Origin of the sequence: Phaeobacter sp. LSS9, from assembly GCF_003443595.1 — a bacterium.
Taxonomy (GTDB): Bacteria; Pseudomonadota; Alphaproteobacteria; order Rhodobacterales; family Rhodobacteraceae; genus Phaeobacter; species Phaeobacter piscinae.
Genome location: NZ_CP031956.1, coordinates 2,842,386 through 2,899,446 on the forward strand (window position 1 = coordinate 2,842,386; position 57,061 = coordinate 2,899,446).

The window sequence follows — 57,061 nt, forward strand, 5'->3', positions numbered from 1 at the left end:
TTGTCGCTGCGCCCTTCGCGGGCGGGCACGTTGTCGATCGGAATCCGACGGACCTCGGTATTGGCCCGCTGGGCGAGGGCAGCTTCCAGCGCGGTCACGGCGGTGCTGGTCTGCTCGCGGCGGTCGGAAAGGGACTGGCTGGCGGTTTTGTCCTCCAGCACCAGCACGATATCATTGAGCGGGGCGCGGTCCTCAATCTGATAAACCGGACCGCTGAGGGCGCCGATCAGGACAAGGGCTGCAAGGGCACGCAGGGGCCATCCGGCCAAGCGTTTCCAGACCGCGAGACTAAGCACGACCGTGGAAAGGGCTGCCAGCAGCCAGATCACCGGCCAGGGGACCAGCGGGTCGAAGAGGATGGTCTGCGTCATATATCCAGCCTCATTATCATTGCCCCAACCGATCAAGCAGAGCCGGGACATGCACCTGATCGGATTTGTAATTCCCGGTCAGCACATGCATCACCAGATTGACACCAAAACGGTAGGCCAGTTCACGCTGACGCTCGCCCGCGTAGCCGCGCCCAACCGGCAGCAGGGGGCGGCCATTGTCGTCCACGGCCCAGGCGGCGGCCCAATCGTTGCCGCCGATCACAACCGGTGTCACACCGTCATTGAGGTTGCGAAATGGGATGCCCTCGACCTGTTGCGCGTCAGCGGGCGCTGCTTCTACCCAGACGGCGCCGCGGCTGTGACGCCCGGGGAAATCTTGCAGCAGATAGAATGCGCGCGTTAGCACATGGTCGGCGGGCAGTGGCTCCAGCGGAGGTACATCCAGCCGCAGGGCGAGCTGTTGCAGGCGGCGCCCGGCGGGGCTGCTGGCGCCAGCGCGGGTCAGATCGGCATCGCGGGTGTCAAAGAGGATCATCCCACCGGTGCGCAGATAGGTATTGAGCCGGTCATAGGCCGCACCCGAGGGCATCGCCTGATTGGCAGTCACGGGCCAGTAGAGCAGAGGGTAGAAGGCCAGCTCGTCGCGTTCCAGATCAACAGCTGCGGGCGGTGCGGGCTCGACCGAGGTGCGGAAGCGCAGCGTGTTTGACAGCCCCTGCAGACCGTCGCGGGCCAGCTGATCGACCTGCGGATTGCCGGTCAGTACATGGGCCAATGTCAGCTCGGCTGCCCGCTCTGCCGCCACGGCATCGGCTGCGGGATCAGATGGGGGGGAGGGGGTTACCTCCTCAATCGCAGTGGCGTTGCCCTGGGCGTGGCTGCGCATGTCGTGACCGGGGGTGATGACCCAGACAGAGGTGGCCAACAGCAGCAGCGAGGTCAGGTTGCGGATGGTGTTCGCGGAGGTCCGGGTCTGACGCGCCAGAAGCCCGGAGAGCAACAGCGCCGCAATCACATCAAGGGCCAGCAGGATGAGGGCGAGGCTGATCAGCAGGCCGCCCAGCGGGCGTTCGGGGGAGGCTCCATAGCCGTTGACAGGGACGCTGAGCGGCCACTGCGTCGGGGTCAGCTGATCCTCAGCGCGCATCACGTTGCGGGCGATCCGCCGATCGCTGTTTTGATAGAGCCCCGGTTGCAGCTCAGGTCCGGCAGGGGCGGCGATCAGGTCCGGCCCGGCCACACCGGGGAGGGCATCAGCATCGGAGAGCGCGCCGAAACCGTCCAGCACCTGAAGCGGCGCCCATGTGGTGCCGTCCAGATCGACGGCCTCCGCCGGTTTGGAGCCTGAGGAAATCGCCAGCCGCTCCATCATTTGCACAAACAGGCCGGAGAGCGGCAGGCTGCTCCATTCCGCATTGGCGGTCACGTGAAACAATACGATCTGGCCATTGCCCAGCGGCTTGCGGGTGACCAGCGGTGTGCCGTCGGAAAGTTCCGCAATCACCCGCTCTGCCAGTGAGGGGTCGGGTTGGGCGACCACTTGCGAGCTGACGGTGACGTCAGGGGGAATGTTCAGTCCAAAAAAGGGAGAGTCTTCGGCAAAGGGGGCGAGGGTTTTTGGCTCTCCCCAACTCATGGCGCCACCGATGCTGCGGCCCCCAATCCGCAGGCGCACGGGCAACAGCGGTTCCTCATCGGTGCGGGCGGTATCGCTTGCAGCCAGTCGCGGACCGGCGAACCGCAGCAGCAGCCCGCCGTCAGAGGCCCAATCCACCACTGCCGCCTCCTGATCGGGGGGCAGACGGGCGGTGTCGGTAAGGACAATCACGTCGGGATTGGCGGGCAGAAGATCGCTTAGCCCGCCCTCCAGCAGGTCAGCGGTCGGTGCCAGCGCCTGGCGCAGATAGTGCAGTGGCGAGAGGAGGGCGAGCCCTTCGTTGCCGCTTTGGGCTGAGATCAGTGCCACTTCGCGGCGGCGCAGCCCATCATCGGCGAGCGATACGGCCCCGGCGCTGCTTTGGCCCTGCAGCTCAAACAGGCGGATGCGCGCGCGCAGCTCTGCCGGCAGAGACAGGCGGGCGGTGGCTTCGCTGCCGTCGGCGGAGGTGCTGTCCGGGTCGGCAAAATCCACGGTCACCGAGCCGAGGGTGCGCATGGTGCCGCCCGGGTCTGGCCCCTTGGCAAGGACAGTCACGGTTTGATCCGTACCTGCGCCAAGGGATGTTGTTACAGCCCCGTCACCTGAGGTGGCCTGCGGGCCGCGGCGAGCGACGGTGATTTCCATTGCGCCATCCACATAGACAACCGGGCGTAGCGCCAGCCGGGGGTGGCATGTTCATAAACGGTCAGCCTGCCGCGTTGGCGCAGCGCCGCCAGCAGATCGTCGCGGCCGGCATACTCCAGTCCGTCGCTGAACCAGAGGCTGTCAAACTCGCCCTCAATGGCATCTATCTGGGTCCGGGCGCGGGCCAGTTGCTCTGGCGTGGGCTGCCAGGCTTGCGGGGGCTCACCGATGATCTGACGACGCCAGCTTGCCGCGCTTTGGAACTGAGGCGCCTGAGGTGCGGTCAGGCGCAGCACGGCGACGGGGCGATCCGCGCGTCCGGCCTCAGCCAGAAGATGGTCGATTTCCTCTCGGGTGCGGTCCCAGTCCGGGGCACCGGCCCAGCTGCCATCCAGCACCACCAGCAACGGGCCGCGCCCTGTCGGGGTCGTGGTAGGGTTGAGAACCGGCCCGGCCAGTCCGACGATGGCGGCCGCCACCGCCAGCAGTCGCAGCAGCAACAGCCACCATGGGGTGCGATCCGACAGGCTGTCGTCATCGCGCAACCCCAAAAGCAGGGTGACCGCCGGAAACAGGCGTTTGCGCGGGGCGGGGGGCACCGCCCGCAACAGCAGCCACAACAGCGGCAGCGCCAGAAGCGCCAGCAGCAGCCAGGGGGCCGAAAAGCCGATGCCGGCAATGGTCGTCATGAGCCGCTTCTTTCCATGGCGTGAAACAGCCACATCAGGGCCGCCTGCGCGCTATCGCCTGTGTGATGCGTGCCCAGACGCCAGCCTGCCGCGCGGCACAGATGATCCAGCGCGTCGCGTCGTTCGGCAAGCCGATCAAGATAGCGCTGTTTGAGGGCACCAGCCTTCAGCGTTTCATGGCGCAGCCCGCCGCCGACGCTTTCGAAAATGGTGCGCCCGTCGAAGGGAAATTCCTCCTCCGCCGGATCAAGCACCTGCATCAGCACGCCGTGAACCCCGCGGTCTGCGGCCTTGGCCAGTGCCTGTTCCAGCGGTGCGAAGGGGCCTAGAAAATCGGAGAGAAACAGCACCCGCGCGTGTGGCAGCATGGCGCGATCTTCGGGTGGGGTATAGTCGCCGTCGTCATCTAGGCTGAGTGCGTCGGCCAGCCGCAGGATCTGGGCATTGCCGCGTCGGGGCGGCAGGCGGCCACCGGTGAGACCGACACGTTCCCCCGCTCTTAGCATCATCACGGAGGCGGCCAGTCCGAGCAGTCGGGCGCGGTCAATTTTCTGCGGCAGCGCCGGGGTGGAGGCAAAGCGCATGGACGCGCCCTGATCGACCCAGAGGTGCACCGTCTGGGCGATCTGCCATTCCCGTTCACGTACGAACTGCTGATCTCCCTTGGCTGACCGGCGGTGATCAATCATGCGGCGGCTGTCCCCGGCCTGCACCGGGCGGTATTGCCAGAAATCATCGCCCATGCCGGCACGACGGCGGCCATGTTCGCCCAGAAGCACGGACCCGGCCAATTGCTGCGCCCGAACCAGAAGTGGCGGGAAGCGACTGGCGGCACTTTCTGCGCGGTGGCGCAGATCTGCTGCGGGGCCTTGGCCGCTGCCCGCGGGTCCGTCTGGCTGAGGGGAGCGCGCCTGTGTCACGCGGCGACGCCGGGTCGTGCCAGGGTCTCGGCTGTGGTGGTGATCAGATCAGTCAGGCTTTCGCCACGGGCGCGGGCGGCGAAGTTCAGCGCCATCCGGTGGCTGAGCACGGGCTGCGCCATATCCAGCACATCATCGGCATTGGGGGCGAGGCGCCCCTGCAGCAGCGCGCGGGCCCGCACCGCCAGCATCAGCGCCTGTGCCGCCCTTGGCCCCGGGCCCCAGGCGACGGTCTGCTGCACCCGTTCAGAGGCGGTGGGATCCTCCGGGCGGAAGGCACGGACCAGATCCAGAATCATCTCTACCACGCTGTCCCCCACGGGCATCCGGCGCAGCAGGGTCTGTGCCGTCATCAGATCATCCGCAGTGAAGACCTGATGCGCGCTGCCCTCTTCAACCCCGGTGGTGGCCAGAAGAATGTCGCGTTCGGTCTGGCGGGTCGGATAGGGGACATCAATCTGGAATAGAAAGCGGTCCAGCTGCGCCTCTGGCAGAGGATAGGTGCCTTCCTGCTCAATCGGGTTCTGCGTGGCCAGCACGTGAAAGGGGGTGCCAAGGGGACGGTCGGCACCTGCGACGGTCACCATACGTTCCTGCATCGCCTGCAACAGTGCCGATTGTGTACGCGGACTGGCGCGGTTGATTTCATCCGCCATCAGCAATTGGCAAAAGACCGGCCCCGGCACAAAGCGAAAGGCACGACTGCCGTCCTTGGCGGTATCCAGCACCTCTGAGCCCAGAATATCGGCGGGCATCAGATCCGGGGTGAACTGCACCCGGTTGCCTGCAAGCCCCATGACCGTAGACAGGGTTTCCACCAGCCGGGTCTTGCCCAGTCCGGGCAGACCGATCAACAGCCCGTGGCCACCGCACAGCAGGGCGCTCAGCGTCAGATCGACCACACGCTCCTGACCGATAAAGCGCCGGGTGATAGAGGACCTGGCCTGTGTCAGCTTGTCTTCAAGCGCTTCAATCTCGGCCAGCAGATCGTCGGGTTCGGACATGACTTTCCCTTCACGGCGAATATATAGTGATACTGTATCGCGTTGACAGAAAATGGCAAAAGCAATGAGCGGACAAAATCCCGTGACTTCCGGCAGCAACACCCCCGAAACAGGATCAGAACCCCCCAGCGCCGAGGGGCTGGCGGCTGCGGCCAAGACGGCGAGCAAAGGCGGGCTGCCGCCTGTGCATCTGTGGAATCCGCCGTTCTGCGGGGACCTGGACATGCGGATTGCCCGTGATGGCACCTGGTTCTACCTCGGCACCCCAATCGGGCGGTTTGAACTGGTGAAGCTGTTTTCCTCCATTCTGAAGCTGGAAGACGGCAAGTATTTCCTTGTTACGCCTGTCGAAAAGGTTGGCATCACGGTGGAGGATGCTCCCTTTGTCGCGGTGGATTTCGAGGTGGACGGCACCGATGAGGCGCAGGTGCTGCGGTTTGAAACCCATGTTGGCGACAGGGTTGAGGCCGGGCCTGCGCATAAAATCCGCGTGGTGCGGGACGAAGAGACAGGTGAGCCAGCACCTTATGTGATGGTGCGGGCGGGTCTGGAGGCGCTGATTGATCGCAAGAGCTTTTACCGGCTTGTGGAGCTGGGGTGTCACCGGGACGGATGGTTTGGTCTGTGGTCGGCTGGTGCGTTCTTTGGCATCATCCCATCGGATGAGCTGCCGGACGACTGACCCTGACCCAGATCGTAGTGTCGTCGGCAGAGCGCTGCCGGTCGTACAGCGATGCGGCGGGAAGCCGCTGATCCAGTTGAGTGTATTGTAAAATTAGCGAAAATTCTTGTGAAAACCTGCTCAAAATCGGTGGAGATCTGAGGCAGATTGAAGCGGTGTGATCCTGGATGGGGCAATGGTGAACTTGGCGGGGGCTGAGCGGAGCCATTGAGATGAGACCGTCCGGCACATGTCTATTTGGCCGCCAATCGGGGGTGGCTCCAAAGGAGGTTTTCCAATGCCGAAATTTGCGGCCAATATTTCATTGCTGTTTGCGGAATTGCCCTATCTGGACCGTTTTCCTGCAGCCGCGCGGGCCGGGTTTGAAGCGGTGGAAATCCTGTTTCCCTATGAGTTGGCTGCGAAAGAAACTCAGCGGGCCTTGTTGGCCAATGGGCTGGAGCTGCTGCTGATCAACGCACCGCCCCCGAACTATACTGGTGGGATGCCGGGCTATGCGGCGTTGCCGATGGGGGCGGATCGGTTTCAACGCGATATCCGGCGGGTGCTGCGCTATGCGGAGGTGCTGCGGCCCGGTATGATCCACATCATGGCCGGTTATGCCAAAGGCGATGTGGCCAAAGACACGCTGATCCGCAATCTGCAATGGGCCGCCGACTATGCGCCCGGACAGCAATTCACCATAGAACCGCTGAACAGCGGTGATCAGCCGGGGTATTTTCTGGATGACTACAATCTCGCGGTTGAGGTGCTGGAGGCCGTGGACCGCAAGAACGTCGGCCTGCAATATGATGCCTATCACGCGCAGCTGATCCATGGGGATGCGGTCAAGGTCTGGGAGGCCTTTGGCGACCGGGCAACCCATGTTCAGATCGGCGCCGCGCCCGGGCGATGTGAGCCAGGAACCGGACCGGTGGATTTCGAACGGCTCTTCGCGGCGATTGACGAAAGCGGCTATGAGGGCTGGGTCAGTGCCGAATATACCCCAAGTACCAAACGGACAGAAGACAGTCTGGCCTGGATGGGCTGACGGAGGTCGCATCCGGGTACGCCAGTCACTGTCAGGATGGAATGGCTGCGGCCACAGGTCCGGTTGCGGTGTCATAACATATTCGCGAATTGAAATGTGACTGACCGCAGGGCATAAGGCGGTATTCGATCCAAGACTGGAGACCATCATGTTCCCTGCGCGATTCGCCCCTGTCCTGTTTGGACTGATCCTGTCTGGCGTTATGTCCTGCATCGTCACAGGTGTTGCCACGCTAAAGGCGGTTGGCCTGAGCGCAGAGGCGCCGGGGCTCTGGATGTCGGCCTGGAGTTTCGGCTGGCCGGTGGCCTTCGTCGTTGTGCTGGGGGTGGCACCTGCGGTGCGCCGATTGGTGGCCTGGATGGTGAAGCCGCCTGCGGAAACAGCCAGCCCCGCAGGACCTCCCAGCGTAAAAGACTAGCATCGCAGGCCAATGGGCGCGCTCCTCCAGCCCGTCATCTCAGCATCAAAGATGCCGGTCTTCCCGTTGCGCCAAGCGCCATGCCGGGGCATGGCGCGTTGCGGACCCGGCCGATGACTGGCCTTGCCCGGTCAGGCCTGGATCACGCCGCTGCCGCCCCGATCAAAAGGAGCGGAAGCCAGCCATGTCGGTGCGAGGGGGCAGGCCGCTTAGTGGGCTTCTGCCCAGTTCTGGCCCCTGCCGGCATCCACCACCAGTTTCACGTCCAGATGAACCGCCGGGTCTGCCGCGGTTTCCATCACGCGACGGGCGGTTTCGATGGTGTCCTCAACCGCGGCTTCTGGCACCTCGAACAGCAGTTCGTCGTGCACCTGCAGCAGCATCCGTGCAGGCAAGTGAGCGATGGCAGCAGGCATCCGGATCATCGCGCGGCGGATCACATCGGCTGCGGTGCCTTGGATTGGCGCATTGATTGCGGCGCGTTTGGCAAAGCCGGCGCGTGGTCCCTTGGCGGAGATCTCCGGCGTGTGGATCTTGCGCCCGAACAGGGTTTGCACATGACCGTGCTCCTTGGCGAAGGCAACCGTCTCATCCATATAGCGGCGAATGCCGGGGAACCGCTCAAAATAGCGGTCGATGAAGCCCTGCGCCTCGGCCCGTGGAATGCGCAGATTGCGAGCCAGACCGAAGCCGGAAATGCCGTAAATTACGCCAAAGTTGATCGCCTTGGCCTGTCGGCGGATGTCCGGTGTCATCTCCTCCAGCGGGACGTTGAACATCTCTGACGCGGTGAGGGCGTGAATATCCTGCCCCTCGGCAAAGGCCTGTTTGAGGGTATCGATCCCGGCGACATGGGCGAGGATACGCAATTCAATCTGGCTGTAGTCCAGCGCCAGCAGCACATTGCCCTCCTCCGGAACAAAGGCCTCGCGGATGCGGCGTCCTTCCTCGGAGCGGATGGGGATATTCTGCAGGTTGGGATCGGTCGAGGCCAGACGCCCGGTGTTGGCCCCGGTCTGCACATAAGAGGTGTGAACGCGCCCGGTTTCGGCGTTGATATGATCCTGAAGCGCATCGGTATAGGTCGATTTCAGCTTGCTCAGCTGGCGCCAGTCCAAGACCAGACCCGGCAGAGCGTGTTCGGTGGCGAGATCCTCAAGAATATCCGCCCCGGTGGCATAGGCCCCGGTCTTGCCCTTCTTGCCCCCCTCCATGCCAAGCTTATCAAACAGAATCTCGCCCAGCTGTTTGGGGGACCCGACGTTGAAGCTTTGGCCGGCCAGCTCATGTATTTCGGCCTCCAGCCCAGCCATTTTCTGGGCAAAAGCGTTGGACATGCGCGACAGCGTATCGCGATCTACCTTGATACCCTCGCGCTCCATCCGGGCAAGCACGGGCACCAGCGGGCGTTCCAGCGTCTCGTAGACCGTGGTGACGCCCGCCTGATGCAGCTGTGGTTTGAACAGCTGCCACAAACGCAGGGTGATATCGGCGTCCTCAGCGGCATAGGCGACGGCATCGTCGATCGGCACGCGGTCAAAGGTGATTGCGGATTTGCCGGTGCCCAGCAGCGGTTTGATCGGGATCGGCGTGTGGTTCAGATAGCGTTCCGACAGCGTGTCCATGCCGTGCCCGTGCTGGCCTGCGTGCATCGCATAGGACATCAGCATCGTGTCATCGATTGGCGCCACATCGATGCCCCGGCGGGCAAAAATCTTGGCGTCATATTTCATATTCTGGCCAATCTTGAGGATACTGTCGTCCTCAAGCACGGGCTTTAGCATATCGAGTGCGTCCTGCAGCGGCATCTGCCCGTCCGCCAGATCGTCCGAACCGAAGAGATCATCACTGCTGCCGGATTTATGAGTGAGCGGGATGTAGCAGGCGCTGCCCGGTTCCACGCAGAGCGAGATGCCCACAAGATCCACCACCATCTCGTCAAAACCAGTGGTTTCCGTGTCCACCGCCACCCAGCCGCGTTCGCGGATCTGGGTCACCCATTTTTTCAGCGCCTCGGCGTCACGGACGCATTCATAGCTGCCGCTGTCGAAGGGCATATCCGCCACAGTTGGCGCCTCGGCGGTGTCAGCGCTTTGCGCGGGGGCGTCGACAATAGCTGGCGCCTCTTTGCCCAATTGATCGGCGACACGCTTGGACAGAGTGCGAAATTCCATCTCAGCCAGAAAGTCGAGCAGCTGGTCCGCATCGGGGTCGCGCACGCCCAGATCATCCAGTGTGAAATCCAGCTCCATATTGTTGTCCAGCTGGACGAGCTGCTTTGACAGTTCGATTTGCGCGCGGTTCTCGATCAGGGTTTGGCGGCGCTTGGGCTGTTTGATCTCCTCAGCGCGGTTCAGCAGGTCCTCCAGCGAACCGTATTCGTTGATCAGCAGAGCGGCTGTTTTGATCCCGATCCCCGGCGCGCCGGGCACGTTGTCAACCGAGTCGCCGGCAAGCGCCTGGACATCCACCACACGGTCCGGACCGACACCAAATTTCTCGAAGACACCATCGCTGTCGATGCGCTTATTCTTCATCGCGTCCAGCATTTCGACCCCACCGCCGACCAGCTGCATCAGATCCTTGTCAGAGGAGATAATCGTCACCTGGCCGCCTGCATCGCGGGCCTGGCAGGCAAGCGTGGCGATAATATCGTCGGCCTCGAACCCTTCCTGTTCCTTGCAGGCAATGTTGAACGCTTCGGTGGCGGTGCGGGTCAGCGGAATCTGCGGGCGCAGATCCTCGGGCATGGCTTCGCGGTTGGCCTTGTATTGATCATAAAGATCATTGCGGAAGGTGTGCGATCCCTTGTCGAAAATCACCGCAACATGGGTTGGCGCGTCCGGGCCGGTGTTGCCCTCAACATAGCGGTGCAACATGTTGCAGAAGCCCGCCACAGCGCCGATGGGCAGCCCATCAGATTTGCGGGTGAGGGGCGGCAACGCGTGATAGGCGCGAAAGATGAAGGCCGATCCGTCGATCAGATGCAGGTGGCAGCCGGTGCCAAAGGGGGGGGTTGTCATGGCCGATGCTCCGGTGTTTCGCGTTGTCCCCGTTATCGGTGATCGCGCGAGCGAGAGCAATTGCCGTTTCGTGTCTGTCGTGGCGCCGTCAAACGCGCAAGGCGCATTTCGCTGTCATGAGAGAGTGCCGCTGATGGTGATCCCGCTGCCATATGGGATGCGGTGAAATCCAGCATCGCGGCAAGGGCGCAGAGTTGCGCTGGCCCCGGTGCTGTGGCGATCACATTCAGAGGTTTGGCCTCAGGCGGTTTTCTTTTTCGGCTGATGTGCTTGCACGACTTCGCGCATTTCGTCGCGGGTCATTGGCTTGCCGAAATAGAACCCCTGAACCGAAGAACATTTTTCCACGCGCAAAAACTGCAGCTCGTCTTCGACTTCGACACCTTCGGCCAGCACGGGGATGTTCAATGCCGCGCCGAGCAGCAGGGTCGAGCGTACAATGGCCGCCCGCTGGGCGTCGTTATGCACATTCTGAACGAAGCTCTGATCGATCTTGATCTTGTCGAAAGGGAATGTCTGCAGCATCGCGAGCGAGGAATAGCCGGTGCCAAAATCATCCATGGCAATGCGCAAACCCATGGTCTTGAGTTGCTGCATGACCTTCAGCGTATGGACCTGATCATCGATGATGCTGGCCTCGGTGATTTCCAGTTCGAGCCGTTCGGCCGGCAGGCCGGTTTCCAGCAGGATGTCCGAAACATGTTCAACAAAGGACGGCTGCATCAACTGCTGCGGAGCGACATTGACGGCGATGTTGAAACTCCCCGGCCAACTGCTGGCCTCCTGACAGGCCGTGCGCAGAACCCAGAGACCGATATCACGAATCAAGCCTGTCTCCTCAGCAATCGGGATGAATGTGTCCGGAGAAATCCGGCCTTTCGTGGGGTGATTCCAGCGCAGCAGCACCTCAAAACCGACGGGTGCGAGGGAACTGAGATCGTTCTGTAGCTGATACACCAGTTCGAACTGATCCCCTGCGATACAGGCCTGCCGAAGATCGCTGACCAGTTCCAGACGCGCGCGGTTGTGTTTCTCCATCTGGGCGTTGAACAGGCAGATATGCCGGTCGGCATCCGCCTTGGCACGATACATCGCCACGTCCGATTTATGCAGCAGGTCACGGATATCGCGCCCGTCTTCCAGGCTGGTGGCAACGCCGATCGCGACCCCGATAATGGCCGATGTGTTGTCAAAATCCACCGGTTCCACGGTGAGCGCATGCAGCCGTTCGGCGAAGGCCAGTACCTGATCGACCCGGCGGAACCCCTGTTTCAGAGCGACAAATTCATCCCCGCCGACGCGGGCGATAAACTCGTCTTTTTCCAGCACGGAGTTGAGCCGGTTTGCCACCGTCGTCAAAACCGAGTCTCCGGCAGAATGCCCGTAGAGATCATTGATCTCTTTAAAAAGATTGAGATCCAGGGTCAGCACGGCCACGCGCTCTGTCTCGTCGCGTTCCAGCAATTCGGTCAGGCTGGCCATTTTGCGCGTCAGGGCCATCCGGTTGGGCAGGCCGGTCAACGGGTCATGCAACGCTGCGTGCTGCAGCTGATTGCGGGCCTCGCTCTCCATATTGGTTTCAATGCTCAGTGCCGCAAAACCGATCATCAGGATGATCGCCATCGTGCCCAGCACGAACAAGCCAAGTGTCGCGTCAGAAATCACTTCCGGCGGGACGGAATAGAGCGGGCTGAGTTGCACTGTGATCGCCGACATCCCGGTGAAATGCATGGCGCAGATCGTCAGTGTCATCAGGCCAACTGCGACAATCCAGTGCCGCCCGGTTGCATAGCGTGTCAGATATTCATAGGTCGCCACCCCCAGCGCCGCGCCGAGCAGAATTGACGAAATCAAAGGGGTGGTTTGCCAGACGATTTCGCCCGGTAGCAAATACCCACTCATCCCGAGATAGTGCATTGTTGAAACGCTGAGACCAAACATCGCGCCGCTGGCCGCAACCCGATAGTTGGTCGAATGTGCAAATGCATAGACGCCATTCGTCATGAGCATGCCCACAACGGCAGCCGCAAGCGATACCCCGGTCAGCAGCGGGTCATACCCATGCGCATAGCCGGGATCAAAGGCGAGCATGGCGATGAAATGGGTGGTCCAGACGGTGCCGCCGCTGATCAGGCTGGTGAGAGCGAGTTGGACGAGCTTGCGCGTGCCCGCCGTCCGGCCGAGGCGCTGGGTCATCTGTACCGACAGGCAGGAACCGATGACGCAGACAAGCGCAGCCACGGCCACAAGGCCCAGGCTGTGTTCTTGCGTAATGCATTGAACGACGCTGTACATCTCAATCTCCGGTAGTAGCAGATACACCCTCTATGCTGTGCACCATCATCGTAAAGAAACCGCTACCATGCCCTGATCGTTGCAGTCTTGATGCTTCAAATTCGCTACAACCGGCGTCTATTTTTGATGGTGGGCCTGAGAATATGCGCATACGAAAAACGCCGCCAAGGTTGGCGGCGTCTTGTCAGAATAGAGAGGCGTGGCAGGCCGTTACGCTTGCTTGTCCACAGCGTCCTTATGGATGAATTTGCAATCGCAATAGGGGCATTCGACAAAGCCTTCGGCCTCGGGGATTTGCAGGTAGACCCGCGGATGTCCCAGCGCACCTTCGCTGCCGTCGCAGGCGACGCGGTAGCTGTCCACGATCTTGGTTTCCGGCGCTTCGATGGTCATCTCTGGCGGTCCTCTTGGTTATCAGTTAGTGGCTTTTATGAGCCAAGGGAAAACCGGGGGCAAGGGCCGCAATGACTGAGGACGCAATCCGTATCGAAGGTTTGCAGAAAACCTACAAGGGCCGCAGGGGGCAACCTGCCAAAGAGGCGCTGAAAGGCGTGGATCTGAGCATTCCGCGCGGATCAGTCTTTGGTCTTCTCGGCCCCAATGGCGCCGGCAAATCCACGATGATCAACCTCCTGGCCGGGCTGGTGCTGAAAACCGCAGGGAAGGTGACGATCTGGGGGTTCGATCAGGATGAAAACCCCCGCCAGTCCCGTGCCTCCATCGGGGTAATGCCGCAGGAGTTGAACCTGGATCCGTTCTTCAGCCCGCGTGGGGCGCTGGAGGTGCAGGCCGGATTGTACGGGGTGCCGAAATCCGAACGCCGCAGTGATGATATTCTGCGCATGGTGGGGTTGGAGGACAAGGCGCATGCCTACGCCCGGACCCTATCGGGCGGAATGCAGCGGCGGTTGCTGCTGGGCAAGGCGCTGGTTCATCATCCCAATATCCTGGTGCTGGATGAACCAACGGCAGGTGTGGATATCGAATTGCGCCAAATGCTGTGGGAGAATATCCGCATGCTGAACGCGCAAGGCATGACCATCATTTTGACCACGCATTATCTCGAAGAGGCCGAGGAAATGTGTGATGAAATCGCTATCATCAATCAGGGTGAGCTGGTGGCGCGTGACACCACGGCAAATCTGCTGGGACGGTTGGATGCAAAGGCGATGGTGGTCCACCCGGCGCATCCGGTGACGACATTGCCGGTGGGCGATGGGATCGCATCGGAGCTGCGCAGCGATGGTGCGGTGATCCTGCGCTACCACGGCAATCAGACAAGCGCAGAAGAGGTCTTGTCGGCGGTACGTGAGGCCGGGATTTCGATCCGGGACGTTAAAACCGAAGAGGCCGATCTGGAAGATGTGTTTCTGGCGCTGACAAAATCGCGGAGCTGATGGCGCGGTGGCGCGTCAGCATCCTACCCTTGTTAGAGCCTAGTTTTCCTCGTGCGAGCCGTCATTGTGTTTCGACGCAGTGACGGCGGAAGGCACGTTTCAGCATGTCGAGCTCGGCGCGCAGCAGTTCCACCTCAACCCGCAGATCATCACCGGTCAACTCGCCGCAGATGAGGGTGAAATCGCCGAGCTTTGCATTGCTCGTCAGATCATAAATCACAAAACTCTGGACACCATCGGCAATCGCTTCGGTTGGAATTGGAATGGTGAGGGACCATTCGTTGGCGGTGTCACTTTCCTCAAGGGTGACATTTGGCACCAGACGGTCCAGGTGCCGCACCTCAATCGCAGGCATGGCGCCAGCAGCTCCTGCACCTGCGATCCGCCCCTCCCACAGGCCGTCGCGAAAACGAATTTTGGTCAATGTCAGCTGGCTCATGTCGGGCCTTTCGAAGGTGGATTACAGACTGGCGCGGCGACTGCGGGATAAGGTGAGATCGCGCAGGGTCACCTGGTTCATTTCCGGAGCTTCGAAGATCAGCTCCAGCCACAGCCGCTCGACGCGTTTTTCGTTCAGGTCGGCGTAGGCGAGGTCATATTCGACATGGGTTCGCTTGTCGCCCATAGGCATCTCACGCACCATCTGTTCGGTGTTCGGGCCATGCTTGATGTTGAGCCGGGCGAAAATTTCTATCGGGTTTTCGGTTTCCACCGTGCAGTCCACCCGTAACAGATGATCGCGGCTTAGCCCGTGGGTCACCTCTTGCGGCAGCTCAATGACCAGCGACAGGAATGAGCCGTCAAAGCGGAACACATCGAGGCGGACGCCATAGGGGGCGAGGTCTTCCTCGCGGTTATTGCGCAGCTGGCGCAGGGTGAGTTCCGAGACGGCACAGTCATGAAACAGCTGCACCTCATCACCGAGCCGGGTCTTGCTGGGAACCGCGGAGGCACCGGGAACAGGCAGCGGGCCGCGCCAGAGTTCCGGACGCCAGCCCCAGTCTGTGCCATGGGGGCGCGGAAAGGCGTTGGAGCCGATTTGCGGCAGTGCCAGTCGACTTTCGGCAATATGAATCAGTCGATCGAGATGCAGGCGCAGTGTTCTGGCGCGATTGCGCTGCTCTCTCAACCGGCTGAGTGACGCTTTGGGAGCCTGTTGCGCAAGGCGTCGCCATCGCTTCAGCACGCGTTTGAATAGCAGCTTTTCGATCGTCCTGCCCATAGGCTCAATATCCTGTCCTGCGCCCTGTCATTTTTGGCGCGATGCAACACCTAGCGACATGCGCATTGTTTTTTCTGACCCTAGCCAAAGCGATGGGCGCTGACAAACCTCCGGACCGGTAATCTTGCCGGGCGATGGTCTTGGCGAGGGCGCCGACCTGTTTGCAGCCGGTATACTGGTCACTATTGCGCGGGGGCATCGGGGCTGGGGGGCAGATCTGCAGTTACGGAGGCTTCAAGCGTTTTTGCGGTCAACTCATTCAGCAGTCGGGCGCCGCGCCCGCCGAGGTTGCGACTGCCGCCGGGGGCATAAAGCGCAAGCGCCACCAGTTGATCGTTCAGCACAAAGGCACCGCGCCAATGGACCGGGCTGGCGCCTCGGGCGCGGTGATCCGGCATGTTCAGTTTGACCAATGGCAGCATCATATCTTCCCGCTCTGTCAGCAGCCGCGCGCCGGGCGCATTTTTCAACAGATCCGCGCTGGTCAGGGCTTCATCCGCCGGCCCGGCGGGTCCAACAGCGACCGTAATCAAGGCGCGGTTGCGGCCTGACCGGCCGGGGCGCAGGCTGGAGCAGGGGACCACGATGGCAAAGCCCCCTTCGGCCCGGTGGCCGGTCATGCGGGGATCGATGCAAAATCCGGTTGGCGGAACCAGGTGAATGGTGTCGCTGGCAAAGCTCATGCGGGTGATATCGCCGGGTTGAGGATCAGCAGTACCCGCGACCAGTGATGCGCCGGTTCTGGCAGTGCATCCCGCCAGCGCGAGAGGGGTGACCACCATCAGCGCCAGTCGTGCCAGCCCGCATCGCCTGATCGCTGATGACATCCGCTGTGCGCTACTGCAAAACCACTGTGCAAAGGCGGTAGAAAAGCCACAGTTGGATCTGCTCGCTTGAATAGAGACATACCCGTTTTCCGCTTGTCGTTCAGCCTGCTCTCCATCCTGAATAGGTGCTTTCTTTCCGTTGCTTACGATGGTCACAGTGGTCTCTGCCTGTCGTTGTCTTGCTCACCCTTGGCATAGTCTGAGGGGCGTGTCGGAGCAAGCATCTCACGTAAAAGTCGACCGGGTGTTGCCTTGTAATGTCAGGGGGCAATGATTACGGTCTGACCGCTGCACAGCCAGCAAGCGATTTCTCGCTAAGATCTTCCGACACGCAAAAGGAGCAGGGGATGCAGTCCACCCTGTTTTCATTCATCTGGACCTATTCGCGGCGCCAGCAGATAGGTCTGTTGGCGTTGACCATGGTCACGTTCCCCTTCCTCTATGCGGCGTTGGAATTGCCCAAGCGGATTATCAACGACGCTATCGGTGCGCCGATGGATCAGGTTGAGGTTCTGGGGCGGCAGATCGGGCAGGTCGACTATCTGCTCTTGCTTTGTGTCGGGTTTTTAGCGGCGGTTCTGATCAGTGGCCTGCTGAAGATGCGTCTTAATACCATGAAGGGCATTGTCGCCGAACGTCTGCTGCGGCGCCTGCGGTACACGCTGATCAACCGGATGATGCGCTTTCCAGCGCCCTATTTCAGGACCACCAGCCAAGGCGAGCTGGTCTCCATGATCACCTCGGAATCAGAACCGATGGGCGGTCTGATGGGCGACGCCGTGGCGCAGCCTGTATTTCAGGCCGGGCAGATGCTGACGATTGTCGCGTTTCTCTTCATGCAAAGCGTGTGGTTCGGACTGGCCTCGGTGGCGCTGATCCCGTTGCAGGCCTGGCTGATCCCGATGCTGCAACGTCAGATCAACCTGCTGAACAAGGATCGCATCCAGGAGGTGCGGGCTTTTTCAGCTGAGATTGGCGAAACCGCCGCTGGGATCGGGGATCTGCGGATCAATGGTGGCCGCCGGTATCGGCTGGCGCAGATATCGGCACGTCTGGGCCGGCTGTTCGATATTCGACGGCGGATCTACACCAAAAAATACTTCATGAAGTTTCTCAACAACATGATCGGTCACCTGACGCCGTTTGTGTTTTATTCCGCCGGCGGTGTGCTGGCGATCCGCGGTGACATCACGGTGGGTGCACTGGTGGCCGCCTTGGCCGCTTACAAGGATCTGTCAGCCCCATGGCGGGAGCTGCTGACCTACTACAATCAGGTGCAGGATATGAGCCTGCGCTGGTCGATCATGACCGACCGTTTCGCGCCCAAGGGCATGATCCCGGAGGAACTGATCGAGGGCACGCCGACGGATATCCCGCATCTGCGCGGCGCCATTGAACTGCGCAATGTGTCGGTGAAAGATGCCGACGGAAATATGGTGCTGGAGGATCTGTCGCTGACCATCCCTGCCGGGGGACGGGTTGCCATTCAGAGCAGCAGCGAGGCGGAGCGCGCGGCCTTTGCAGCACTGCTGACGCGGGAGGTTGTGCCATTTCGCGGGTCGGTGACGATTGCAGGGCATCGGCTGGACCAGCTGCATCAGGGGGTGATCGCGGCGCGCGTCGGTTATGCCTATTCGCGGCCCTATCTGTTCAACGGCTCACTTGGCGACAATGTGTTGATGTCGCTGCGCGATCATCCGCATATGCCTGCAGGCAGCGAATCCCGTGGCAAAAGCCGTGTGATGACCGAAGCTTGCCGCGCCGGAAACAGCCCGGATCCGCTGGCTGCGGATTGGATCAACCCGGCGCTGGCAGGGCTTGGATCCGAAAGCGAACTGCGTGACTGGTGGTTTCAGCTGGTCGAGGCGATGGGCATCGACGAGCAGCTGTTCCGTCGCACCCTCCACACCCGGTTTCAGATTGGTCCGCATCTTGGCCTTGTGCAGCAGATCACTGCCTTGCGCCCTCTTGTGGCGGAGCGGTTGGCGCGGGCGGGTCTTGCCGATGTGGTACATCGGTTTGAGCCGGAGGTGTTCAATCCAGCGGTTCCGCTGGGCGGTAATATCCTTTTTGCGGCGCCCACCCGCCCGCTTGCGCCCGAGGAGCTGATTGCGGAAGACGGGCCGATTATCAGCGCGTTGCGGGATCATGGCCTGCAGCAAGACGTGATCACCTTCGGTCTTGGGGTGATGGACACCCTGCGGCAGACCTTTGGTCGGGAGGATACAAATCACCCGTTGTTCAAACGGCTTGGGCTGGACGAGGCGCTGTATCAACGCATCGCCGAGGTTGCCGACCGTCAGGCAACGCTGGGTGTGTCCGGGCTGCGCGAGGACGAACGGGTGCTGCTGGCCTCGGTGCCGTTTCTGATCTCGGAGGAGCAGATCGGCACAGCATTTCCGGAGCGGTTCAAGCAGCGCATCCTGGATATGCGACGTGATGTGGCACCAGCGCTGCAGGCGCAATTGGGCGATCTCTTTGTCTCCATTACGCCGGACGCCTATCTGCCGCTGCTGACCGTGTTGGAAAACGTGCTTTATGGGCGGCTGTCGCTCAGCGCGGGGGCCAAGGCCAAGCAGGTCGAGGATCTGGTCGCCGAAGTGTTGGAAGAACACGGGCTGCGCAAGCGTCTGGCGCTGATCCTCTATGACTTGCCTGCCGGTCTGGGCGGGACTGCACTGGAACCTGTGTTTCAGGAACGCGCGGCCTTTACCCGGGCGGCGATCAAGCGGCCCGATATCCTGATTCTGGACCGCGCCTTGGCCAGCCATGACAGCGCCAGCAGGCTCAAATCCCGTGAGCGGCTCTCCAAGCTGATGCCAAATGCCACGATGTTGTTTCTGGAGGACCAGTTCAACCATCCGGAACGCTATGATATTTTTGTGAAAATCCAGAATGGCCGGATTGATGGCGTTGAGGGCAATCTGACCGATCCAATGGAGAGTGCCGCACGAAACGATCTGGGCAAACGGCTCGAACTGATCCAGAGCACAGAGCTGTTTTCGAAACTGGATGCACGAAACCAGCGTCTGCTGGCCTTCTCGGCGCGCTGGCATGATGTGGCCAAGGGCGACTACGTCTTCCAATATGGCGACGCCGGCGACGCGGTGTTCCTCTGCCTGTCCGGCAAGGCGGATTTGTTCTGGCCGGACCGCACTGCGGAAAGCACACCGATTTCGCAGATTGAACCGGGGCGGCTGATCGGGGATCTGGCCGTGATCCTGCGCGACACACGGCAACTTGATCTGATCGCGGTGGAGGATTGCCGTTTTCTCAGGATTGGTGCGGAAGAATACCGCGCTGTGATCGAGGCTGATGCCGGCGTTGCCGTGCAACTGCTGGAGACGGTCTCGCGGCACCTGGTGCAGGTGGCAGGCGTGGCACGGGCAGCGGATCAGAATGTCACCGGCGGTGACACACCAGCGGTGGCAGCTGCCGCGATCGTCGCGGAGGAGCGGCCCGGCAATGTCCACTAAGCCCGAGAGACCCGCCTATGCCGCCCATGACCTGCTGGTCGATCCGGCGCGGTCTGCGCCGCAACTCTGGCGCCTGTTGCTGGGTCTGCTTCTCATTGGCGTGCTGACTTATGCGCTGACCGCTGTCGCGGTACAGACGCTGATCGCAGCGTTTCCGGGCACGTGGGTCCGCGATTTGCCAGCCGGTGGATCGCCGGTCGCGATGCTGGTGCTTCTGAGTAGCTTTCTCTGTGTGACCATTGCTGTCGCCTGTACACTGCGGCTGTTGCATCGGCGCAGTTTGAGCAGTGTGATTGGCCCCATGCCGCTGGCTCTGCAACAGTTTGGCCGCACCTGTTTGCGTCTCGCCATTCTGATGGCAGCGCTGGCGCTGCTCTGGCTGATCCTGCCGGGTGGTCTTGACGCTGGCGTGATGTCAGATCTGACACCGAATCTTGCGCTGCATCAGTGGCTGCGCCTGCTGCCGTTGGCGTTGATTGCGATCTTTATGCAGATCAGTGCGGAGGAGATCCTGTTTCGCGGCTACCTTCAGCAGACACTTGCTGCGCGGGGTCTGCACCCGCTGATCTGGCTTTTGGTGCCATCTGCGATTTTTGCGGTGGGTCACTATGTGCCGGAGGACGCGGGGGTGAATGCGCCTCTCATTGCGCTTTGGGCTGGCGGTTTTGGTCTTCTGATGGCCGATCTGACCGCGCGTGCGGGCACGCTGGGGCCAGCAATGGCCATCCATTTTGTCAATAACATCATTGCGATCCTGCTGTTTGGCTCTCCAACCAGCCTGTCTGGTCTGGCCCTTTTTCTGGTGCCGTTTGAGCTGTCTGACCCTGTCATATTGCGGCAGATGCTGTGGCTCGACTTCGCGGTTGTGGGGCTTTGCTGGCTGGTTGCGCGGCTTGCCATCCGGCGCTGATTGCATTTAGACGCGCGGGGCCTTATTTGAAGGTCAAAACCGCCCCTACAAAGGCATGGCTTATGAACTGGATCACCAACTACGTCCGGCCGCGGATCAATTCGATCTTCTCGCGCCGCGAAGTTCCCGAGAACCTTTGGCGCAAATGCGATGAATGCGGCACCATGCTGTTTCACCGCGAGCTGAGCGACAATCTGAATGTCTGCAACAACTGCGGGCATCACATGCACATCACGCCCCGCGACCGTTTTCTGGCGTTGTTTGATGGTGGCATCTTCACCGAGGTTGCCGTGCCTGAGCCACTGGCGGATCCGCTGAAGTTCCGGGATCAGAAACGCTACCCCGACCGGATGAAAGCAGCGCAGAAGACGACCTCTGAGAAAGAGGCGATGCTGGTGGCCGCCGGTGAAATTGGTCGAACCCCGATCATAGCCGCCGCGCAGGACTTCTCCTTCATGGCGGGATCCATGGGCATGTATGTTGGCAACGCGATCATTGCCGCTGCTGAAGAGGCCGTGAAACTGAAACGCCCGCTGGTGCTGTTTTCCGCCGCTGGTGGCGCGCGCATGCAGGAGGGAATCCTGTCGCTGATGCAGATGCCCCGGACCACGGTTGCGGTGCAGATGCTGAAAGAGGCAGGTCTGCCTTATATTGTGGTGCTGACCCATCCGACCACCGGGGGTGTGACCGCCTCTTATGCGATGCTGGGGGACGTGCATATTTCTGAGCCCAACGCATTGATCTGCTTTGCCGGTCCGCGCGTGATTGAGCAGACCATTCGCGAAAAACTGCCCGAAGGGTTCCAGCGCGCCGAATACCTGCTGGATCACGGCATGTTGGATCGCGTGACACCGCGCACCGAAATGCGGGAAGAGTTGATCAAGATCACCCGGATGCTTCTGGGTCTGCCACCGCAGATTGTTGGCGACCTGCCTGCACCGGATGAAAGCGAGCAGGCCGCGAATGATGCCAACGGTGCCGCAGACGCACCGGTATCAGGGACCTGATCCTGCTAGAATTGTGATATTACGGCCCGCTCGTCCTGCGCGCGGGCCGTTTCTATATTGCCCTCGTAAAATCGCCTACATCAGTGAGCCGCAAAATGACCCAGACCTCCGACGCGATCCTTGCCCGCATGATGGCGCTGCACCCCAAGATCATCGACCTGACGCTGGACCGGGTCTGGCGGTTGCTTGCGGCGCTGGATAATCCGCAGGAGAAGCTGCCGCCGGTGGTCCATCTGGCGGGCACCAACGGCAAGGGCTCCACACAGGCGATGATCCGTGCCGGGCTTGAGGGGATGGGCAAGAGCGTCCACGCCTATACTTCGCCGCATCTGGCACGGTTTCACGAACGCATCCGGCTGGCGGGGGAGCTGATTTCGGAGCCGCATCTAAGTGAGGTGCTGGATGAGTGCTATGCCAAGAATGGCGGCGAGAACATCACCTATTTCGAAATCACCACGGTGGCGGGCCTCCTGGCGTTTTCGCGCACGCCTGCGGATTACACCCTGTTGGAGGTCGGCCTTGGCGGGCGTCTGGATGCAACCAATGTCATCACGCCTGAGATCTCGGTGATCACTCCGGTTTCCATCGATCACGAACAGTTTCTGGGCAACACCCTGACCAAGATCGCGGGCGAAAAGGCCGGCATCATCAAACGCGGCGTGCCGGTTGTGGTTGGTCCGCAGCCAGAGGAAGCGATGGAAGTCATTGAGGCCACTGCCGCCCGCCTCGGTGCGCCATTGATCGCTTATGGCCAACACTGGCATGTCTGGGAGGAACGCGGGCGGCTGGTGTTTCAGGACGAACACGGCTTGCTGGATCTGCCGCTGCCGGCCCTGCTGGGTGCGCATCAGATCCAGAACGCCGGTGCGGCGCTGGCTGTTCTGCGCCACCTGTGCGCGGATGAGGCGGCCTGCGAGGCGGCCATGGCCAATGCCGAATGGCCTGCGCGCATGCAGAAGCTGAAAACGGGTCCACTTGTGGATGCGGCGCCCGCGGCTGAGCTGTGGCTGGACGGCGGCCACAACGCGGCGGCAGGTCTTGCGTTGGCGGAGGTGCTGGCGGGATTGCCCGCGCGGCCCACGCATCTGATCTGCGGCATGCTGAACACCAAGGACGTGAGCGGTTATATGGCTCCGCTGGCCCCGCATGTTGAAAGCCTCACGGCGATTTCAATCCCGGATGAGGTGAATACGCTCAGCGCCGAAGAGACCGAAGCCGCCGCCAAGTCTGTGGGCATCAAGGCCGACACGGCAGAAAGCACACTGGCAGCGCTGCAGGTAATCACCGCCAAGGATCCGCAGGCGCGGGTGCTGATCTGCGGCTCGCTCTATCTGGCGGGTCATATCCTGCGTGACAACGGCTGACGCTGAGTGCCGGGGTGCCTACTGCGTACCCCGCCTGTCACCTTTCCCAAATACTCCTGGGGTGAGAAAGCCCTGCTTTCGAGGGGGCAGGCCCCCGGCAACGTCGCCCGTTCCCACCACTTCGTTCAGCTCTGCTGGCCCCAATCCTTGTCCTGCATCTCCCGCAGACGCGAGGCGGTGCGTTCAAATTCAAACGTGCCTTCCCCTTCGACATAGAGCATTTCTGGCTCTGCCGCAGCGGAACAGATCAGGCGCACCCCTGCCTCATACAGCGCATCAATCAGCGTCACGAACCGCTTGGCCTCGTTGAAGTTGTTGCGCGACAGGCGGGGGATGTCCTCCAGCACCAGAACTTTGACAACCTCCGCAATGGCCAGATAGTCGCCAGGCCCCAGCATCTTGCCGCACAGATCGTAGAACCCGGCCCGCGCCACCCCGTTGCGAAAGGCGGGCAGAGTGACCTCGCGCCCTTTGACCTCCAGCGTCAGGGGCATTGCCGGGCCTCCCGACAAATCTTCCCAGATCGCGCGGATCTTTGCGTTGGCCTCGGCATTCACCGGCGAGAAATAGACCTGCGCCCCAGTGAGCCGATCCTGGCGATAATCGACCGGGCTGACCATCTCATGGACCTGCATCTGCTGCTTGATGAGATCAATGAACGGCAGGAACAGCTGCCGGTTCAGCCCGTTCTTATACAGGTCGTCCGGCACCCGGTTTGAGGTGGTGATCACGGTGACACCGGCGGCAAACAAGGCCTCAAACAACCGCCCAACAATCATTGCGTCGGTGATATCGGTGATCTGCATCTCGTCAAAGGCCAAGAGCCTGACCGATCCGGCCACCTCTGCCGCGACCGGTGCGAGGGCATCCTCGACCCCTTGCTGGCGCGCCTCGTGCATTTTGCCGTGGATCTCCTGCATGAAGGCGTGGAAATGCACGCGACGCGATGGAACATCCTGGAGGCTGTTGACAAACAGATCCATCAGCATCGATTTGCCACGCCCGACCCCACCCCAGAGGTACAGCCCCTTCACCGTCTCGTAGGTGGCCTTGCGAAACAGGCCCCGCTTGACAGGGGGGGCTTTGAGACCTTCGGCTATGCGGTCGAAATGGGGGAGCACGGCTTCCTGTGCGGGATCCGGTTTCAACAGGCCGGCGTCGATTTTCTGCTGATAGAGCGCGGTCAGATGGGTCATGCCGCAAGGGATAGCGCGCAGGGATGCGGATGGGAAGAGATGTCCCGACAGGTCCCTACGGGCTTGCCTGGCAGGCGCTGTGACCGGGGGGGCGAGCCATTTGGAAAGCGGAGTGGCTCATACATCAATTATTCTTGCCCATTCTCGCAAAAATCCTGATTTGACCGGATGTGGTTTTTCCGTACCGTCGTCTGGCCGGACATATCCCGGCGAAGGAGCCTGCCCATGACCCGACCTGCCCCGCTGTTCACCCCCGTTCTGATCGTTGGCTGTGTCGTTATCATGGTCAGCTTTGCTGTGCGGGCGTCTTTTGGGGTATTTCAGATCCCCATTGCCGAGGAGTTCGGCTGGTTGCGGTCCGAATTCTCGCTGGCGATTGCCATTCAGAACCTGGCCTGGGGGATCGGCCAGCCGATTTTTGGCGCGATTGCCGAGAAAATCGGTGACCGGAAGGCGATCATCATCGGGGCACTTATCTATGCTGCCGGGTTGGTGTTCAGCGCCTGGGCCACCACACCATTTGAGATGCAGGCCTATGAATGGCTGGTGGGGTTCGGCATTGCGGGTACAGGGTTTGGTGTGGTGCTGGCCGTGGTTGGTCGTGCCAGCTCGGATGAGAACCGGTCGATGTCACTGGCCATTGTGACGGCGGCGGGGTCTGCCGGGCAGATCTTTGGCGCTCCAACTGCGGAGTGGCTGCTGACATTCCTCAGCTGGCAGAGCGTATTTCTGGTGTTTGCAGGCGTAGTTCTGGCGCTGATTGCAACATTGCCGCTGATGCGGGCGCCTGAGGCGGCCTCTAAGGCTGAGCTGGAAGAGAGCATGGGTGCGATCCTGAAGAAGGCGTTCAAGGATCCTTCTTACACGCTGATTTTCCTTGGCTTCTTCAGCTGCGGCTATCAGTTGGCGTTTGTCACCGCGCATTTCCCGGCCTTTGTGACAGAGATGTGCGGACCGATCCTTCCGGGTGGTGCGCTGTATTCCATCGGGATCACCTCCACCTCGGCGCTTGGGGCGGTGGCAATCTCGCTGATCGGCGCGGCAAATGTGGGCGGGACATTGCTGGCGGGCTGGCTTGGCAACCGGTACTCCAAGAAATATCTTCTGGCGGCAATCTATACCGGCCGTACGATTGCGGCGGCGGCCTTCATCCTTGTGCCGATCACGCCAGTCACTGTGATCGTGTTTTCCATCGTTATGGGGTCCCTGTGGCTGGCCACGGTGCCGCTGACCTCCGGTTTGGTCGCACATCTTTATGGGCTGCGCTATATGGGCACGCTTTATGGGATTGTGTTCTTCAGCCACCAGCTGGGCAGTTTCCTTGGCGTATGGCTGGGGGGACGGATGTATGACATTTATGGTGACTACACGCTGGTCTGGTGGATCGGCGTTGGGATCGGAGCCTTCAGCGCCATTGTCCACCTGCCGATCCGTGAGCATCCGCGCACTGTGCTGACCGCCGCCTGATGGTGGCGCGACGGGGGGCTATGTTCCCCCTTGCCAGCGGTCCAGAATGTGTCGACTGGTCATCAGGTCCATATGGGCGCCGCCCCCGTTTTTGAACAGGGTGATCCTGGCAGGATCGAACTGGGGGAAGGCCGTCAGTTCGTAGAAATCTGCCCGCACGTCATCGCGGCTGATCACTCCCTTTGCGAGAGGGATCTTGAATTCACCGATGTGATCTAAGGTGGTGTCAAAGCTGTCGCAATAGATGTCCGCGCGTTGCAACGCCTCATCATCGGCTTCGCGCATATCCGGACGGTAGGCGCCGATCAGGTTCAGGTGCTGACCAGGTCGCAACCACGCGCCCTTGATGACAGGGCTGGAGGACATGGTGCAGGTCACGACGATATCAGCCGCCCGTACGGCAGCTTCCAGATCGGGTGCAACTTTGGCGTTTGGATACTGTTCGGCCAGCGCTTCGGCTTTCGCCCCGGTGCGGTTCCAGATGCAGAGCTGTGCCTTGGGGTAGGCGGTGCCAAAGGCCTCGATCAGCGATGCGCCAACGGTCCCGGCCCCGACAATCAGGATCTCTCGGCTGTCAGGGTTGGCCAATCGCAGAGCGCCCAAAAGGCTGTCCCCTGCGGTTTTCCATTTGGTCACCAGATGGAAATCGACCAAGGCCTCCAGCATGCCGGACTGATCCGCATATAGACAGACAGCGCCGTTGACCATTGGGTGGCCCTGATCCGGGTTGCCGGGAAAAATTGTAGCACTTTTGACCGCCAGACCCAGACCATCGATCCAGGCCGCGCGATTGAGCAGCGTGTCGTTGCCCCGATAGAGGAAACTGTCGGTGACCTCGGCCTTCTGCAATTGGTGACCGGCGGCAAGCGCGTCGCAGAATGACAGCCAGTCAAGATTGGCTTCCCCCTGATCAAAAGGGATTTGCAGGATCGTGGTCATCGGGCGCCCTCCGCTGTTAGCAAGCCCTCGGAGACCAGGCGATCGGCCCAACCCTGAGGGTGGGTAAAGAGATGGGTATGCCAGCCACGTGCGGCGGCGGCTTCGATGTTTTCGGGGCGGTCATCCGTGAAGAGCAGTCGTTCTGGTGCCACGCCCGTGTCGCGCTCCAGGTGGGCGTAAATCTCCGCTTCCGGTTTCAGGGTCTGCAGATGGCCAGACACAAAGGCCTGATCGAATTCGTTGAAGAACGGGTAGGTGGTCTTGGCCAGATCAAAGGTGCCGACGCCAAAATTGGTCAGCGCAAACACTGGCACGCCGCGCTGCCGCAGTGCGCGCATCAGGCGGACGGAGTGTGGGATTTCAGGGCTGGCCATCTGGAGCCAGCTGTCGTGCCAATGGCGAATTTCCTCAGCCCATTCGGGGTGCTGATCGGCAAGCGCGTAAACCGCGCCTTTGAAGTCATTCCCCCGGTCTATGCCAAGGTTCATGCCATGCAGATCGACCTCGCGAAACAGGGCTTCGCGACGGGTTTTGCCAATCTTGGCATCATAAAAGCGCTCGGGCTCCCATTCGATCAGCACACGGCCGATATCAAAAACGACGGCTTGAATGGTCATCTTCAGCTCTCCTATCCGGTCGAGCGCGGTCGCGGGCGTGGCGCTGGGCGACTGCGGCGGGTTTCGCGCCAGACTGAAACAAGCCCGGCGCCAATGATCAAGGTGGATCCGATCCAAACAGGCCCGTCAGGCCATTCATCAAACACCAGAACCCCCCAGATTACAGCCATCGGCATGGCGATATATTCGAATGGGGCGACCAGACCGGCCTCGCATCGGCGGTAGGCCTGGCTGACAAGGTAGCCCCCAATGGAGCCCGCAAGCCCGACGATGAGGAACAGGATCCAGTCCTGCGGATCGGGCCAGACCCAGGCGCGCAGAATGAACTGTACCCCGGCGTTGTCGGAACTGGCAAAGCGCCCATCGCCGGTTGTCAGCCCCACGAGGGTGCTCACCAGCAAGAAGCCCAGCGTGGGATAAAAGGAGAGCGTTGCCGCCTTGTCCGCGCCGCCCGCACGTCGGGTCAGGACATGCAGCGCGGCGTAGCCGCAGGCCCCCAGAAATGGCAGGATCGCAGCCGGTTGAAAGGTGCCGGGACCAGGGCGTATGATGATCAGGATCCCGGCAAAGCCAATCGCGACTGCCGTCCAGCGCCAGGGGCCGACCCGTTCCTTCAGGAAGAGAACCGACAGGCTGGTCACCACCAGTGGCGTGGCAAAGGCGATGGCCACCGCCTCAGCCATTGGCATGATTGCAAGACCGGTGAAGAAACAGAGGTTGGCAAACAGCACAGCAAGGCTGCGCAGCAAATGCAGGCGAGGTTGACGCGTCCGCAGGATACCGTAGCCGCCTTCGAGCGGGATAATCAGCACCAGCAACACTACCATTGCCACCACGGAGCGCAGCATCACCACCTGATAGAGCGGATAGTCCCCGGATAGGAATTTGAAGATCACATCAATGATGGAGAAGCAGACCGCGGCGCCAATAGCGGCAAAGACGCCAAGAACCGAGAGGCTGGCCTGTTGCTGCGTCACGTCTGCCCCCTCTGGTCGTCTGCCCTGCGATCAGTGGCGCAAAGAGAGGCCAGAGGCAAGAGCTGCGCAATCGGTGTTGGTCAGTTGGCAGCTGCGGCGCGGATTTCGCGCTCCAGCGCATCCAGAAATCGGGAGCGATCCGCCTTGGTAAACCCCTTGCCGCTGCCGCCTGCACCCAGTGGATTGGCGGCGCGCAGGTCTGCCATCAGATCGCGCATCGCCAGTTGCTGGCCGATGTTGGCCTCCGTGAACCGCTCGCCATTATGGCGCAGCACACGGGCGCCAGCCTCGATACATTTGGCGGCCAGCGGGATGTCCCCGGTGACCACCACATCGCCTGTACCGCAACGTTCCGCGATCCACATGTCCGCCACATCGGCGCCTTCTGATACGATCACCGTTTCCACCAGCGGGTTCTGCGACGGGCGCAGCCCGCCATTGGAGACCACGTACATGGTGACCTTATGGCGGGTTGCCACGCGCTCGGCTTCGGCTTTGACCGGGCAGGCATCGGCGTCGATATAGAGCGCCATTACTCCGCAGCCTTGGTGGGCTTTGCCTTGGCTGTCGATTTACCCTTGGCAGCGGGCTTGGATGTCTCCGCGTCTGATTTCTTCACCTTGAATTCATCAGGGATGGGCATCCGGTTGAAGGCATCAAGGCCGGCGATCTTGTACGCCTCCGCCAGGGTTGGATAGTTGAAGGTGTTCTGAACGAAGTAGTCCACCGTGCCTTTGAGGTTCAGAACCGCCTGCGCAATGTGGATCAGCTCAGTCGCGCCTTCGCCGACGATCTGGACGCCCAAAACCCGGCGGGTTTTGAGGGAGAACAGCATTTTCAGCATGCCGTGCTCAAGCCCCATGATGTGCCCGCGTGAGGTTTCGCGGAAGCGGGCGATGCCGATCTCATAGGGGATGCCCCGTTCCTGCAATTCCTCCTCCGACATGCCGCAGGTGGACATTTCGGGCACAGAATAGATCCCGTAGGGGAACCACGGGCTTTCCGGCAGGGTGGGGGTTTCCAATGCGTGACAGGCCGCGACCCGGCCCTGCTGCAGCGAGGTCGAGGCCAGCGAGGGGTGACCGATCACGTCACCGGTGGCATAGATATGCGGCACGGCGGTTTGGTAGGATTTGCGGTCCACGCTGAGGCGACCGCGATGATCCGTCTCCAGCCCGACGGCTTCAAGGTTCAGCGCCTCGGTATTGCCCATGCGGCCCGCCGCAAACAGCAGCATGTCGCCGCGCACATGGCGCCCGTTCTCTAGGCTGACCTCAATATGGCTGCCCTCATCCTCGATCTTGGTGATGGCCGAGCCAAGCCGCAGATCGACACCGTTTTCGCGGATCTGATGGGTGAAATCCTGAATCAACGTGCTGTCGATGAAGTCAAGGAATGTGTCGCGCGGCTCAATCAGGGTCACGCGCACATCAAGGGCGGAGAACATGGTGGCATATTCAACGCCGATCACGCCCGCACCAACGACAACGAGCGAGCGGGGGATTTCCTCCATCTCAAGGAATTCATCGCCATCGACTACGGTTTTGCCGTTGAACGGCACGTAGTCCGGGCGATAGGTCCGCGTGCCGGTGGCGATCAGGAATTTCTCGCCAGTCACACGGGTGGTATCACCTGCCTCGGTTGCAACTTCGACCTCGTTTGGGCCGACAAAACGGGCCAGGCCGGGCAGAACCTCAACATGGTTGCGGTTGAATTGGTGTTCCAGCACGTCGACCTCATGGTCGAGCGTCATATGCAGCCGGGCCTTCAGATCCTCGGCCTGAATCTGATCTTTGACCCGGTAGGCACGTCCGTAGAAACTGCGCTCGCGCCAGCCGGAGAGATTCAGTACGGTTTCACGCAGGGTTTTGGACGGGACGGTGCCGGTGTGGACCGAGACGCCGCCGAGCCGATCCTTGCGGTCGATCACCAACACGCGGCGGTGCAGCTTCCCGGCCTGAATGGCTGCGGTCCGGCCAGAGGGGCCAGAGCCGATAATGATGAGATCATAGTTGTAGTCTGTCATGGTTCAGCCCCGGTAGAGCGCTTCGGCATGGAAGGAGACATGATCCTCCATGAAGGTGGAGACAAAGAAATAGCTGTGGTCATAGCCGGGCTGCATCCGCAAAACCGCCTGCTGGCGGCGCGCCGCGGCTGCCTGCGCCAGTGCTTCGGGCTGCAGCAGATCGAGAAACTGGTCTGATGTTCCGGTGTCGATCAGCATAGGCCCGTCAAAGCCGCTGTCCTGCATCATCAGGGTGGCATCGTGACGGGCCCAGGCCGCCTCGTCTGCGCCAAGGTATGCAGACAGCTGTTTGCGACCCCAGTCACTGGCGGAGGGGTTACAGATCGGTGCGAAGGCCGACACCGACCGGAACCGGCCCGGCAGGTTCATCGCCATCGTCAGCGCACCATGTCCGCCCATGGAATGGCCGGTGATCGACTGGCGGTCCATATCCAGCGCAAACTGTTCACCGAGCAGAGCGGGCAGTTCTTCGGTGATATAGTCCCACATCTGGAAATGCGGAGCCCAGGGGGCCTGCGTGGCATTCACGTAGAAACCAGCGCCCTGACCCAGATCGTATGCCTCATCATCGGCGACCCCTTCGCCACGGGGGGAGGTATCGGGGAAAACCATGGCGATGCCCTGTTCGGCGCACCAGGCTTGCGCCCCGGCCTTGGTCATCGCGTTTTCATGGGTGCAGGTCAGCCCGGAGAGATACCACAGCAGCGGCACCGGGCCATCGGCGACCTCCTCCGGCAGGAACAGCCCAAAGGTCATGTCGCAATTGGTGCTGCTGCTGGCATGGCGATAGACGCCTTGCACGCCTCCGAAGGCGGCATTTTCCGAGACGGTTTCCATGAGGCGACTCCTTTGTTCCTTGTTGGTCTATCGCTACCTGTGGTCAGCCATAGCGTCCAGTGACTGCGCGCCTGCGGCTCTTGTTTTTGCGACATATGATTGCAAAAACCTGAAGACTGCCGTCTCTGACGGTCTGAAGTGCTGGCCTGATCTGCCCATCAGGGCGCTTGGCCCCTGTTAGGGCAGCGTCAGGACTGAAACCCAGGCGATCACCATCGGCAATGTCAGGATGGAGAGGGTCGTTGAGAGCAGAATTGCGGCGGAGGCCCGATGCGGTGCGACGCCATAGTGCTGGGCCAGCATGTAGACATTGCCAGCAACCGGCAGCGCAGAGGCGGCAATTGCAACCGCCGCGGCATAAGGATCGACCGGGATCAGCAGCAGTAGACAGAGGGCCACGGCGGCCGGATGCAACACCAGTTTGGCAAAGCTGAGCCAGCTGGCGATCTGGACCCGTTCTGCAGATTTCGACGCCAGAGAGGCGCCGATGGCAAAGAGCGCGCCCGGCGTTGCCGCATCGCCAAGCAGCGCCAGAAACGCATTGGCAGGCGTCGGGATCGGCAGGGCTAACGCCGACCATATCAGCCCGGCGCAAATGGACAGGATCATCGGGTTCTGCAGCAGCCCCCGCCCAACCAGCCGAAGCGTATCGCGGCCGACCCCGCTGCCACGCCCGACGTTTATCAGGACCACGATCAGGGAGGAAAACACCACCAGATCGACGCTGAGGATCAGCATCATTGGTCCTACTGAGGCAGGACCGAATAGCAGAACCATCATCGGCAAGCCAAGAAAACCGACATTGCCGATGGCTGCACATTGCGCCTCAACCGCGGCGGTCTGCATATCTAGACGCCGCAGAAGCGCTATCAGCGTGGTCAGGACATAGACCGCCATCGTGCCCAACAGGTAACCGAGGATCAGCCGGGGGTCGAAGATTTCGGAGAAGGACAGATTGGCGGCAAACCGAAAAATCATCGCCGACAATGGAAAGTAGAAGACAAATTTGGTCAGGCTCGCAGTTGCCTCCTCGGAGAAGAAACGGCTGCGCCCGGCCCAGTATCCAAGGCCAATAATTGCAAAAAACGGAAGTGTTCTCAGAAATATATCGAGCATCGCCGCAATTGGTAACCTGAATTGACCAACGCGGAAAGAGGGTTCTGTCTCCGCCGGGAACGAGTGTTCGGTCCCGTATCGAACCTGGCACTTGGGTTTCCACGCACTGCCCTATCCACCGGCACTGCAATGCCGATGGGTCTGGCGCGCAGCCGTGCTGGTGGCAGAACTGTTGCCTGTGTCGCAACGTTCTGACGGCAGGTTTATTTCCCTTCAGCGTCCGGAGCGCTAACTCACAGGCTATCAAGGTGTTACAAATGGGCGTGAGGCAACGCTTGACCTCGTTTGCGAATGTGTAGATTGGACCCGAGATCTGCGACAGATCCGGTCGCACCCGACGCCACAGCAGAGAGTATGGATGAACCAGCCAGCCGCCATTCCCCGTAAGGGCCGAAAATATGACCAGGTGCTTCAGGGCGCGCGGGATGTATTCATGGCCCATGGGTTTGAAGGCGCCAGCGTTGATGATATCGCCCGCAAAGCCGGTGTTTCGAAGGCGACGCTCTACAGCTATTTTCCGGACAAGCGGCTGCTGTTCATGGAGGTTGCCCGCCACGGGTGTGCCCGTCAGGCGGATAGGGCGGTGACCATCGCGTCAGGCTGTTACGAGCCTGAGACGGCGCTGCGCGAGGCGGGTCATCATATCCTCTCAGTGATCCTGTCGGAATTTGGCGTGAAGATGTTTCGCATCTGCGTTGCCGAGGCGGACAGGTTTCCCGACCTGGGGCGGCGGTTCTATGAAAGCGGGCCTGCGACCGTTCGGTCCCAGCTGCGAGAGTATCTGGCGGAGGCAACATCACGTGGCGAACTGAAGATCGACGATCTGGATCTGGCTGCGGATCAGTTTGCCGAATTGTGCCGCGCGGATATGTTCTTGCGCTTGCTGTTCAATATCGAAGCTGAGATCGGACTGCAGGAGCGGGAGCGGGTGGTCGATGCGGCGATCACCACATTCCTCGCCCGTTATGGCGCGTCTGCTTAAAGTTGGTGCGACGGACCGATCGCGGCCTTAGTGGGTGGTGAATTCTCTTGGCGTGTTTCGATAGATCTGATGGCAGTTGTGACAGGCAGAGATCAGCCTTGGCAAACTGCGTCTTAGTCCTGAGGCGGAGCGGGTATTCAGCGCGCGCGCTGCTTTTTCAGCATCATCGGCATGGCGTTTGAAATCAGTCCAGTTCGTCCAAATGCCACCACGCGCGTGGGACGAGAGATCTGTCACGTCGCGGCGGAAATGGCGCGGAATGCGGCGTGTCGACCGGATCAGGCTGCGTCGTGCCGCACGGGCGCCGGACCGATCAAACGCGATATAATCCCGCGTCATTGCGGTGAGATCCTGAAGCGCCTTTTTCTGGCTACTCATCAGGGCGATGCGCTCGGCAACATATTTGTTTGGTGCGGGGCTTTCTGCCGCAACCCTGCCTGCGAGCAACAGCAATGCCGCCATCAGCAACAGACTACTCAACACTGCGAAGAGGGGCATCAGAAGTTGGCGGGTGTTCGGAGACACTGCGGCGACCCGCGCCGGGTGGGTGCTGTCCTTTGTCAGGTGGAGTGTCATCGCCTGCTGTTTCCCTAACCAGATGTGTCGCAAGGCCGTCAGATTAGGCGGATCGGGTTAGATCGCGGTTAATGCGCAAACGGACTTCCAACAGCGAACACTTCGACGGCGGGCGAAATGTTTGTACTGGGCCTGATCCCGGGCGTTGGGTTAGTCTCTGTTCATGAGTACGCCACGATTTGATATTCTGGGCCAAGCCCTGGCCGATGCCAGCCGCACTCGTATGTTGTGCGAATTGCTGGATGGACGGTCCTACACCAACAAGGAGCTGGCCTCAGCCGCTGGTGTCACCCCGCCCACTGCCACCGCGCATTTGCAGATGTTGCAGTCCGCAGGTCTGGTGGTGGCCGAAAAGCGCGGGCGCTGTGTGTTTCACCGGTTGGCCAGTGCGGAGGTGGCCCATACCCTCGAACAGCTTGCGGCGATTGCGCCATCGGATCATCTGCATCGTGCACAGCAGCGCAAGGCGGGTCAGTTGGCTCCGCTCCGTAGCTGCTACGACCATTTTGCGGGCCCGCTGGCAGTGGCGATGACTGCGCGTTTCATTGAGCTGGGCCTTCTGGTTGAGCGCAACGGTGGGTTTGAGGTGATCCCGGCGACAGAATGGGACAGGCTTGGTGTGGTGCTGCCTGACCAGCCGGGACGGCAGCCATTTGCCCGCCCTTGTATGGACTGGACAGAACGGCGTCTGCATATTTCAGGTGCTTTGGGGCGTCAGTTGCTGTCCCACGCGCTGGATGCGGGGTGGGTGAAGCGCCAGTCCGTTAAACGGGGGCTGTTGCTGACGACGCCCGGTCGCGCGGCATTTGAGCAGATCATTGGTCTGGATACGCGGTCCGTCGTGCCCGAACTTTCGCCGTCCTGAGGGCGGCGCGGCACGGTGGATCAGCAATAATGCTTGATTTACGGGCTGTTTGGCGCGACCCTGTTGATATGAGCTTTGACCAAGTGCAGCCCTTCTCATCGTTTTCTGACCCGCAGCAGGTTGCCTTTCATCGGACCGAACTTTCGGTGATCCTGTCGCTCTATGGTCGTATGGTTGCCGCCGGGGAATGGCGGGACTACGGCATTTCCACCCTGCGGGATCTGGCTGTATTTTCGGTGTTTCGCCGCACGGCTGAGCACCCATTGTACCGGATCGAAAAGCGGCCCAAGCTGCGCAACCGGCAAGGACAATACGCGGTTGTTGGCATGGATGGTCAGATCCTGAAACGTGGACATGATCTGCGAATGGTGCTGCGTGTACTTGAGCGTAAGCTGATCAGATCAGTGACCTGAAGAACTGACACTCGGCCGCATGGCGGCGGGCTGTGTCTCAGAGGATGACGCGCCGATGGCCGGTGACCGGTCCATCTCCCTGTGACATGATCCGCTCTATGGCATCAGCAACCGGCTCCAATGCGACGGCCATGTGATAGGCGTTTGCATGGATCATGGTTTCAGGGTCCTGCATCAGTGCCACATGTCCCTTCCAGAACAGCAGGTCACCTCGTTGCAGATCGGTGGGGACGGCTGCGTTGCCAAGTGGGATATTGTCGCCCAACTCATGCTCTTGCTGGTCACTGTCACCGGGGCAAGCCACCCCGCAGGCCAGCATCGCCGCCTGAACTAGGCCAGAGCAGTCGATGCCCCAGCGGCTGTTGCCGCCCCATAGATAAGGGGTCCCAAGGAACAGCTGCGCAACGGCGACCGGATCCTTGTCGGTCTGCGAAATTGGCTGCAGATGATGCCGGGGGACGTAGCCTTGATCTGTTTCGGCAAATTTCTCGCCGAGGCTGGAGACGCGCAGCCTGCTGCCATGGCTGAGGCTGCAGAGATCTGCGGATTTCATATCTGCAGTGCTATAGGCATGGGTCGCCGGGGTGCAGATCCGATGCGTAACCGGCTCGGGGAGTTGCCCGAGCGAGGCGGTCGGCACATAGCCGACGTAGCGATCCGCAACGGCCTGCACGAAGGCCCAACCGTCGTGGTCATCATAGATGGTGATTTCAGCCCCGAGCAGCAGTTGCCGGTCTCTTGGTCCGTCCGGGCGCCGCAGGAGATTTACGACCGGCAGACAAATCTGTGCAGGTTGGCCCTCAACGATTTTCCTGCCATTGGCATCCAAGGCCAGATGTGCGGCGATTACGCGGTCGTTTGCGGGCGTGCGGCGGGGATCCATCGTCCTATCCTTCAGAATTTCAGCATCTGAGGGAGCGCCTCGAACACAGCGCGCGCGCCTTGCAATGCACCGCCTTTGGGGCGCGCCGGGGCTGCGCTGGGGGTCCAGCCATAGATATCGAAATGCATGTAGCGGTGTTCTCCGGCAAAACGGCGCAGGAACAGGGCTGCGGTGATTGAGCCAGCGAAACCGCCGCTGGGCGCATTGTCCAGATCGGCAATCTGCGGCTCGATCATTGCCTCATAAGGGGCGTGGAAGGGCATGCGCCAGACCGGGTCGGCGACCGTAGCTGCTGCCGCGTTGATGGCATCCGCATCAGCGTCAACATCTGTATAAAACGGCGCGAGATCCGGACCGACGGCAACGCGGGCCGCACCGGTCAGTGTTGCCATGGAAATCAATAGATCCGGCGCGTCCTCCGCCGCATAGGCCAGCGCATCGGCCAGAACCAGCCGACCTTCGGCATCGGTATTGTTGATCTCGACGGTCAACCCGTTGCGGGCGGTCAGCACATCGCCGGGGCGGAACGCGTTGGCAGAGACACTGTTCTCGACCGCCGGGATAAGCACACGTAACGCGACGGGCAGCTGCAGCGCCATGATCATATGGGCTAGTCCCAATACATTGGCCGCGCCGCCCATATCTTTCTTCATCAGCCCCATGCTGCTGCCGGGTTTGAGGTTCAGTCCGCCAGTGTCAAAACAGACGCCTTTGCCCACAAGTGTCAGCTTGGGGCCGGTGCTGCCCCAGCGCATCTCCAGCAAGCGTGGGCGGCGGTCAGAGGCGCGGCCGACGGTATGGATCATCGGGAAATTCTGCGCCAGAAGGTCCTGATCTGCGATCACATCGAGGCTTGCGCCATGTTGGTCGGCAAGGGTCTGTGCCGCGTCCTGCAGCTCTGCCGGGCCCATGTCTGCCGCAGGTGTGTTGATCAGATCCCGCGTCAGGAACTCCCCCGCAGCGAGCGCTTCGAGCCGGGCGCGATCCACACCCTCGGGCGCAATCAGATGTGTCTCGGCGTCTCGCCCGCTTTTGTAGCGGTCAAACCTGTACTGGGCGAGCAGCCAACCCAGGCACTCTGCCGGGCGGTCCTCTTGGGCAATGCCTTCGGCGAGAAGGTATGTGCCCTTGGGCAGTTTGGACAGTGCACCGGCCAGGATAAAGCGGCGGCGCGCGCGGTCTTTCTCCGTACCATATCCGACCAAGGCCTGCCGTGGCTGACCATCTTTGTCCGGGAGGGTAAGGACCTGCCCAATGGCACCGCTAAACCCGTTGGCGTGCGCCCAGGTCGCAGTCTCCGCCGGTGCTTTGGCCAGCCAACCCTCGCAGCTCTTCTGATCCAGCACATGCAAAGCGATGCTTGCAGTGTCCGGTTTGGCAAAGGCAGGATGCTTGGCAGAAGGCATAGCAGGATACTCCGGCTCGGGGGGCGATTTGATCGTCACAGTATCTGCCACAGCGCTGTCTGCAAGCCCTGCAATTGCCGGGGCGACCCGCTGTTTCCAGCGGGTGCCACCGGTGAATTGTTGTGGATAGAACGCCAATAAGGGCCCTGGAAAGAGCCCGGACGCATTATATAGGTCACAACGAAACCAATCGGTGGTGCGCAGTCTACCTTGGGTCTGACAGGTGGAGACAGGCTCCGTCGGCGGCAGATCCGCTGTCAGACGTATCTGAGCACGTGTCCCCCCAGGATCACGCGTCAGACTGAAAGGTCTTGTTGCTCCCAGACGGCAGTCAGGGACCGCTCGCCTATCCGCATCAGTCGGAACAGGGTTGCAGACACCGCAGCGAAATCGTCGATATCAATTGCCCCGGTCACGTCACGGGCCACCCGCGCCATAGCTGTCATTCCTATCTGATCAGCGATAGCGATCAGCGATCGTGCGCTTTTGCGCAGGTTGGCCATATCGTTTTGCCGCCACAGCCGTTCGCAATGAGACAGGCGCACGGCCAGTTCCTCAATCGCGCGACAGACCACATCTTCGGCCCCTGCTTCGCCAAGTTGCGCATAGAGATCCGACAATTTGTCGGAGTCCAGGCGCACGTTTTCTTTGTGTATTACAGTGAGTATTTGAGCCACCACATTAAACCCCATTTATTCATGCCCCCACGGCACGGGCCAAACTTGCGCCTCAGAAGTTGTCAAAAGGTTTCCAAGCAGGTGGTCAAATCTCTCGAATTTGCTAACAATCCTTGGTAACAGACCTGCCAGAGGTCAATCGAGGAACAACAGATGCAATTTGCCAAACCCCTGCCGAGCTATCTGGTGACGCGCTATCACGGGTGGAAAGCCACGACCTATAGCGACAATCAGGGCTGGTACCGGCGGCTTGCCAGCGAGGGCCAGCGCCCGCGCGCGATGGTTATCTCCTGCTGTGACAGCCGGGTGCATGTCACCTCGATTTTTGGCGCCGATCAGGGCGAGTTCTTCATCCACCGCAATATCGCGAATCTGGTGCCGCCCTATCAGCCGGACGGTGACCACCACGGGACCAGTGCGACCGTCGAATACGCCGTCACCGTTTTGAAAGTGGCGCATCTGATCGTATTGGGTCATTCACAATGCGGCGGCGTGCAGGGCTGCATCGATATGTGCAAAGGCCACGCGCCGGCCCTGGATGCCAAGGAGAGCTTCGTCGGGCGTTGGATGGATATCCTGAAACCGAAATTTTCCCTGGTTGAGGATATTGAGGATACCGATACCCAGGCGCGTCAGTTTGAGCGTCAGGCGGTTGTGGCATCGCTTGAAAACCTGATGACCTTCCCGTTCATCGACAGTGCCGTACGTGATGGCACATTGAGCCTGCATGGTCTGTGGACTGATATCGGCGAAGGCGGGTTGGAGTGCTATGAACCGCGAAGCGGCAACTTCCAACCGGTCTGAGACCCGCAGCTGGACGGCGGGTCGGGCTGGTTCTCAGGCCGTCGTCTGGCCTGAGGCCGCCATCCGCAGCGCGGCTTGGGTATAGCCGCCAGAGGCGCCATCGATGAAGTGGACGTGATCGTCACGCATCACCGATGGAACAATGCAGGTCACCAGCGCCTCATCCTGTTCGTGGAGCCCGTATCGGGCATGACCGGCGGTCGCGGCTTTCTCTAAGATTCGCGTAATGTCGTCGCGCACTTGTGGCGGGCAGTCGAGTGTCAGCTTAAGGCCATCGTCGAATTTGCGAAAATCGGCATTGGCCACCAGCATCCTGCGATAATGCTGCGCATCAAAACTGCCTAGCGGGCGCTTTCGGCTAAGGGCATACGCGGCCAATGTTGTCTGAATAAACAGCTGAGCCTTGCGCAGGATCAGAGCTGTTTTCCCGCGTGAGATCTTGGCCTCAAGGGTAAGGCCCGGCGGCGGGAAGCTGAAGCTTGGCCCCCCTTCCGGTACCGGATGGCCATTGCGCTGGAGCTGATCCGCCACGGCGAGAATATCACCGGCAATTTTTGCAAAATCCTTGGCAGAGGCGGTCGGTTCGGGTTGCACCACCACCGAAAGGATTAGGCCGTTGCGGGCCGGAATTGTGTTCCAGCGGCAGGACAGGCCAGTCAGATCCGGTGGATCGGGCAGGGGGGCGGGCGGCACTTCAAAGCCGCCGAGCTTCATTTGCCGTTCGGCCCAGTTCAGGCCACCACCCGCGAACATCGCATAGTCAGCGGCTTCGGATACAGCATAGCGCGCCACAGCAACATCCAGCCCCTCGGCCCGGATCCAAGACACCGGGAGCAGAGCCGCCCGCAGGTCAATATCAAACTCCGCACTGGCCCAGCTGCGCAAGCGAGCCAAGGTGTCACGGGCAATGTCGGCATGTTCAGGACCAACTGCAAAGGAGGCCCCGTCACCGCCAAACACATAGGGAAACGGCACACCCTGCAAGGCGTTTATCATGGCTGCGATCACCGAGGCTCCGATGGTATTCACCGTTTTGTAGCGCCCCGATGCGATCAGATCGGTGGAATTGACGATATCGCAGCATCCCACCATCCAGTCTCTGGGCAGCGGTGTAAAAGCGCCCGCCCGTGTCAGGCCGGCGAAATCGCGGCTGGGCGAGAGGCTTTGGTAGAAACCATCCTGTGTCATATGCGATCCGTTCATCCTGCAGACATCATAGCGTAGCGCGACAGTGACGCACGACCAATCACGGCTAAGTGGTTTCGCGCTCTTGTGAATTGGTGCGAAATCGCCACTGTGGACCGATCAGATTTTCCGGTCCGGGTCATGTGCCGGGGTCGCGCAGCTCATTCGGGGGGGGGTCAATGCAGGTGGGGCTGATTATCTTATGTCTGGGCTATGTGCTCAGCCAGTTCTTTCGCGCATTTCTGGCAGTGCTCAGTTCTGCCCTTCAAACCGATCTGGGCGCCTCGCCTGAGGATCTTGCCTTTGCCTCCGGGCTTTGGTTCCTGACCTTCGCCGTCATGCAGCTGCCGGTGGGGTGGGCGCTGGATCGTATCGGGCCAAGCCGTACTGCCGCAGCGTTGTTGTTGCTGGGTGGCGGCGGCGGGACGTTGGTGTTTGCGCTGGCCAGCCAGCCGGTTCACATCAGCCTTGCGATGGTCCTGATCGGGGTGGGATGTTCGCCTGTCCTCATGGCATCCTATTACATATTCGCGCGGGAGTATCCGCCGCGCCGCTTTGCGACACTGGCGGCCTTGATGCTGGGTGTTGGTTCCCTAGGGAACCTGGTGGCGTCTTATCCAACCGCGCTTGCGGTTGAGGTGCTGGGATGGCGCGGCACATTGTTTGGGCTCGCGGGGATCTCGACTGCGGTAGCGCTTGGTATTGCCCTCACAGTCAAGGACCCGGCGCGGGTTGAGATGAGCGATGGTCCGAAGGGCTCGGTGCTGGATATTCTGCGCATGCCTGTGCTTTGGCCGATATTCATCATGATGTTTGTGGCCTATGCCCCGTCGGCGGCGCTCCGTGGCTTGTGGATCGGCCCGTATATGAGTGATGTCTTTGGCCTTGGATCTGAGGCGATCGGGGTTGCCAGTCTGGTGATGGGGGTTGCGATGATTCTCGGCACCTTTGCCTATGGTCCGATGGATCGGCTTTTGGGAACACGCAAAGGTGTGGTGCTTGGCGGTAATCTTCTGGCCTGTGCGGCGCTGGGTGGCCTGATGTTGTACATTGACGGGCCAGTGCCGTTGGTCGTGGTTCTGATGGCGGCGGTTGGGTTTTTCGGTGCGGCCTTCCCGGTCATCCTGGCGCAGGGACGCGCCTTTGTGCCGCCGCATCTGGTGGGGCGGGGGGTGACCATGCTCAACTTCTTTGGCATTGGCGGCGTGGGAATCATGCAGTTCGCCAGTGGGCGTCTGCATGCGGAAACAACCGGAGCAGAGCTTTCCTTACCGTATTTTGTCATTTTTGGTTTCCTCCTCGCGTTTCTGGCGGCCGGGTGCGCAATATATCTGCTCAGCCGCGACAGCTTGGATTGATCTAGCCTTCCCTCGCGCGGGCTTTCCCGATAAGACACCGCAGCCGGTCACGAGGCCGGATACAATTGGAGAAACAAAATGGGTTATCGCGTCGTTATCGCGGGCGCCACGGGCAACGTGGGTCGCGAAATGCTGAATATTCTGGCGGAACGCCAGTTTCCTGTGGATGAGATTGCAGTTCTGGCGAGCCGCAAATCCCTCGGCACCGAAGTTACATTCGGCGACAAGACACTGACGACCCAGGATCTGGACACGTTCGACTTCGCCGGTTGGGATATGGCGCTGTTTGCCGTTGGCTCCGACGCCACCAAGAAATACGCGCCGAAAGCGGCTGCGGCTGGATGTGTCGTTATCGATAACTCGTCGCTGTATCGCTATGATCATGACGTGCCGCTGATCGTGCCTGAGGTGAACCCGCAGGCGGTGCACGGCTATGCCAAGAAGAACATCATCGCCAACCCCAACTGCTCCACCGCGCAGATGGTTGTGGCGCTGAAGCCGCTGCATGATCGTGCCAAGATCAAACGCGTCGTGGTGTCGACCTATCAGTCTGTGTCCGGCTCCGGCAAAGATGCGATTGACGAACTGTGGGATCAGACCAAAGCGGTCTACAACCCGACACAGGACGTACCGCCGAGCGTCTACACCAAGCAGATCGCCTTCAACGTGATCCCGCACATCGATGTTTTCCTGGACGACGGCTCGACCAAGGAAGAGTGGAAGATGGTCGCTGAGACCAAGAAGATCGTTGATCCCTCAATCAAGGTCACCGCGACCTGCGTGCGGGTGCCGGTTTTTGTCGGTCACTCCGAAGCGATCAACATCGAATTCGAAGACTTCCTCGATGAAGATGAGGCCCGTGACATCCTGCGTGAAGCACCAGGGATCATGGTGATCGATAAGCGCGAAGACGGCGGCTACGTGACGCCCGTCGAATGTGTCGGTGATTTTGCAACCTTCATCAGCCGCATCCGTCAGGATTCGACCCTGGATAACGGTCTGAACCTGTGGTGTGTCAGCGATAACCTGCGCAAGGGTGCTGCTCTGAATGCGGTTCAGATCGCCGAGCTTCTTGGACGTGAAGTTCTGAAAAAAGGCTAAAAACCTATCCATTCAGGTAAGGGGCTGCTTCGAAAGAGGCGGCCCCTTTACCGTTTGTACAGCTGTTCTTGCCAGCCTTGATGCCACTAGTCTGATGGGGGTTAGACAACGGTAAAGGGGGGGTTAGACCATGATGGAAAAACGATCAGCGCAAGAGATCGCAGAGGGTGAGCGCGTTCGCGCGGGCGAAAGCGCCTGGGCCTCCGCACGCAATAGTTCGCGGCTGGACGCCGAGATGGCGGCACAGCTGAGAATGGTCCTGAGCGAGAGTTTCCGCACCGCAAAGACCTGGCTTGAGTTGATCCGCGCGCTGCGCATCAAGGGGTTCTACTTGGAGCGGAAAGACGGGCGCATGCGCCTGCGGGACGCCCATAGCCATGTTGAAATCTGCACCTGCCGGTTTCTGGGCTTCCCAGGGGGAGAACTGGAAACGCGTTTCGGCGAACCTTTGCCTGAATATCTCTGAGAGGCCCCAGATACGAAGGGGTGGCAGGCAGGCAGCTGCGGATGCAACTGGTCACAGCGCCGATGCGTCTCTAGGTTCGGTGACAGGCGAGGCATTGCCCCGCAGTGTTCATCAGTCGAGAGAAATTATGCGATCTGCTTTTTCAAATATGACCTTTGGCGCGACGTTTGCCGTGACCACATGTGTTGGCACAGCTGCGGTTTCGGACGTGATACAAGTCGACAGCCAGATTTCAGCGGTCACGCTGTATCCGGGGCTGGCGCAGATTACCCGGACCGCCGATGTGGTGTTGCCTGAGGGGCAGCACGAGCTGATCCTGCAAGGCGTGCCGCAAAGTGCGGAGACCGCGAGCCTGCAGGTTCAAATAGACGGCGCCCGCAGGATCAGTACCCGGGTGCGAGATGAGTTCGTTCCGCCACGTGACGCGTCGACACCGGAGATTGAAGCCGCCGAAGCGCGCATAGATGAGATCGAAGCACAGATCGCCGCGGTGGAAGATGAGGTGGCGCGCGCACGGGCCGCCGCTCATGCGGCGCGCAGTTCTATTCATTTCCTGGAGCAGCTTGGTAGCAATGACGGGCTTGTGGGTACGGATGCCACTGCGCTTGCCGATATCGCTCTGATGATCAGCGGTCGTGCCGTCGAAAATCACCGCCAGATCGTTGATGCCGAGGCTGAAGCCCGCAATAAGGAGCAAGCGCTCGTCACCTTGCAGGAAAGTTTGACCGAGGCGCGCACTGCGCTTGCGGCTCTGTCGCTAGAGGACGAGGACCGCCTCTACATTGAGGTAACGGTTGAGGCAGCGACTGCGGGTGAGGCCTCAATCCGCATGCAGTATCTGACTGAAGGGGCTGGCAATATCGGCTGGTCTCCGAGCTATGAGTTGCATCTCGCAACCGGTGGCGATCCGGAGCTGACGTTGAACCGCAGCGTGATCTTGTCTCAGGACACGGGCGAAAACTGGCAGGACGTTGCGCTGACGCTGTCGACAGCGGAACCTATGGGGCAATCAGCGCCCTCGCGGCTTTTCCCACAGCTGCGGCGGATCGAGAAGCCAATGCCCGCGCCAACATCGAAACAGCGGCTGTCATCTGATATGGAATTGGATCTTGCGAACGAGCCTATTATCGAAGCGGCTGTGGTGGTTGATGAGATATTTCGGCAATGGTCTGTCGACCGCAGTGGTGTCGCTGCGGTTTATGGGTTTGATACGCCGGTCTCCGTCGCATCAGGGGCAGAGGCGCTGCGGTTGGAGATGGATAGCCTGAAGACCACCGCGACGCTCACGGCCCAAGCGGTGCCGCTGCGCAATGAGACCGCCTACCGTATGGTACGCTTCACCAATGAGTTTGGTGAACAGCTTCTGGCTGCGACGCAGGCCGCCCATTTCGTCGACGGAAAGTTGGTCGCTGTCGCAGATTTTGCCGGGCTGGCACCGGGAGCGGAGGCGGATCTGGGCTTTGGCGCAATCAAAGGTCTGACCCTAAGTCGCGATATTCTTGACCAGAGCGAGGGGGAGCAGGGGCTGATTTCGCGCAACACTGAACAGGTCCGCCGGGTCGAGATTGAGGTGGAGAACCTCACGAACCGTGCCTGGCCGCTGCGCCTGCTGGACCGTGTCCCCTATTCCCAGCAGGACGCGCTGGAGATTATCTGGGACGCCCGCCCTGCACCGACTGAGGAAAACGTCGAGAAGCAGCGTGGCATCTTGGCCTGGGATATGGAGATTGCGGCGGGTGCGACCGAAGTGATCGAGATCGAGACGGAGCTGAGCTGGCCCGAAGGCCAGATCCTGCGCTGATCTGCGCGCTAGCGTTGGCCGCGCAGGCGGCCGACCACGCCACTGGGGAAGAAATAGACGCTGAGAATGAACAGCACCCCAAGCCACAAGAGCCACCTGTCCGGGCTGAGCAGTTCGGGCAGCAGAGGCAATCCTTCGGTCATGCTGGAGAGAACGCCCATCAGGTTTTGCAGATAGTTCTGTGCCAGCACGAACAGGGTCGCGCCGATGACGGCGCCGTAGATGGTGCCCATGCCGCCAATGACGACCATCAGCAGAATGTCGATCATGATTGTCATCGACAGGGTGGTATCCGGCCCCACATAACGCAGCCAGATCGCGTAGAGAGATCCCGACAACGCGGCGATCGCAGCTGAGAGGCAGGTGGCGGTGACGCGGTAGTAGACCACTTTGTAGCCAATCGCCTCCGCTCTGAAGTCATTCTCCCGGATCGCCTGCAGTACGCGGCCAAACGGCGAATTCACAACCCGCAGCAATGCCAGGAACAGCAGCGCGCTGCCGCCGAAAATCAGGTAGTAGGTCAGCAATTTTCCGTTCAGTTTGACCCCGAACAATGCGCCGTCAAACGTCTCTTTGCCGAATTTGAACGCAGGCCCCAATTCGCGTGGGATCTTGAAGGTCAGCCCATCTTCGCCGCCAGTGAGCCCGGAGAGCTGGCTGACCAGAACCGCCACGGCAGAGGCAACAGCCAGCGTGATCATGGCAAAGAAGATCGCTCGGACCCGCAGGGAAAATAACCCGATCAGCAGCGCCAGAACCGCAGCGAGCGCCGCCCCCGTGATAGACCCGATTGCCAGCGCGTCAAAGCCACGCCCCATATGGGTTGAGGTGAGAGCGACCCCATAGGCGCCCATGCCGAAGAACATCGTATGCGCAAAGCTGACGATACCGCCGTACCCCAGCAAGAGATCGTAGCTCGCCACCAGCACGATAAAAATGCAGATGCGCGCGGCTGTATCGACGGTGCGAACGCCGGGAAACAAAAAGGGCGCGAAGGCCAGGCAGATCAGGATAACCGCAAGCAGCAGGGCCAGAACGCGGGAGCGCGGCAGATCGCCAGAGAGAAGGGTACGGATCATTTTGCCTTTACCACCGGGTTCATGCCCATCGGCCGCCACATCAGGATGGCCACCATCAAGGCGATATTGGAAACAAGGGCCAGTTTCGGCTCTACAAAGGCGATGTAATTCTGCAGCAGCCCGACCAGCAGCGCGCCGATGAAGCAGCCCTCAACCGACCCCAGCCCGCCGATGATCACCACAATGAAGATCAGGATCATCGCCTGATTGCCCATATGGGCGGTGATCACCTCCTGATAGAGGCCCCACATAACGCCCCCAAGTCCGGCCAATGCCGATCCGGCGATGAACACACCGATGAAAACCAGCCTCAAACGGTATCCCAGTGCCGCGACCATCTCCCCGTTTTGAACACCGGCCCGGACGATCAGGCCGATCTTGGTGCGGCGCAGGACAAACCGCATGGCGGCAAAGACAGCCAACCCAACGCCGACTGTGACCAGCCGGTATTTCTCAATCGCGGCATCGCCGAAGGTGAGCGCGCCTTTCAGTGCTTCGGGGCGGGTGAAGTAGATTTCCTCTGGCCCCCACAGGACAATGATCAGCTGCTCTGCAATGATCAGCCCTCCCATGGTGACAAGGATCTGACTGAGGTGGTTGCCGTAGACGGGTTTGACAATCACCCGTTCGAAAGCCCAGCCCATGACGGCGGTTGCAGCCATAGCGGCAAGAACCGCAGCCAGGATGGCCAGCAGGTTCAGCCCCAGCGAGGGGGCATTGGTCAGGTGACCCAGTGTCAGCAGGACGGAGATCCCGATGAAGGCGCCAACCGAGACAAAGGCGCCGTGACCGAAGTTAATGACGTCCATCAGGCCGAACACCAAGGTGAGCCCTGACGCCATCAGGAAGATCATCATCCCCATGGCCAGACCGGACACGGTCAGGGTCAGCCAACTGGCCGGGTTCTGCACCGCGATCAGACCGGCAATTGCCAAGGCCGGAACCAGCATAAGCGGCGCATAAGGCGCCAGCCTGTCGGCCACCGAAGACCGAGCCATTGTTGGGCTGTGTTCAGGGGCTGTGCTCATCGGGTTATCTCCTGTCCGATGCAGCCATTGCGGGATATGTATCGACCGTCAGACATCATTCACTTCGCTTCCATGCTGAGGCCCATCAGCCGTTCCTGTAGGGTGGGATCGCCGGCCAGTTCGGCCATCTCCCCGGACCAGATCACGCGGCCGTCGTCCATCACGTTGGCGGTATCGCCAAGTGCCTTTGCGACGGCGAAATTCTGTTCGACCATCAGGATTGAGGCTCCCTGGTCCTTTAGATCTTTGAGCGCGCGGGCCATGGTGGAAATGATTGCTGGGGCCAGCCCCTTGGTTGGTTCGTCAATCAGGTAGAGCTTGCGCTCTTCGATCATGGCGCGGGCAATCGACAGCATCTGTTTCTGCCCACCGGAGAGATTGCCGGCTTCGGAGGTCCAGAATGTCTTCAGCGGCGGAAATGCCTGAAAGATCCAGTCCAGACGCGCGGGATCAATGGGGCCGGAGACAGCGGCCAGCACCATGTTCTCCTCCACGGTCAGATCGGCAAAGATGCCCATGTCCTCGGGCACGAACCCAAGACCTGCGCGTGCAATATTGGCGGTGGGTACCCGGGTGATGTCATCGCCGTCAAAGAGGATACGCCCGCGATGAACCCGCCAGTGCCCGATCACACTGCGCAGGGTCGTGGTCTTACCGACGCCGTTGCGCCCCAGCAGCATGGTAACGCCGCCGCGCGGCACGTGGAGATCGACACCCTGAAGAATATGGTACTGCGCAATATTCGTGTAGATCCCTTCAATCCGAAGGATTGGATCGCCGGTGGTCCCAGTCTGGGCAAGATCAGACATGATCCAAAACCCCCTCAAGTCCACGCCCCATATAGGCCTCTTGCACGATGTCCGAGGCCATCACCTCGGCCGGGGCACCATCTGCCGCCAGCGCGCCATTGTGCAGGACGATAATGCGGTCAGCGAGCGTTCGGATCACATCCATCTTGTGCTCCACCAATAGGACAGTGCGATCGCTCTGCGCTTTCAGGTCTGCGATGAGGTCCAGCACAACCGGGGCCTCATCGACACTCATCCCGGCGGTTGGTTCGTCAAACATGTAGATCAGCGGGTCGAGGGCAATCAGCAGAGCGACTTCCAGCTTGCGCTGATTGCCGTGGGACAGCTCTGAGACGATCTGGTTACGCTCCTCCAGAAGACGCACACGGGCTAGGATATCTTCGGCCTGATCTATCAGGTCGGCGTGGCCTGTTACCATAGACCAAAGGTTGAATCCGCGCCCGGCTTTGGCCTGAACCACCAGGCGGACATTCTCCAGAACGGTCAGATCGGGAAACAAGTTGGTCATCTGAAAAGCGCGTCCGATACCGGCCTTCGTGCGGGCTGAAACGGAGGCGGAGCTGATGTCCTGACCGTTCAGCGTGACGCGCCCGGCGCTGGCTGGGATCTGCCCGGAAATCAGATTGAAATAGGTGGTCTTCCCAGCGCCGTTGGGACCGACGATGGCGGTCAGTTCGCCGGCGTGAAAGGCACAAGTAACGGCATCGACAGCCACGTGCCCACCAAAGCGTACAGTCAGATCATCGGTGGTCAGAAGGGGGGCAATCATGAACGGATCCGTGTGGAGTGGGATTGAATCGCGGTTATCCGCTTCGCATCAGGCCCGGCACCAGATGCGCCGGACCTGAGGGAAAGGTACGATCAGTTGCGCACCGGGATCGGCAGATCCTCGATGCTCAGCTCGCGAACCAGCTCGGGGATCGCCCATTCGACATCATCTTCCACGCGCAGTTTGAAGTGATACATCGGCTGTAGCGCCTGATGATCTTCAGCCCGGAATTGCATGGTGCCCTTCGGGGTTTCCCACTCCATGCCTTCCATTGCGGTGATCAGCGCTTCGGTGTCGGTAGACCCGGCTTTCTTGATGGCTTCCACAGCTGCGATACCTGCGGCCATGCCGCCTGCGGTGAAGAAATCCGGGGGGCTGTCAAACCGCTCAAAATGGGTTTTGACGAGCCAGTCGTTCACAGGATTGTCGGGCAGCTCATAGTAGTAGTAGGTGCCACCTTCCATGCCTGCGAAATCCTTGAACCCCTTGAGAGCGGCAAGGATGTTGCCGACACCGGCAAATTCGATCCCGAACCGGCTGGGATCCATGGCGTTGATTTTGGCCCAGGGGTTGCCGCCACCGGCCCAGATGATGAAGAGCTTCTTTTCGCCTTCGAGATCTTTCATCGCGTTGAAGATCCGTTCCCCGGCCGCGGTAAAGTCGGTGGTGTCCGTCGGTGCGAATTCTTCGTGGACGATCTCGTGACCCTGCGCGGCAAGGGCTTCGCGGAAGGCGGCGATGCCGTCGCGGCCAAAGGCGTAGTCCTGGGCCAGCGTTGCGATATGCACGTTGTCCCCGGCCAGGGCGATGGCGCTGGCTACGGCATCCTGAGAGGAGTTGCGAGAGGTCCGGAAAATATAGCGGTTCCAGTTCGACCCGGTGATGGAGTCAGCAACCGCCGGCTCTACAATCAGCAATTTTTCGTATTCCTCGGCGACCGGTAGCATCGCCAGCGCAACGCCGGAGCTGACCGGCCCGATGGCCAGATCGACCTCATCGTCGCCATAGGCCTCCTCAAGCAGGGCCTTACCATTCTCGGGTTTCAGCTGAGTGTCTTTTTCGATCACCACGATCTTCTCGCCGTTCACCTCCATGGTGCCGCCGGTGGCGTATTCCAGCCCCAGCATCAGACCGTCGTGTGACTGTTTGGCGTAGGCTTCAAACGGGCCGGTTTTGCCATAGACATGGGCGATTTTAATATCAGCAAAGGCGGCGGTGGCCATAGCTGACGTCAGCGTCAGTGCGGAGACCATCCCCGCAGCAAATGTGCGTTTCATCCTGTAACTCCCTCGTGGCGCGCCAAGCTATCTGGCGCGGTCTCGCTCCTGTCGTGGCAGGCTAGCGGCGGGGTGTCAAACCGGTCAATTGCGCGAAAATACGTATTTTCTCACGCGGTTTTCTCTCTTGGGGTGCCGGTGGCTATTTCGATGTCCAGTTCGTGGCGAGGGTGCGCGCGCTCTGCGCCAGTAGCATAACGTCAATCCCGACGGCGAGGAATTGCGCTCCCATGTCGAAATAGGCCTGTGTGGACTCGGACGAGATGCCCAATATGCCCGGCGCCTTGCCTGCGGCCTTGATCCGCGCCAGCGCGTCGGCAATCACGGCGCGCACCTCCGGGTGGGCCGAATTGCCCTGATGTCCCATATCCGTGGAGAGGTCGGCGGGCCCTATGAAGATACCATCAATACCCGGCACCGCCAGAATTTCGTCGAGATTTTCGATGCCTTTACGGTTTTCGACCTGCAACAGTAGGCAGACCTGCTGATCGGCGGTTTGAATATAGTCGCTGGTCGTTCCAAACAGCGTCGCCCGCGCTGCTGTCGCGCCGACCCCACGGGTGCCATGTGGCGGGTACTGGCAGGCGCGCACGAGTTCGCGGGCCTGATCTGCGTCCTCCACGATGGGGACCAGAACGGTTTGCGCACCGGCGTCCAGCACCTGTTTGATGATCCATGTCTCCCCCACCGGCACGCGCACCACTGGATGGCTGGCCGATGCTGCCAGTGCCATCAACTGATCCCGAATGGAGCGGATGTCATTGGGGGCATGCTCGCCGTCGATCACCAGCCAGTCAAAACCACAGGTCCCCATGATTTCGGCGACGGCCGCTTCGCCAAAACTCATCCAGCAGCCGATTTGACGATCCCCGTTGGCCAGCGCCTGTTTGAAGGTGTTTTTGGGTGCGGGCATGGAAACTCTCCGGTTTGAATTGGGCGCGATCGCTTGCGTCTGTTCGGGGCGGTCACGACTGAGGAAAAAGGTATCGCCCCACGCCGCGGCTTGTCCAGCGGCCACGCATCAACCTCGGCGGAGCGGGTTGGTCGGTGCTATAGCGTTCGGGCGATTTCGATGATGACATCATGTGCCATCATGACATCGGCTTCGGTTGTTTCAAATTGCCCTGCCTGAAAACGGATCACCAGTGCGCCATCGACGCGGGTCTGGGTCAGGTAAATGCGGCCATCGTCGTTGATCGCATTCACCAACCGCAGATTCAGATCGTCCAGATCCTTGGCTCCATCGGGTTGATACCGAAAGGACCAGAGAGACCACATTGGCGGCGTCACGATCTCGAAATCAGGCTCTAACTGGAGCCGGTCATGCAATTGCTGTGACCATGTCACATGGTTGCGCAACCGTTGGCGCAGCCCTTCCAGACCGTAGGTCCGGATCAGAAACCAGATTTTGAGCGCACGGAAACGGCGGCCCAGGGGCACTGACCATTCAGAGTAGTTGATGATACCATCTTTGCCATGGGTTTTGAGATATTCGGGGCTTATGGCCAGCGTTCGGACCAGATCGTCGGGATCTTTCAGGAAATGGGCGGAGCAATCAAATTGCACCCCCAGCCATTTGTGGGGGTTGAAAACGATGCTGTCTGCGCGCTCAATTCCGGGCCAGTAATGGCGGTATTCGGGGCAGATCATGGCGGAGCCGGCCCAGGCGGCATCCACATGGGTATAGAGACCATAATTTTCAGCCACATCGAGTATCTGATCGACCGGGTCGGTGGCGCCAACTCCCGTGCCCCCAACACAGAGGATGACGCCGGCGGGCTGGTGGCCGGCCGCGATGTCGGCCTCAATTGCTGCGGCCAGTGCGTCCGGGTCCATGCCGCGCCAGTCCCCCTTGATCGGAACACGGACAAGATTCTGCTGGCCGATACCGGCAACCCAGATGGCGCGATCGACGGAGGTGTGCACCTCCGAAGAGCAGTAGATGCGCAGAGTCTTCTGGGAAAATAGCCCCTGCTCATTGCCCTGCCAGTTTAGCGCCTTTTCCCGCATCGTGAGGACGGCTGCCAGGGTGGCGGAAGAGGCACTGTCCTGAATGACACCCTGAAACTCTTCTGGCAGGTCAAGCGCTTGGCGCAGCCAGTCCATCATGCGGGTTTCCATTTCGGTCGCCGCAGGGGAGGTCTGCCAGAGCATGCATTGCGGTGCGATGGCAGAGGTGAGGAATTCCGCAAGCACCGATGGGGCAGCGGCATTGGAGGTGAAGTAGGCAAAGAACCGTGGATGCTGCCAATGGGTGATTCCGGGCATCACAACGGTTTCAAAATCGGCAAAGATGGCCTCCATGCCTTCGCCGGTTTCGGGCGGCGTGGCGGGAAGCGCATTCAGAACGTCACCGGGTTCGGTTCTGGCGCGCACCGGCCTGTCGCCAACCGTCTGATGGTAGTGTTGGGTCCAGTCGGCAATCTTGCGCCCCCAATGGGAAAAGTCAGTCCAGTTCATTTGCTGTCCTTTGCGCTGAGAGGGAGAAACCCATGAGATATTATATTATTAACATGTGTATTAAAATCTGTCTACTTTGGGGAATTATATCAATAGATGCGATTGCTTGAGCGTCATTTCGCTCGCCTTTGCGGACGCCTCCCTGATGGTCCCGTTTTCAGAAGCACTCTCTTGCCGGCGCTGACATTGAAGATTTGCCTTTGTGCGCCGAGGCGGCGATAATTGGCCATGACCAAGCAGTTACCAAGCACTGACCGATCTTTGCCCATCGCCCTGCTGCGCGCCCGCGAGCGTGTGATGGGCCCTATCCGCGCGCTGCTGAGCGACGCCGGTTTGACCGAACAACAGTGGCGTGTGCTGCGTGTTGTTCAGGAAACCGGAGGGATCGACCCAACGCAGATTTCTGAACGGGCCTGTCTTCTGCTGCCAAGCCTGACACGCATCTTGCAGAAGCTTGAGGATAAGGGGCTGATCCAGCGTACGAAGGATCAGATAGATCGCCGCCGCCAAATTGTGAGCATCACATCGGCGGGGACACAGGTCATTGACGATAATCTGGATGCAAGCCTTGCCGTTATTGAGCGTACCCGTGCCCAAATGGGGGAGGATCGCTATGAGGCGTTGCTGGATTTGCTGAACGAGCTGCATCAATTGGACGAATAGGGGCCTGTTTTACTGCGGTGACAGCAGCATAATTTGGACATCGGCTACATTGGTGCCGGTTCCACCTGTTATCAGGAGATCGCCCGCCAGCTTCAACGCAGCGTTGCTTTCGTTGTTTCTGAGGAGGGCATCGGGATTGCCGCCGTTGTCACTGATCCGTTGCCAGGTACCGCTGTCGACAATACCGCCCGCCGCATCTGTCGGACCGTCACGACCATCGGTGCCTGCGGAGAGGAAGGTCCACCGCTCTTTGAGGGCGCGACGCCCCAGGCGGGCAACGTGCAGAGCCAGCTCTTGGTTCCGTCCGCCACGCCCGCTCCCAGTCAGCTGCACAGTGGTTTCTCCGCCAAAAATCAGCGCGGTCGGGTGACCGGATTCGTATGCTATGGTTGCTGAGAGAATGGTCTTGGCCGCCGCTTCAACATCTCCCGTAAGCGCATCGTTGATGATATGTGCGGCCCAGCCATCGCGCTTCGCCTGATCGCGCACGGCAATCAGGCTATGGCGGTTTGACCCGATTAGATGGGCTTGCGCCACGCTGGAGTTCGCGGGCCATTGTGGCGGGTCTTCTGGTGTTGCCAGATGGGTTTGAACCGCGTGAGGCAGCCTGTCCCACAGGTTCTGGGACAGAAGAAAATCGCGCGCCATTGCCCGCGCGCCCAGCGGTGCCACTGTGGGGCCCGAGGCGATGGCTCTCAGATCATCGCCGATGACATCCGAGAGGATATAGCTGAACACTTGCGCAGGCTGCGCCGCGCGCAACAGGCCGCCGCCCTTCAGCTCCGACAGTTGCTGGCGGATCAGGTTCATCTGGGTGATGTCGACACCGGCCCCGAGCAGCAGATCCGTCACAGCGGTTTTGTCAGCCAGCGTGAGACCTCCCGCTGGCGCGACCGCCAGAGCGGAGCCGCCGCCTGATATCAGCGCGACGACCCTGTCCTTGGCGTTCAGATTGCTGAGTGCCGCGCGCAGGGCGGCCCCCGCCGCCAGGCTCATGTGGTTCGGAACAGGGTGACTGCCTGCCAACACCTCGATATCAGGGAGGTCTGCAACATTCTCTGGATTGGTCACAGCGATTGCACGATCCGGGGGCGGCAGCATCTCTATCGCCTGACGCATCATGGGAATGGCGGCTTTCCCAAGGGCGACAAGGATCAGGCGTCCCCCCGGTTGCGGCAGAGTTGGCGGGTGTTCTTTTAGGCTTTCGGCCAGTGCCGTGGCAGGATTGGCACGGGCAACAGCCGCCGCAAAGAGGGCGCGGGCAGCCCTGCGCAGGTCAGTCATCCTGGTGGCCTGCAGCGAACGTCGGCCTATGGCGCAGCTGCCTGCGCGGCCCCTGTGGGGTGATGGTGTCCAGCGACAACGTATGATCCATGTTACGCATACGATGGCGCAACATCTGTCGCGTCAGCCGGGCCAAATCGCATTGATAGTCGGGGTGCTCTGCTACGTTATCAGCCTCGCCCAGATCATCGTGATCAAACAGCAGGGGCGGCAGGTCGGCAGCAAACTCCACCAGTGTGAAGCGCGCATCGCGCAGAATCGCAAGGCTGGAACAGCTCGCATCCGTGCCCAGGTGTTGCTGCCAGATGCTAGGGTGTTCAGGCTCGGCGAAATCCAATTCCGAATAGCTATAGCTGCGCCAGTTGTCTGGAGTGTTTCCGGCAAGCAGCGGTAGCAGGGAGCGCCCGTCCATCGCGTTTGGAATAGGCTGGCCCACCCAGTCCAGAATGGTCGGTGCGAGGTCGATGGATTCGGTGATGTCATGCACCACAGCGCCGGCGCGCGCTGCGTTGCCCGGTTGGCGAATGATCAGAGGCGTGTGATAGGCCGCCTCATAAACCGAGAATTTCCCCCAGCTGTGCCGATCGCCCAGCATTTCCCCATGATCTGCGCTGAGCACCACAAGCGTGTTCTCCAGCTGGCCGCTGTCGCGGAGGTACTCCATAACCCGACCGATATGGGCGTCGACCTCGCTGGCAAGACCCAGATAGATCGAGCGAAGCGTCTGGATTACCTCGTCGCTGGGCTCAAGATCGGGGAATCCCTCCACAAAGGACGCCGGGGAGGCGGCACGGGTGGCTGGATCAAAAAATGGATGAAGCGCGCGCTCGTCCTCAACAGTGGCAAGACGGTGCGGGAGCGGCAGGGACGCAGGATCATACATCCGGTTGTAGGGGGCAGGCGCAACAAGCGGTGGATGCGGGCGTATATAGGTCAGATGCGCGAACCAATTCTGGTCGCGGTAGCCGGGCAGGGTTGCCAGAAATCGGTCAGTCAGAAATGCGGTGTCACTGTCCTCAGCCCGATACGGCGCCGGATCGTTAAGGCGCGGGGCATCCCCGGTCGGCGATACCGGTTTGTAGATGTCCCAGTAGCGGTCGAATGTGTAACCTTTGTTCAGAAGATGCGCGCGCCATGGGTGCGACATTTCCATCCGCATCTCCAACATCTCATGAAACCCGCTCATCGGGTATTCGTATGTTTGCATCGCCGGGTCGCTTGGATGGTGAACGCGGGGATCGTGCGAGGTGTCGGTATACCCAAACAGCATCGGCAGATAACCCGCCTTGCGCATCTCCGAGGCGAGGTTCGGTGTGTCATGTCGCAAGGGGGTGCCATTGCGGACGGAGCGGTGGTTCATCGCATACTGGCCGGTCAGGATAGAGGCACGCGACGGACCGCAGGGGTTCACAACTGTGTAGTTCTTCTGAAAAGTAACGGCATCCCCCATCAGCGCGCGAAGATTGGGCAGCGCCACATGCTCCGCTAAGGCGCCAAACAGGCAGTCGGCCCGCATCTGATCAATCAGGATGAACAGGACATTCCTGCGCTGGTCTGAACATCGGCTCATAGAGATCTTCCTCGCGGCAATTGACGCCAGATAAGCCCGAAATTGTCTTCGTGGCAAAGGGTTTCCGGGCTCAACACCGTTGAAATTGACCGCTAATGTGGGTTTTTGTGTTTTCCTGTTTGATTTTTTTGATTGAGCTGTGGTTCACTGCCCGGCAGATTCATCAGTCCTGTACAGAGGTTTCCGGGTGCCTGCAGACCAGAAAATGTCCCATCGCGAGCTTGAACTGCTAGAGGCCTTGCGCCGTCTGGGCGGTTCGGCGCGCAGTGGCGAGCTGGCTAAGGTGCTGGGCGTTTCGGAAGAAACCGTGCGGCGCACGATCAAGGCACTGGCCAAGCAGGGGTTGGTACAACGGGTCCATGGTGGCGCCTATCTGAGCGGGCCGGATACGGCGGATAGCTTTTTTCGGCGGATCTCCAAATATACCGAAGAAAAGCAGAGCATCGCCGCCGGAGTTCTGCCGCAGATCACAGACGGGATGGCGATCTTTCTCGATGTGGGATCCACCACAGCGTTTGTCGCAAAGGAACTGCGTCGCCGCGCCAATCTGACAGTGGTGACCAATTCTATTGGCGTCGCGCAGACGCTGGCCAATCACAACGGCAACAGGGTGCATTTCCTCGGCGGGGAAATCCAAAGCAATGAACGTGGCACGTTTGGCCATGTTGCCGAACAGCAGGTACGTGCATTTGCATTGGACCTGGCGGTGTTGTCGGCTGATGCGTTTTCTGCCAAACACGGCGCCCTCTACCACAGTGCGACAGAGGCCCAGCTTGCGGCGGTGGTTGCGCAGGCCGCCGAACGGACGCTGTTGTTACTGGCCCATCCGAAATTCGATGACATGGCGCCGCACCGGGGGCCGCAACCGGAGATGCTGGACCTGCTGATGACCGATGCCTTGCCGGGGCGAAAGTACCGCCGTGCGTTGGAAACCTGGGGAATCGGCCTTGAACTGGCGCCGACGCGGGACGCTGACGCGGGGAGCGAGGTGAAGGCAAAGAAACGGGCCCCCTCGCTGGAGTGAGCCGCGCGAACAGTTGCGCAGACGGAGTTCCGTTGAGCGCCAAGATAAAGATCGGCAGCCGTTAGAGACTGCCCGACAGAAGGAAAAGACACGAGCCTATGGCCATATTGAGCTTTCTTACCAGCCTCGCCGGTGCTGTCATGCTGCTGCTTTTTGCGGTGCGTATGGTGCGCACGGGCATTGAACGCAGCTATGGTGCCACGTTTCAGCGTCTCCTGACCGAACAGCGCAGCCTCGTGCAGGCCAGTTTCGTTGGTGTTGGCATGGCCATCGTGTTGCAAAGCTCGGCCGCGGTTGCCTTGTTGACGTCCGGGTTTGCGGCGGGGGGGATGCTGTCCTTTGCCTCCGGGTTGGCGATTGTGCTGGGCGGGGATCTGGGCTCCGCGTTGATCATTCAGCTTCTGTCGTTCCGTCTGGACTGGCTGGTGCCGGTGCTGCTGGCGGTTGGTGGCTATCTGTTCGTCAAGGTTGAGGCGAAAAAAGCCCGTCAGATGGGGCGCATCCTGATGGGGATTGCGTTCATCTT

General features: G+C 60.5%; 51 protein-coding genes and 1 pseudogene (2 of these 52 only partly in view). 20 read left to right on the plus strand and 32 right to left on the minus strand.

Features of this window, described 5'->3' with window-relative positions:
- The 4 genes and pseudogenes from D1820_RS13600 to D1820_RS13615 form a co-directional block, all read right to left on the minus strand.
- A protein-coding gene (locus D1820_RS13600) for a hypothetical protein (RefSeq protein WP_118070218.1) crosses the window boundary here: on the minus strand, positions 1-371 show its 5' portion. It extends 1,690 nt beyond the left edge of the window; the window shows 371 of its 2,061 coding nt (coding positions 1-371); its start codon is at positions 369-371; its stop codon lies beyond the left edge, outside the window.
- Between the two features lie 16 nt (positions 372-387).
- Positions 388-3,305, minus strand: a pseudogene (locus D1820_RS13605) (DUF4159 domain-containing protein).
- Positions 3,302-4,225, minus strand: a complete 924-nt coding sequence (locus tag D1820_RS13610) for a DUF58 domain-containing protein (RefSeq protein ID WP_118069425.1) — start codon at positions 4,223-4,225, stop codon at positions 3,302-3,304. The pseudogene D1820_RS13605 and the gene D1820_RS13610 overlap by 4 nt, the downstream one beginning before the upstream one ends.
- A complete protein-coding gene (locus D1820_RS13615; RefSeq protein WP_118069426.1) occupies positions 4,222-5,229 on the minus strand; it encodes a MoxR family ATPase in 1,008 nt (335 codons plus the stop codon). Before D1820_RS13615 ends, D1820_RS13610 begins: the two co-directional genes overlap by 4 nt.
- Before the next feature lie 64 nt (positions 5,230-5,293).
- On the opposite strand from D1820_RS13615, the gene D1820_RS13620 reads away from it, so the two are divergent.
- The 3 genes from D1820_RS13620 to D1820_RS13630 all read left to right on the plus strand — a co-directional run bounded on the left by D1820_RS13620 (position 5,294) and on the right by D1820_RS13630 (position 7,359).
- Positions 5,294-5,911 carry a DUF1285 domain-containing protein gene (locus tag D1820_RS13620; RefSeq protein WP_205521382.1) on the plus strand — a complete coding sequence of 206 codons (618 nt, stop codon included), beginning with the start codon at positions 5,294-5,296 and terminating at the stop codon, positions 5,909-5,911.
- Between the two features lie 277 nt (positions 5,912-6,188).
- Positions 6,189-6,941 carry a hydroxypyruvate isomerase family protein gene (locus tag D1820_RS13625; RefSeq protein ID WP_118069427.1) on the plus strand — a complete coding sequence of 251 codons (753 nt, stop codon included), beginning with the start codon at positions 6,189-6,191 and terminating at the stop codon, positions 6,939-6,941.
- 148 nt (positions 6,942-7,089) lie between these two features.
- A complete protein-coding gene (locus D1820_RS13630) occupies positions 7,090-7,359 on the plus strand; it encodes a DUF2798 domain-containing protein (RefSeq protein WP_052465578.1) in 270 nt (89 codons plus the stop codon).
- A 209-nt stretch (positions 7,360-7,568) separates the two neighbouring features.
- Here D1820_RS13630 and polA read toward each other — a convergent pair whose 3' ends face one another.
- The 3 genes from polA to D1820_RS13645 all read right to left on the minus strand — a co-directional run bounded on the left by polA (position 7,569) and on the right by D1820_RS13645 (position 13,070).
- Positions 7,569-10,382 (minus strand): DNA polymerase I, encoded by a 2,814-nt coding sequence (polA, locus tag D1820_RS13635; RefSeq protein ID WP_118069428.1) that lies wholly within the window; start codon positions 10,380-10,382, stop codon positions 7,569-7,571.
- Positions 10,383-10,622: 240 nt separating this feature from the next.
- Positions 10,623-12,677 carry an EAL domain-containing protein gene (locus tag D1820_RS13640; protein WP_096870353.1) on the minus strand — a complete coding sequence of 685 codons (2,055 nt, stop codon included), beginning with the start codon at positions 12,675-12,677 and terminating at the stop codon, positions 10,623-10,625.
- Positions 12,678-12,887: 210 nt separating this feature from the next.
- Positions 12,888-13,070: a zinc-finger domain-containing protein gene (locus D1820_RS13645; protein WP_096870354.1), complete on the minus strand. Its 183-nt coding sequence runs from the start codon at positions 13,068-13,070 to the stop codon at positions 12,888-12,890.
- A gap of 71 nt (positions 13,071-13,141) precedes the next feature.
- Between D1820_RS13645 and D1820_RS13650 the strand changes: the two genes are divergently transcribed.
- Positions 13,142-14,074, plus strand: coding sequence for an ABC transporter ATP-binding protein (locus D1820_RS13650; RefSeq protein WP_118069429.1), 933 nt, complete (start codon positions 13,142-13,144; stop codon positions 14,072-14,074).
- 61 nt (positions 14,075-14,135) lie between these two features.
- Here the strand turns inward: D1820_RS13650 and D1820_RS13655 are convergent, their stop codons facing one another.
- From D1820_RS13655 to D1820_RS13665, 3 genes are all read right to left on the minus strand, one after another.
- Positions 14,136-14,513 (minus strand): hypothetical protein, encoded by a 378-nt coding sequence (locus D1820_RS13655; protein WP_118069430.1) that lies wholly within the window; start codon positions 14,511-14,513, stop codon positions 14,136-14,138.
- 21 nt (positions 14,514-14,534) lie between these two features.
- Positions 14,535-15,296: a DUF6478 family protein gene (locus D1820_RS13660; RefSeq protein ID WP_096870357.1), complete on the minus strand. Its 762-nt coding sequence runs from the start codon at positions 15,294-15,296 to the stop codon at positions 14,535-14,537.
- 182 nt (positions 15,297-15,478) lie between these two features.
- Positions 15,479-16,123: a hypothetical protein gene (locus tag D1820_RS13665; RefSeq protein WP_254683313.1), complete on the minus strand. Its 645-nt coding sequence runs from the start codon at positions 16,121-16,123 to the stop codon at positions 15,479-15,481.
- Between the two features lie 347 nt (positions 16,124-16,470).
- On the opposite strand from D1820_RS13665, the gene D1820_RS13670 reads away from it, so the two are divergent.
- The 4 genes from D1820_RS13670 (at position 16,471) to D1820_RS13685 (ending at position 22,880) form a co-directional block, all read left to right on the plus strand.
- Entirely contained in the window at positions 16,471-19,599 is a 3,129-nt protein-coding gene (locus D1820_RS13670; protein ID WP_254683314.1) for an ABC transporter transmembrane domain-containing protein, read from the plus strand.
- Positions 19,589-20,509: a CPBP family intramembrane glutamic endopeptidase gene (locus D1820_RS13675; protein ID WP_118069433.1), complete on the plus strand. Its 921-nt coding sequence runs from the start codon at positions 19,589-19,591 to the stop codon at positions 20,507-20,509. The genes D1820_RS13670 and D1820_RS13675 overlap by 11 nt, the downstream gene beginning before the upstream one ends.
- Positions 20,510-20,571: 62 nt before the next feature.
- The gene (accD, locus tag D1820_RS13680) at positions 20,572-21,516 is read left to right on the plus strand and encodes an acetyl-CoA carboxylase, carboxyltransferase subunit beta (protein WP_040171652.1); all 945 of its coding nucleotides are present in this window, start codon (positions 20,572-20,574) and stop codon (positions 21,514-21,516) included.
- A 95-nt stretch (positions 21,517-21,611) separates the two neighbouring features.
- On the plus strand, positions 21,612-22,880 hold the full coding sequence (locus D1820_RS13685) for a folylpolyglutamate synthase/dihydrofolate synthase family protein (protein WP_118069434.1): 1,269 nt from the start codon (positions 21,612-21,614) through the stop codon (positions 22,878-22,880).
- A 125-nt stretch (positions 22,881-23,005) separates the two neighbouring features.
- Here D1820_RS13685 and zapE read toward each other — a convergent pair whose 3' ends face one another.
- Positions 23,006-24,076 (minus strand): cell division protein ZapE, encoded by a 1,071-nt coding sequence (zapE, locus tag D1820_RS13690; RefSeq protein ID WP_118069435.1) that lies wholly within the window; start codon positions 24,074-24,076, stop codon positions 23,006-23,008.
- A gap of 225 nt (positions 24,077-24,301) precedes the next feature.
- Here zapE and D1820_RS13695 point away from each other — a divergent pair, with 225 nt between their 5' ends.
- A complete protein-coding gene (locus D1820_RS13695) occupies positions 24,302-25,543 on the plus strand; it encodes an MFS transporter (RefSeq protein WP_118069436.1) in 1,242 nt (413 codons plus the stop codon).
- An 18-nt stretch (positions 25,544-25,561) separates the two neighbouring features.
- On the opposite strand, the gene D1820_RS13700 is transcribed toward D1820_RS13695, so the two are convergent.
- The 7 genes from D1820_RS13700 to D1820_RS13730 form a co-directional block, all read right to left on the minus strand.
- Entirely contained in the window at positions 25,562-26,482 is a 921-nt protein-coding gene (locus D1820_RS13700; protein WP_118069437.1) for an ornithine cyclodeaminase family protein, read from the minus strand.
- Positions 26,479-27,099, minus strand: coding sequence for an HAD family phosphatase (locus D1820_RS13705; RefSeq protein ID WP_118069438.1), 621 nt, complete (start codon positions 27,097-27,099; stop codon positions 26,479-26,481). Before D1820_RS13705 ends, D1820_RS13700 begins: the two co-directional genes overlap by 4 nt.
- 11 nt (positions 27,100-27,110) lie before the next feature.
- On the minus strand, positions 27,111-28,076 hold the full coding sequence (locus tag D1820_RS13710; RefSeq protein ID WP_118069439.1) for a DMT family transporter: 966 nt from the start codon (positions 28,074-28,076) through the stop codon (positions 27,111-27,113).
- Positions 28,077-28,156: 80 nt separating this feature from the next.
- Positions 28,157-28,609, minus strand: coding sequence for a YaiI/YqxD family protein (locus tag D1820_RS13715; RefSeq protein WP_118069440.1), 453 nt, complete (start codon positions 28,607-28,609; stop codon positions 28,157-28,159).
- Complete coding sequence (gene sthA / locus D1820_RS13720; RefSeq protein WP_118069441.1) at positions 28,609-30,102, minus strand: Si-specific NAD(P)(+) transhydrogenase; 1,494 nt, start codon at positions 30,100-30,102, stop codon at positions 28,609-28,611. Before sthA ends, D1820_RS13715 begins: the two co-directional genes overlap by 1 nt.
- A 3-nt stretch (positions 30,103-30,105) precedes the next feature.
- Positions 30,106-30,939 carry an S-formylglutathione hydrolase gene (fghA, locus tag D1820_RS13725; RefSeq protein WP_040178089.1) on the minus strand — a complete coding sequence of 278 codons (834 nt, stop codon included), beginning with the start codon at positions 30,937-30,939 and terminating at the stop codon, positions 30,106-30,108.
- 177 nt (positions 30,940-31,116) lie between these two features.
- Entirely contained in the window at positions 31,117-32,055 is a 939-nt protein-coding gene (locus D1820_RS13730) for an AEC family transporter (RefSeq protein ID WP_118069442.1), read from the minus strand.
- A gap of 358 nt (positions 32,056-32,413) precedes the next feature.
- Between D1820_RS13730 and D1820_RS13735 the strand changes: the two genes are divergently transcribed.
- A complete protein-coding gene (locus D1820_RS13735; RefSeq protein WP_040171633.1) occupies positions 32,414-33,037 on the plus strand; it encodes a TetR/AcrR family transcriptional regulator in 624 nt (207 codons plus the stop codon).
- A 27-nt stretch (positions 33,038-33,064) separates the two neighbouring features.
- Here the strand turns inward: D1820_RS13735 and D1820_RS13740 are convergent, their stop codons facing one another.
- Positions 33,065-33,613, minus strand: a complete 549-nt coding sequence (locus tag D1820_RS13740) for a cytochrome c (RefSeq protein ID WP_118069443.1) — start codon at positions 33,611-33,613, stop codon at positions 33,065-33,067.
- Positions 33,614-33,776: 163 nt separating this feature from the next.
- Between D1820_RS13740 and D1820_RS13745 the strand changes: the two genes are divergently transcribed.
- Together D1820_RS13745 and D1820_RS13750 are read left to right on the plus strand one after the other, a co-directional pair.
- Positions 33,777-34,478: a helix-turn-helix transcriptional regulator gene (locus D1820_RS13745; protein ID WP_175304790.1), complete on the plus strand. Its 702-nt coding sequence runs from the start codon at positions 33,777-33,779 to the stop codon at positions 34,476-34,478.
- A 68-nt stretch (positions 34,479-34,546) separates the two neighbouring features.
- Complete coding sequence (locus D1820_RS13750) at positions 34,547-34,891, plus strand: DUF2794 domain-containing protein (RefSeq protein WP_173677666.1); 345 nt, start codon at positions 34,547-34,549, stop codon at positions 34,889-34,891.
- Positions 34,892-34,928: 37 nt separating this feature from the next.
- Here the strand turns inward: D1820_RS13750 and D1820_RS13755 are convergent, their stop codons facing one another.
- The 3 genes from D1820_RS13755 to D1820_RS13765 form a co-directional block, all read right to left on the minus strand.
- On the minus strand, positions 34,929-35,774 hold the full coding sequence (locus D1820_RS13755; RefSeq protein WP_118069445.1) for a C40 family peptidase: 846 nt from the start codon (positions 35,772-35,774) through the stop codon (positions 34,929-34,931).
- 11 nt (positions 35,775-35,785) lie between these two features.
- Entirely contained in the window at positions 35,786-37,180 is a 1,395-nt protein-coding gene (locus D1820_RS13760) for a M17 family metallopeptidase (RefSeq protein WP_118070222.1), read from the minus strand.
- Positions 37,181-37,476: 296 nt separating this feature from the next.
- Positions 37,477-37,872: a hypothetical protein gene (locus D1820_RS13765; protein ID WP_192870574.1), complete on the minus strand. Its 396-nt coding sequence runs from the start codon at positions 37,870-37,872 to the stop codon at positions 37,477-37,479.
- A gap of 138 nt (positions 37,873-38,010) precedes the next feature.
- Between D1820_RS13765 and D1820_RS13770 the strand changes: the two genes are divergently transcribed.
- On the plus strand, positions 38,011-38,661 hold the full coding sequence (locus D1820_RS13770) for a carbonic anhydrase (RefSeq protein WP_096870374.1): 651 nt from the start codon (positions 38,011-38,013) through the stop codon (positions 38,659-38,661).
- A gap of 33 nt (positions 38,662-38,694) precedes the next feature.
- Here D1820_RS13770 and D1820_RS13775 read toward each other — a convergent pair whose 3' ends face one another.
- Entirely contained in the window at positions 38,695-39,849 is a 1,155-nt protein-coding gene (locus tag D1820_RS13775) for a DUF3095 domain-containing protein (RefSeq protein WP_096870375.1), read from the minus strand.
- Between the two features lie 176 nt (positions 39,850-40,025).
- On the opposite strand from D1820_RS13775, the gene D1820_RS13780 reads away from it, so the two are divergent.
- The 4 genes from D1820_RS13780 to D1820_RS13795 all read left to right on the plus strand — a co-directional run bounded on the left by D1820_RS13780 (position 40,026) and on the right by D1820_RS13795 (position 44,572).
- On the plus strand, positions 40,026-41,204 hold the full coding sequence (locus D1820_RS13780) for an MFS transporter (protein WP_118069446.1): 1,179 nt from the start codon (positions 40,026-40,028) through the stop codon (positions 41,202-41,204).
- A 78-nt stretch (positions 41,205-41,282) separates the two neighbouring features.
- Entirely contained in the window at positions 41,283-42,305 is a 1,023-nt protein-coding gene (locus tag D1820_RS13785) for an aspartate-semialdehyde dehydrogenase (RefSeq protein ID WP_024095654.1), read from the plus strand.
- A gap of 130 nt (positions 42,306-42,435) precedes the next feature.
- The gene (locus D1820_RS13790) at positions 42,436-42,771 is read left to right on the plus strand and encodes a hypothetical protein (protein WP_118069447.1); all 336 of its coding nucleotides are present in this window, start codon (positions 42,436-42,438) and stop codon (positions 42,769-42,771) included.
- Positions 42,772-42,898: 127 nt separating this feature from the next.
- A complete protein-coding gene (locus D1820_RS13795; RefSeq protein WP_254683315.1) occupies positions 42,899-44,572 on the plus strand; it encodes a DUF4139 domain-containing protein in 1,674 nt (557 codons plus the stop codon).
- Between the two features lie 8 nt (positions 44,573-44,580).
- Here D1820_RS13795 and D1820_RS13800 read toward each other — a convergent pair whose 3' ends face one another.
- The 7 genes from D1820_RS13800 to D1820_RS13830 all read right to left on the minus strand — a co-directional run bounded on the left by D1820_RS13800 (position 44,581) and on the right by D1820_RS13830 (position 51,994).
- Positions 44,581-45,651, minus strand: coding sequence for a branched-chain amino acid ABC transporter permease (locus tag D1820_RS13800; protein WP_118069449.1), 1,071 nt, complete (start codon positions 45,649-45,651; stop codon positions 44,581-44,583).
- Positions 45,648-46,679: a branched-chain amino acid ABC transporter permease gene (locus D1820_RS13805; protein ID WP_118069450.1), complete on the minus strand. Its 1,032-nt coding sequence runs from the start codon at positions 46,677-46,679 to the stop codon at positions 45,648-45,650. The genes D1820_RS13800 and D1820_RS13805 overlap by 4 nt, the downstream gene beginning before the upstream one ends.
- A 59-nt stretch (positions 46,680-46,738) precedes the next feature.
- Positions 46,739-47,488 carry an ABC transporter ATP-binding protein gene (locus D1820_RS13810; protein ID WP_118069451.1) on the minus strand — a complete coding sequence of 250 codons (750 nt, stop codon included), beginning with the start codon at positions 47,486-47,488 and terminating at the stop codon, positions 46,739-46,741.
- On the minus strand, positions 47,481-48,257 hold the full coding sequence (locus D1820_RS13815) for an ABC transporter ATP-binding protein (RefSeq protein WP_118069452.1): 777 nt from the start codon (positions 48,255-48,257) through the stop codon (positions 47,481-47,483). The genes D1820_RS13810 and D1820_RS13815 overlap by 8 nt, the downstream gene beginning before the upstream one ends.
- A gap of 92 nt (positions 48,258-48,349) precedes the next feature.
- Positions 48,350-49,534: a substrate-binding domain-containing protein gene (locus D1820_RS13820; protein WP_118069453.1), complete on the minus strand. Its 1,185-nt coding sequence runs from the start codon at positions 49,532-49,534 to the stop codon at positions 48,350-48,352.
- Positions 49,535-49,676: 142 nt separating this feature from the next.
- Positions 49,677-50,447, minus strand: a complete 771-nt coding sequence (locus tag D1820_RS13825; protein WP_118069454.1) for an HpcH/HpaI aldolase/citrate lyase family protein — start codon at positions 50,445-50,447, stop codon at positions 49,677-49,679.
- A gap of 137 nt (positions 50,448-50,584) precedes the next feature.
- Positions 50,585-51,994, minus strand: a complete 1,410-nt coding sequence (locus tag D1820_RS13830) for a pyridoxal-dependent decarboxylase (RefSeq protein WP_118069455.1) — start codon at positions 51,992-51,994, stop codon at positions 50,585-50,587.
- 228 nt (positions 51,995-52,222) lie between these two features.
- Here D1820_RS13830 and hpaR point away from each other — a divergent pair, with 228 nt between their 5' ends.
- The gene (gene hpaR / locus D1820_RS13835; protein WP_096870384.1) at positions 52,223-52,657 is read left to right on the plus strand and encodes a homoprotocatechuate degradation operon regulator HpaR; all 435 of its coding nucleotides are present in this window, start codon (positions 52,223-52,225) and stop codon (positions 52,655-52,657) included.
- A 9-nt stretch (positions 52,658-52,666) separates the two neighbouring features.
- Here hpaR and D1820_RS13840 read toward each other — a convergent pair whose 3' ends face one another.
- A complete protein-coding gene (locus tag D1820_RS13840) occupies positions 52,667-53,941 on the minus strand; it encodes a glycerate kinase (RefSeq protein WP_118069456.1) in 1,275 nt (424 codons plus the stop codon).
- Positions 53,934-55,511 (minus strand): sulfatase-like hydrolase/transferase, encoded by a 1,578-nt coding sequence (locus D1820_RS13845; protein WP_118069457.1) that lies wholly within the window; start codon positions 55,509-55,511, stop codon positions 53,934-53,936. The genes D1820_RS13840 and D1820_RS13845 overlap by 8 nt, the downstream gene beginning before the upstream one ends.
- Before the next feature lie 205 nt (positions 55,512-55,716).
- Here D1820_RS13845 and D1820_RS13850 point away from each other — a divergent pair, with 205 nt between their 5' ends.
- Both D1820_RS13850 and D1820_RS13855 read left to right on the plus strand, forming a co-directional pair.
- Complete coding sequence (locus D1820_RS13850) at positions 55,717-56,535, plus strand: DeoR/GlpR family DNA-binding transcription regulator (protein WP_371311706.1); 819 nt, start codon at positions 55,717-55,719, stop codon at positions 56,533-56,535.
- A 98-nt stretch (positions 56,536-56,633) separates the two neighbouring features.
- A protein-coding gene (locus tag D1820_RS13855) for a Na/Pi cotransporter family protein (protein WP_014881246.1) crosses the window boundary here: on the plus strand, positions 56,634-57,061 show its start. Its footprint extends 1,249 nt past the window's final position; only the first 428 of its 1,677 coding nucleotides appear in the window; its start codon is at positions 56,634-56,636; its stop codon lies beyond the right edge, outside the window.

Coding starts and splice junctions, on each gene's coding strand:
- D1820_RS13615 (WP_118069426.1), bottom strand. CDS start 5,229: ATGTCCGAACCCGACGATCTGCTGGCCGAGATTGAAGCGCTTGAAGAC.
- D1820_RS13620 (WP_205521382.1), top strand. CDS start 5,294: ATGAGCGGACAAAATCCCGTGACTTCCGGCAGCAACACCCCCGAAACA.
- D1820_RS13625 (WP_118069427.1), top strand. CDS start 6,189: ATGCCGAAATTTGCGGCCAATATTTCATTGCTGTTTGCGGAATTGCCC.
- D1820_RS13630 (WP_052465578.1), top strand. CDS start 7,090: ATGTTCCCTGCGCGATTCGCCCCTGTCCTGTTTGGACTGATCCTGTCT.
- polA (WP_118069428.1), bottom strand. CDS start 10,382: ATGACAACCCCCCCCTTTGGCACCGGCTGCCACCTGCATCTGATCGAC.
- D1820_RS13640 (WP_096870353.1), bottom strand. CDS start 12,677: ATGTACAGCGTCGTTCAATGCATTACGCAAGAACACAGCCTGGGCCTT.
- D1820_RS13645 (WP_096870354.1), bottom strand. CDS start 13,070: ATGACCATCGAAGCGCCGGAAACCAAGATCGTGGACAGCTACCGCGTC.
- D1820_RS13650 (WP_118069429.1), top strand. CDS start 13,142: ATGACTGAGGACGCAATCCGTATCGAAGGTTTGCAGAAAACCTACAAG.
- D1820_RS13655 (WP_118069430.1), bottom strand. CDS start 14,513: ATGAGCCAGCTGACATTGACCAAAATTCGTTTTCGCGACGGCCTGTGG.
- D1820_RS13660 (WP_096870357.1), bottom strand. CDS start 15,296: ATGGGCAGGACGATCGAAAAGCTGCTATTCAAACGCGTGCTGAAGCGA.
- D1820_RS13665 (WP_254683313.1), bottom strand. CDS start 16,123: ATGTCATCAGCGATCAGGCGATGCGGGCTGGCACGACTGGCGCTGATG.
- D1820_RS13670 (WP_254683314.1), top strand. CDS start 16,471: ATGCAGTCCACCCTGTTTTCATTCATCTGGACCTATTCGCGGCGCCAG.
- D1820_RS13675 (WP_118069433.1), top strand. CDS start 19,589: ATGTCCACTAAGCCCGAGAGACCCGCCTATGCCGCCCATGACCTGCTG.
- accD (WP_040171652.1), top strand. CDS start 20,572: ATGAACTGGATCACCAACTACGTCCGGCCGCGGATCAATTCGATCTTC.
- D1820_RS13685 (WP_118069434.1), top strand. CDS start 21,612: ATGACCCAGACCTCCGACGCGATCCTTGCCCGCATGATGGCGCTGCAC.
- zapE (WP_118069435.1), bottom strand. CDS start 24,076: ATGACCCATCTGACCGCGCTCTATCAGCAGAAAATCGACGCCGGCCTG.
- D1820_RS13695 (WP_118069436.1), top strand. CDS start 24,302: ATGACCCGACCTGCCCCGCTGTTCACCCCCGTTCTGATCGTTGGCTGT.
- D1820_RS13700 (WP_118069437.1), bottom strand. CDS start 26,482: ATGACCACGATCCTGCAAATCCCTTTTGATCAGGGGGAAGCCAATCTT.
- D1820_RS13705 (WP_118069438.1), bottom strand. CDS start 27,099: ATGACCATTCAAGCCGTCGTTTTTGATATCGGCCGTGTGCTGATCGAA.
- D1820_RS13715 (WP_118069440.1), bottom strand. CDS start 28,609: ATGGCGCTCTATATCGACGCCGATGCCTGCCCGGTCAAAGCCGAAGCC.
- sthA (WP_118069441.1), bottom strand. CDS start 30,102: ATGACAGACTACAACTATGATCTCATCATTATCGGCTCTGGCCCCTCT.
- fghA (WP_040178089.1), bottom strand. CDS start 30,939: ATGGAAACCGTCTCGGAAAATGCCGCCTTCGGAGGCGTGCAAGGCGTC.
- D1820_RS13730 (WP_118069442.1), bottom strand. CDS start 32,055: ATGCTCGATATATTTCTGAGAACACTTCCGTTTTTTGCAATTATTGGC.
- D1820_RS13735 (WP_040171633.1), top strand. CDS start 32,414: ATGAACCAGCCAGCCGCCATTCCCCGTAAGGGCCGAAAATATGACCAG.
- D1820_RS13740 (WP_118069443.1), bottom strand. CDS start 33,613: ATGACACTCCACCTGACAAAGGACAGCACCCACCCGGCGCGGGTCGCC.
- D1820_RS13745 (WP_175304790.1), top strand. CDS start 33,777: ATGAGTACGCCACGATTTGATATTCTGGGCCAAGCCCTGGCCGATGCC.
- D1820_RS13750 (WP_173677666.1), top strand. CDS start 34,547: ATGAGCTTTGACCAAGTGCAGCCCTTCTCATCGTTTTCTGACCCGCAG.
- D1820_RS13755 (WP_118069445.1), bottom strand. CDS start 35,774: ATGGATCCCCGCCGCACGCCCGCAAACGACCGCGTAATCGCCGCACAT.
- D1820_RS13760 (WP_118070222.1), bottom strand. CDS start 37,180: ATGCCTTCTGCCAAGCATCCTGCCTTTGCCAAACCGGACACTGCAAGC.
- D1820_RS13765 (WP_192870574.1), bottom strand. CDS start 37,872: ATGGGGTTTAATGTGGTGGCTCAAATACTCACTGTAATACACAAAGAA.
- D1820_RS13770 (WP_096870374.1), top strand. CDS start 38,011: ATGCAATTTGCCAAACCCCTGCCGAGCTATCTGGTGACGCGCTATCAC.
- D1820_RS13775 (WP_096870375.1), bottom strand. CDS start 39,849: ATGACACAGGATGGTTTCTACCAAAGCCTCTCGCCCAGCCGCGATTTC.
- D1820_RS13780 (WP_118069446.1), top strand. CDS start 40,026: ATGCAGGTGGGGCTGATTATCTTATGTCTGGGCTATGTGCTCAGCCAG.
- D1820_RS13785 (WP_024095654.1), top strand. CDS start 41,283: ATGGGTTATCGCGTCGTTATCGCGGGCGCCACGGGCAACGTGGGTCGC.
- D1820_RS13790 (WP_118069447.1), top strand. CDS start 42,436: ATGATGGAAAAACGATCAGCGCAAGAGATCGCAGAGGGTGAGCGCGTT.
- D1820_RS13795 (WP_254683315.1), top strand. CDS start 42,899: ATGCGATCTGCTTTTTCAAATATGACCTTTGGCGCGACGTTTGCCGTG.
- D1820_RS13800 (WP_118069449.1), bottom strand. CDS start 45,651: ATGATCCGTACCCTTCTCTCTGGCGATCTGCCGCGCTCCCGCGTTCTG.
- D1820_RS13805 (WP_118069450.1), bottom strand. CDS start 46,679: ATGAGCACAGCCCCTGAACACAGCCCAACAATGGCTCGGTCTTCGGTG.
- D1820_RS13810 (WP_118069451.1), bottom strand. CDS start 47,488: ATGTCTGATCTTGCCCAGACTGGGACCACCGGCGATCCAATCCTTCGG.
- D1820_RS13815 (WP_118069452.1), bottom strand. CDS start 48,257: ATGATTGCCCCCCTTCTGACCACCGATGATCTGACTGTACGCTTTGGT.
- D1820_RS13820 (WP_118069453.1), bottom strand. CDS start 49,534: ATGAAACGCACATTTGCTGCGGGGATGGTCTCCGCACTGACGCTGACG.
- D1820_RS13825 (WP_118069454.1), bottom strand. CDS start 50,447: ATGCCCGCACCCAAAAACACCTTCAAACAGGCGCTGGCCAACGGGGAT.
- D1820_RS13830 (WP_118069455.1), bottom strand. CDS start 51,994: ATGAACTGGACTGACTTTTCCCATTGGGGGCGCAAGATTGCCGACTGG.
- hpaR (WP_096870384.1), top strand. CDS start 52,223: ATGACCAAGCAGTTACCAAGCACTGACCGATCTTTGCCCATCGCCCTG.
- D1820_RS13840 (WP_118069456.1), bottom strand. CDS start 53,941: ATGACTGACCTGCGCAGGGCTGCCCGCGCCCTCTTTGCGGCGGCTGTT.
- D1820_RS13845 (WP_118069457.1), bottom strand. CDS start 55,511: ATGAGCCGATGTTCAGACCAGCGCAGGAATGTCCTGTTCATCCTGATT.
- D1820_RS13850 (WP_371311706.1), top strand. CDS start 55,717: ATGTCCCATCGCGAGCTTGAACTGCTAGAGGCCTTGCGCCGTCTGGGC.